This window comes from Cephaloticoccus primus, from assembly GCF_001580015.1.
GTDB classification, from domain to species: Bacteria; Verrucomicrobiota; Verrucomicrobiia; order Opitutales; family Opitutaceae; genus Cephaloticoccus; species Cephaloticoccus primus.
In genome coordinates, this window is sequence record NZ_LSZQ01000042.1 from 1 (window position 1) to 57,671 (window position 57,671).

At 63.1% G+C, this 57,671-nt stretch carries 42 protein-coding genes, 1 tRNA gene and 1 pseudogene (1 of these 44 running past the window's edge); 15 read left to right on the plus strand and 29 right to left on the minus strand.

The window, feature by feature from the left end; translation table 11 throughout:
* Positions 1-302: 302 nt before the first annotated feature.
* The 10 genes from AXK11_RS05230 to AXK11_RS05275 all read right to left on the minus strand — a co-directional run bounded on the left by AXK11_RS05230 (position 303) and on the right by AXK11_RS05275 (position 10,520).
* Positions 303-971 carry a DedA family protein gene (locus tag AXK11_RS05230; protein WP_343124258.1) on the minus strand — a complete coding sequence of 223 codons (669 nt, stop codon included), beginning with the start codon at positions 969-971 and terminating at the stop codon, positions 303-305.
* A gap of 372 nt (positions 972-1,343) precedes the next feature.
* Entirely contained in the window at positions 1,344-3,575 is a 2,232-nt protein-coding gene (pnp, locus tag AXK11_RS05235) for a polyribonucleotide nucleotidyltransferase (RefSeq protein WP_068630017.1), read from the minus strand.
* Between the two features lie 302 nt (positions 3,576-3,877).
* Positions 3,878-4,141, minus strand: a complete 264-nt coding sequence (rpsO, locus tag AXK11_RS05240) for a 30S ribosomal protein S15 (protein WP_068630019.1) — start codon at positions 4,139-4,141, stop codon at positions 3,878-3,880.
* A gap of 608 nt (positions 4,142-4,749) precedes the next feature.
* Positions 4,750-5,223, minus strand: a complete 474-nt coding sequence (tsaE, locus tag AXK11_RS05245; protein ID WP_068630021.1) for a tRNA (adenosine(37)-N6)-threonylcarbamoyltransferase complex ATPase subunit type 1 TsaE — start codon at positions 5,221-5,223, stop codon at positions 4,750-4,752.
* Positions 5,204-6,142, minus strand: a complete 939-nt coding sequence (locus AXK11_RS05250) for a thiamine-phosphate kinase (protein ID WP_068630023.1) — start codon at positions 6,140-6,142, stop codon at positions 5,204-5,206. The genes tsaE and AXK11_RS05250 overlap by 20 nt, the downstream gene beginning before the upstream one ends.
* Positions 6,143-6,156: 14 nt before the next feature.
* Positions 6,157-7,032: a CPBP family intramembrane glutamic endopeptidase gene (locus AXK11_RS05255; protein WP_068630025.1), complete on the minus strand. Its 876-nt coding sequence runs from the start codon at positions 7,030-7,032 to the stop codon at positions 6,157-6,159.
* A gap of 3 nt (positions 7,033-7,035) precedes the next feature.
* A complete protein-coding gene (locus tag AXK11_RS05260) occupies positions 7,036-8,427 on the minus strand; it encodes a dihydroorotase (RefSeq protein ID WP_231865766.1) in 1,392 nt (463 codons plus the stop codon).
* A gap of 236 nt (positions 8,428-8,663) precedes the next feature.
* Positions 8,664-9,701, minus strand: a complete 1,038-nt coding sequence (locus tag AXK11_RS05265) for an aspartate carbamoyltransferase catalytic subunit (RefSeq protein ID WP_068630027.1) — start codon at positions 9,699-9,701, stop codon at positions 8,664-8,666.
* A 154-nt stretch (positions 9,702-9,855) separates the two neighbouring features.
* Positions 9,856-10,254 (minus strand): type II toxin-antitoxin system VapC family toxin, encoded by a 399-nt coding sequence (locus AXK11_RS05270; protein ID WP_068630029.1) that lies wholly within the window; start codon positions 10,252-10,254, stop codon positions 9,856-9,858.
* Complete coding sequence (locus AXK11_RS05275; protein ID WP_068630031.1) at positions 10,251-10,520, minus strand: hypothetical protein; 270 nt, start codon at positions 10,518-10,520, stop codon at positions 10,251-10,253. Before AXK11_RS05275 ends, AXK11_RS05270 begins: the two co-directional genes overlap by 4 nt.
* Before the next feature lie 238 nt (positions 10,521-10,758).
* On the opposite strand from AXK11_RS05275, the gene AXK11_RS05280 reads away from it, so the two are divergent.
* Positions 10,759-11,847, plus strand: a complete 1,089-nt coding sequence (locus AXK11_RS05280; protein WP_082780917.1) for a LacI family DNA-binding transcriptional regulator — start codon at positions 10,759-10,761, stop codon at positions 11,845-11,847.
* 44 nt (positions 11,848-11,891) lie between these two features.
* Positions 11,892-15,794 carry a chromosome segregation protein SMC gene (gene smc / locus AXK11_RS05285; protein WP_068630035.1) on the plus strand — a complete coding sequence of 1,301 codons (3,903 nt, stop codon included), beginning with the start codon at positions 11,892-11,894 and terminating at the stop codon, positions 15,792-15,794.
* Positions 15,795-15,871: 77 nt separating this feature from the next.
* On the opposite strand, the gene cas3f is transcribed toward smc, so the two are convergent.
* From cas3f to hpf, 4 genes are all read right to left on the minus strand, one after another.
* Positions 15,872-19,261, minus strand: coding sequence for a type I-F CRISPR-associated helicase Cas3f (gene cas3f / locus AXK11_RS05290; protein WP_068630037.1), 3,390 nt, complete (start codon positions 19,259-19,261; stop codon positions 15,872-15,874).
* Entirely contained in the window at positions 19,258-20,235 is a 978-nt protein-coding gene (cas1f, locus tag AXK11_RS05295) for a type I-F CRISPR-associated endonuclease Cas1f (RefSeq protein WP_068630039.1), read from the minus strand. Before cas1f ends, cas3f begins: the two co-directional genes overlap by 4 nt.
* A 146-nt stretch (positions 20,236-20,381) precedes the next feature.
* Positions 20,382-20,951 (minus strand): orotate phosphoribosyltransferase, encoded by a 570-nt coding sequence (pyrE, locus tag AXK11_RS05300; protein ID WP_068630041.1) that lies wholly within the window; start codon positions 20,949-20,951, stop codon positions 20,382-20,384.
* A 177-nt stretch (positions 20,952-21,128) separates the two neighbouring features.
* Positions 21,129-21,515, minus strand: coding sequence for a ribosome hibernation-promoting factor, HPF/YfiA family (gene hpf, locus AXK11_RS05305; RefSeq protein ID WP_068630043.1), 387 nt, complete (start codon positions 21,513-21,515; stop codon positions 21,129-21,131).
* A gap of 339 nt (positions 21,516-21,854) precedes the next feature.
* Here hpf and AXK11_RS05310 point away from each other — a divergent pair, with 339 nt between their 5' ends.
* Positions 21,855-22,667: an RluA family pseudouridine synthase gene (locus AXK11_RS05310; RefSeq protein ID WP_068630046.1), complete on the plus strand. Its 813-nt coding sequence runs from the start codon at positions 21,855-21,857 to the stop codon at positions 22,665-22,667.
* Between the two features lie 244 nt (positions 22,668-22,911).
* Here AXK11_RS05310 and AXK11_RS05315 read toward each other — a convergent pair whose 3' ends face one another.
* Entirely contained in the window at positions 22,912-23,832 is a 921-nt protein-coding gene (locus AXK11_RS05315) for a M14 family metallopeptidase (protein WP_068630050.1), read from the minus strand.
* 22 nt (positions 23,833-23,854) lie between these two features.
* Here AXK11_RS05315 and AXK11_RS10215 point away from each other — a divergent pair, with 22 nt between their 5' ends.
* From AXK11_RS10215 to AXK11_RS09430, 3 genes are all read left to right on the plus strand, one after another.
* On the plus strand, positions 23,855-25,435 hold the full coding sequence (locus AXK11_RS10215) for a glutamate--tRNA ligase (RefSeq protein WP_231865768.1): 1,581 nt from the start codon (positions 23,855-23,857) through the stop codon (positions 25,433-25,435).
* 817 nt (positions 25,436-26,252) lie between these two features.
* The gene (locus AXK11_RS09425) at positions 26,253-28,724 is read left to right on the plus strand and encodes a TonB-dependent siderophore receptor (protein ID WP_082780918.1); all 2,472 of its coding nucleotides are present in this window, start codon (positions 26,253-26,255) and stop codon (positions 28,722-28,724) included.
* Positions 28,725-28,871: 147 nt separating this feature from the next.
* Positions 28,872-30,287 (plus strand): phosphodiester glycosidase family protein, encoded by a 1,416-nt coding sequence (locus AXK11_RS09430; RefSeq protein WP_197456815.1) that lies wholly within the window; start codon positions 28,872-28,874, stop codon positions 30,285-30,287.
* 251 nt (positions 30,288-30,538) lie between these two features.
* Here the strand turns inward: AXK11_RS09430 and glnS are convergent.
* The 6 genes and pseudogenes from glnS to pyrF form a co-directional block, all read right to left on the minus strand.
* Positions 30,539-32,266: pseudogene (glnS, locus tag AXK11_RS05335) on the minus strand (glutamine--tRNA ligase); the annotation flags it as partial.
* Between the two features lie 145 nt (positions 32,267-32,411).
* On the minus strand, positions 32,412-34,160 hold the full coding sequence (locus tag AXK11_RS05340) for a putative manganese-dependent inorganic diphosphatase (RefSeq protein WP_068630058.1): 1,749 nt from the start codon (positions 34,158-34,160) through the stop codon (positions 32,412-32,414).
* 105 nt (positions 34,161-34,265) lie between these two features.
* Positions 34,266-35,816 (minus strand): peptide ABC transporter substrate-binding protein, encoded by a 1,551-nt coding sequence (locus AXK11_RS05345; RefSeq protein ID WP_068630146.1) that lies wholly within the window; start codon positions 35,814-35,816, stop codon positions 34,266-34,268.
* 143 nt (positions 35,817-35,959) lie between these two features.
* Positions 35,960-36,475 (minus strand): 2-C-methyl-D-erythritol 2,4-cyclodiphosphate synthase, encoded by a 516-nt coding sequence (ispF, locus tag AXK11_RS05350; protein WP_068630059.1) that lies wholly within the window; start codon positions 36,473-36,475, stop codon positions 35,960-35,962.
* 78 nt (positions 36,476-36,553) lie between these two features.
* The gene (gene ispD, locus AXK11_RS05355) at positions 36,554-37,270 is read right to left on the minus strand and encodes a 2-C-methyl-D-erythritol 4-phosphate cytidylyltransferase (protein ID WP_068630061.1); all 717 of its coding nucleotides are present in this window, start codon (positions 37,268-37,270) and stop codon (positions 36,554-36,556) included.
* The gene (pyrF, locus tag AXK11_RS05360) at positions 37,267-38,034 is read right to left on the minus strand and encodes an orotidine-5'-phosphate decarboxylase (RefSeq protein ID WP_082780921.1); all 768 of its coding nucleotides are present in this window, start codon (positions 38,032-38,034) and stop codon (positions 37,267-37,269) included. Before pyrF ends, ispD begins: the two co-directional genes overlap by 4 nt.
* 76 nt (positions 38,035-38,110) lie before the next feature.
* Between pyrF and AXK11_RS05365 the strand changes: the two genes are divergently transcribed.
* The 4 genes from AXK11_RS05365 (at position 38,111) to AXK11_RS05380 (ending at position 41,860) form a co-directional block, all read left to right on the plus strand.
* Positions 38,111-39,211, plus strand: a complete 1,101-nt coding sequence (locus AXK11_RS05365) for a 4-(cytidine 5'-diphospho)-2-C-methyl-D-erythritol kinase (RefSeq protein ID WP_231865769.1) — start codon at positions 38,111-38,113, stop codon at positions 39,209-39,211.
* A gap of 61 nt (positions 39,212-39,272) precedes the next feature.
* Positions 39,273-41,072 carry a phosphoenolpyruvate--protein phosphotransferase gene (ptsP, locus tag AXK11_RS05370; RefSeq protein WP_231865770.1) on the plus strand — a complete coding sequence of 600 codons (1,800 nt, stop codon included), beginning with the start codon at positions 39,273-39,275 and terminating at the stop codon, positions 41,070-41,072.
* A gap of 138 nt (positions 41,073-41,210) precedes the next feature.
* Positions 41,211-41,294: transfer RNA gene (locus AXK11_RS05375), tRNA-Leu, on the plus strand.
* A 65-nt stretch (positions 41,295-41,359) separates the two neighbouring features.
* Positions 41,360-41,860, plus strand: coding sequence for a hypothetical protein (locus AXK11_RS05380; protein WP_156469217.1), 501 nt, complete (start codon positions 41,360-41,362; stop codon positions 41,858-41,860).
* 35 nt (positions 41,861-41,895) lie between these two features.
* Here AXK11_RS05380 and AXK11_RS05385 read toward each other — a convergent pair whose 3' ends face one another.
* Both AXK11_RS05385 and AXK11_RS05390 read right to left on the minus strand, forming a co-directional pair.
* Positions 41,896-42,279: a DUF3817 domain-containing protein gene (locus AXK11_RS05385; RefSeq protein WP_082780922.1), complete on the minus strand. Its 384-nt coding sequence runs from the start codon at positions 42,277-42,279 to the stop codon at positions 41,896-41,898.
* On the minus strand, positions 42,276-44,510 hold the full coding sequence (locus tag AXK11_RS05390; RefSeq protein ID WP_068630069.1) for an NADP-dependent isocitrate dehydrogenase: 2,235 nt from the start codon (positions 44,508-44,510) through the stop codon (positions 42,276-42,278). The genes AXK11_RS05385 and AXK11_RS05390 overlap by 4 nt, the downstream gene beginning before the upstream one ends.
* Positions 44,511-44,789: 279 nt before the next feature.
* Between AXK11_RS05390 and xylB the strand changes: the two genes are divergently transcribed.
* The 4 genes from xylB (at position 44,790) to AXK11_RS05410 (ending at position 50,793) form a co-directional block, all read left to right on the plus strand.
* On the plus strand, positions 44,790-46,340 hold the full coding sequence (gene xylB, locus AXK11_RS05395) for a xylulokinase (RefSeq protein ID WP_068630071.1): 1,551 nt from the start codon (positions 44,790-44,792) through the stop codon (positions 46,338-46,340).
* 325 nt (positions 46,341-46,665) lie between these two features.
* Positions 46,666-48,096 carry a phosphodiester glycosidase family protein gene (locus AXK11_RS05400; protein WP_197456816.1) on the plus strand — a complete coding sequence of 477 codons (1,431 nt, stop codon included), beginning with the start codon at positions 46,666-46,668 and terminating at the stop codon, positions 48,094-48,096.
* A gap of 116 nt (positions 48,097-48,212) precedes the next feature.
* A complete protein-coding gene (locus tag AXK11_RS05405; protein ID WP_082780924.1) occupies positions 48,213-49,748 on the plus strand; it encodes a phosphodiester glycosidase family protein in 1,536 nt (511 codons plus the stop codon).
* A gap of 217 nt (positions 49,749-49,965) precedes the next feature.
* Positions 49,966-50,793 (plus strand): metallophosphoesterase family protein, encoded by an 828-nt coding sequence (locus AXK11_RS05410; protein WP_068630077.1) that lies wholly within the window; start codon positions 49,966-49,968, stop codon positions 50,791-50,793.
* A 91-nt stretch (positions 50,794-50,884) separates the two neighbouring features.
* Here AXK11_RS05410 and AXK11_RS05415 read toward each other — a convergent pair whose 3' ends face one another.
* The 6 genes from AXK11_RS05415 to AXK11_RS05440 all read right to left on the minus strand — a co-directional run bounded on the left by AXK11_RS05415 (position 50,885) and on the right by AXK11_RS05440 (position 57,106).
* Complete coding sequence (locus AXK11_RS05415; protein ID WP_068630080.1) at positions 50,885-51,547, minus strand: hypothetical protein; 663 nt, start codon at positions 51,545-51,547, stop codon at positions 50,885-50,887.
* A 108-nt stretch (positions 51,548-51,655) separates the two neighbouring features.
* Positions 51,656-52,351 (minus strand): DUF502 domain-containing protein, encoded by a 696-nt coding sequence (locus tag AXK11_RS05420; RefSeq protein WP_068630082.1) that lies wholly within the window; start codon positions 52,349-52,351, stop codon positions 51,656-51,658.
* Positions 52,352-52,474: 123 nt separating this feature from the next.
* The gene (gene ybeY, locus AXK11_RS05425; RefSeq protein ID WP_068630085.1) at positions 52,475-52,963 is read right to left on the minus strand and encodes an rRNA maturation RNase YbeY; all 489 of its coding nucleotides are present in this window, start codon (positions 52,961-52,963) and stop codon (positions 52,475-52,477) included.
* The gene (locus tag AXK11_RS05430; protein WP_068630086.1) at positions 52,960-55,389 is read right to left on the minus strand and encodes an HD family phosphohydrolase; all 2,430 of its coding nucleotides are present in this window, start codon (positions 55,387-55,389) and stop codon (positions 52,960-52,962) included. Before AXK11_RS05430 ends, ybeY begins: the two co-directional genes overlap by 4 nt.
* 107 nt (positions 55,390-55,496) lie before the next feature.
* Positions 55,497-56,480 carry a PhoH family protein gene (locus tag AXK11_RS05435; RefSeq protein ID WP_068630088.1) on the minus strand — a complete coding sequence of 328 codons (984 nt, stop codon included), beginning with the start codon at positions 56,478-56,480 and terminating at the stop codon, positions 55,497-55,499.
* Complete coding sequence (locus AXK11_RS05440; protein WP_231865771.1) at positions 56,477-57,106, minus strand: HIT family protein; 630 nt, start codon at positions 57,104-57,106, stop codon at positions 56,477-56,479. Before AXK11_RS05440 ends, AXK11_RS05435 begins: the two co-directional genes overlap by 4 nt.
* Before the next feature lie 118 nt (positions 57,107-57,224).
* On the opposite strand from AXK11_RS05440, the gene fabF reads away from it, so the two are divergent.
* A protein-coding gene (fabF, locus tag AXK11_RS05445) for a beta-ketoacyl-ACP synthase II (RefSeq protein WP_082780933.1) crosses the window boundary here: on the plus strand, positions 57,225-57,671 show its 5' end (the start). 948 nt of this gene lie beyond the right edge of the window; the window shows 447 of its 1,395 coding nt (coding positions 1-447); it begins with the start codon at positions 57,225-57,227; its stop codon lies beyond the right edge, outside the window.

Sequence of the window (57,671 nt, forward strand, 5' to 3'; positions counted from 1 at the left end):
AGGACCTTCCCCTGTCGCTTCGCGACAGGAGAGGAAGCCTGAATCGCGGATGGAGTGGAAACCCATTTGGGCGATTTTCGTTGGTTAACCGGTAAACGCGGTTCTAGCGCGGCCCAACAAGGCCGCGCCCATAAAATCGGTCAACGACCGCCCGACCGGAGGTCGGGTATCCTCTTACTGTGCGGTTTGCTTGGCGGGCGGAACGCCCGCCAAGCAAACCGCACAGTAAATGGGTGCAGGCACCGCCTGCCGCTGCCCGCGTAGGGCCGCCTCTCACGCGCAGTGGAGTTGCCTTCGTTGCTTCAGATTGCGGCTGCTTTTTCGCGGCGCGCGCGGCGCCATGCCTGGCAAGCCTCCACCACCATCGGGATGACCGACAGCACGATGATTGCGAGGATCACCAGTTTGAAGTTGCGCTGAATGAACGGCTGTGAGCCGAAGAGAAATCCTGCGTAGGTGAAGAAGTACACCCACGCGAAACCGCCGATCACGTTGTACGCCATGAAGTGCCGGTAGCTCATCTGCCCGACACCGGCGACGAAGGGGATGAAGGTGCGGACGATGGGCACGAAACGTGCGAGGATGATTGCGCGGCCGCCGTAGCGCTCGAAAAACGCATGGGCGCGCTCAAGGTGTTTTTTGCGCAGAAAAATCGAGTCCTCGCGCTTGAAAACCGCCGGGCCGATCTTTGCGCCGATCCAGTAGTTGGCGCTGTCACCGGCGACCGCGCAGGCCCACAGCAGCAGCGCGAGCAAGTGCACGTTGAGCTGGCTTTCAACTGGGGAGGCGAGCGCCCCGGCTGCGAAGAGCAGCGAATCGCCCGGCAGGAAAGGCGTCACCACCAAGCCCGTTTCCGCAAAAACGATCAGCGCCAAAACCGCGTAGGTGCCCGTTCCGTACTGCTCTACGATTTCCTTCAGGTGGACGTCGATATGGAGGATGAAGTCGATCAGGTGCTTAACGGCATCAATCATGACGGAGTGGACAGGCGGTATTGGAAAAAGTGGCGTGAGCGGGTGTGCGCTTGGACTCGAAAAAGCGAAAGGGGCCCAGTCCGCGCGAGCCCCCGCCCGCTGTCAACGGGCCTGCGTCAGTGCGTACGACTATTTACGCTGCACCAACTGCACCTGCGCCTTCGCCGCTGACTTTCATCGCGGCTCCAAACCAAGAAACCGCGAGCGCATTGAAAATGAGTGGAGCTTTGGATTAGGGCAGCGTGTACGAAAAAGCCGCGGCGGGAATTCCCGTCGCGGCTCGCGGTGAGGAGCGGGCGTGTGTCTTCCGGCACTGCGGTCGGGCTGGGCCAGCGAACGCGTGTGTGCCGGAAGAATACGTTAACCGGCTTACTCGGGCTTGGCCTCTTCGGCGTCAGCTTCGGCGCTCGCGGGTGCTGCGGGCTCCGCTGCGTCGGCGTCATTCGCGCCGGCCGCCTGGTTTTGCGCTTCGATTTCGGCGAGGGCGGCCTTGCGGCTGAGCCGCACTTTTTTGCTGCGCTCGTCGATGCCGATGCACTTGACGGTGATCGAGTCGCCGACCTTGACGACGTCCTCGGTGCGGCGCACGCGGAAGTCCGCCAGCTCCGAGATGTGCACGAGCCCTTCCTTGCCGGGCATGCACTCGACGAAGGCGCCGAAGTCCTTGGTGCCGGTCACGCGGCCCGTGTAGATCTTGCCCACTTCGATTTGCGAGCCGCCGCCGCACAGCGAGTCGATCTCCTGGACGGCGCGGTTCATCGCCTCGGCGTTGTTGGAGTAGATGAAGACCTTTCCGGAGTCGTCGTCGGAGATGTCTACCTGTGCGCCGGTGGTCTCGACGATGCGGCGGATCGTCTTGCCGCCCGGGCCGATGAGCAGGCCGATCTTTTCGGGGTCGATCTGGATCGTCTGGATGCGCGGGGCAAAGGCCGAGAGATCGGCGCGCGGTGCGGGCAGCGCGGCGAGCATCGTCTTGAGGATTTCGATACGGGCGTCGCGTGCCTGGTAGATCGCGGTTTTCGCGATTTCGAAGGGCAGGCCGTTGATCTTCAGGTCGAGCTGGAAGCCGGTGATGCCCTTGGTCGTGCCCGCGAGCTTGAAGTCCATATCGCCGAAGTGGTCTTCCTCGCCGAGGATGTCGGTGATGGTGACCCACTTGTCGATGGAGCCGTCGGGCTTGTTGGTGGTCATCAGGCCGCAGGAGATTCCCGCGACAGGCGCGACGATAGGCACGCCCGCATCCATGAGCGCGAGGCAGCCGCCGCAGATGGAGGCCATCGAGGTCGAGCCGTTGGAGGAGAGAATCTCCGACACGACACGGATCGAGTAGGGGAACACATCCTCCGGCGGGAGCACCGGCACGAGCGAGCGCTCGGCGAGCGCGCCGTGGCCGACCTCGCGCCGCCCGGGCGAGCCGTAGCGGCCCGTCTCACCGACCGAGAAGGGCGGGAAGTTGTAGTGCAGGATAAACGACTTCGAGCTGACGCCGCCGGTCAGTGCGTCGAGGTGCTGTGCTTCCTTGGTCGGCCCCAGCGTGGTGATGGCGATGTTCTGCGTGTCGCCGCGCTGAAAGCTGGCCGAGCCGTGCACGCGCGGGAGCACGCCGACCGCCGCGCTGAGCGGGCGCAGCGATTTCGCGTCGCGCTTGTCGGCGCGGATGCCGCGCTCAAGGACGGTCTTTCGGTAGGCCTTGTACTGGAGCTCCTCGAAGACGATTGCGACATCGGCCTCGGTAAACTTGTCGGCACCGAGCTCGGCGGTCAGGGCCGCGATGGCCTCTTCCTTTAGTGCTTTGATGTTCGCCGCGCGGACGGCCTTTTCGTGACCGAAAATCGCCTCGCTCACGCGCGCCTCGCTGGCGACGCGTTCGATGATGGCGCGGGCTTCGTCGGTGGCCTTCACGAGCGGGAAGGTCGCCTTCGGTTTACCGGCGATGAGGACGAGCTCCTTGATGGCCGCGAGGATCGGCTGGATCGCCTTGTGGCCAAACTCCAGCGCCTCGATGAAGCGCTCTTCGCCGATCTGATCGGCCGAGCCCTCGATCATGAGCATGTCGCTCTCGGTGCCCACGTAGATGAGGTCGAGCGTGCTCTGGAACATCTGGTCAATGGTGGGGTTGGCCACGAACTGGCCGTCGATCTCGGCGACGCGCACGCAGGCGATCGGGCCCGCCCACGGGATGTCGGAAATCGCGAGTGCGGCGGAGGCGCCGTTTACCATCGAGATGTCCGCGTCGTTGATCTGGTCGGCCGACATGAGCTGGCCGATGATCTGGACCTCGTTGAGAAAGCCTGCCGGAAAAAGCGGCCGACAAGGGCGGTCGCAGAGGCGCGAGGTGAGGATTTCCTTTTCGCTGGGGCGGCCTTCGCGCTTGAAGTAACCGCCCGGGAAACGGCCCGCGGCGGCGTACTTTTCGCGGTAGTCCACGGTGAGCGGGAACCAGTCCTGCCCGGGCTTGATGGTTTGGGCGACGCAGGCGGTGACGAGGACGTTGGTCTCGCCCACGCAGACGTTGACTGCGCCGTTGGCGAGTCCGGCGTAAGTGCCGGTGGAGAAGGTGATCCCGAGGCCGGGCACCGTGACGTTATGCTTCTGATTCATTCTATTCGGATACGGATATGGTGTAGTGCTGCGGATGAATACTCGGGCGGGGCAGCAGCACTACGAACTGCGGCCCGGCCGAGGGAGCTCAGCGGCCTTCAATCGTGCGCGATTAAAAAAAATCGCGTGTTGAAACGCCGGAGCCGGATGCATCGGGGGCTCGCGCGCCTTTTGGGGAAAAGGGAGGCAACTGGCCCGATGCGGAAAAAACGAAAGCCCCCGGGTTGTATGCGGGGGAGGGGATAATGAGAAAGGGCGCCCCGCACTCGAATCGGCGGGCCGCCCTTTGCTTAAAAAAATGCTTAGCGGCGCAGGTGCAGCTTTTGCAGCAGCTCGGTGTACTTCGCCAACTCGTGGCGCTTCACATAGTCGAGCAGCTTGCGGCGACGCGCGGCCATCTGGAGCAGCCCGCGGCGCGAGTGAAAGTCCTTGCGGTGCGTGCGCAGGTGCTCGGTCAGGTGGTTGATCCGGGCAGTCAGCAGGGCGATCTGGACTTCGGAGGAGCCGGTGTCCTTTTCGTGGGTTTTGAACTCAGCGATGATTTCGGGTTTGGAGACGGTAGACATGATTTTGTGGTTTGTTTTCTCACGACCATTTGGGAGCCGCACTCTCTGGAAGAAAGCCGCTCCGTGACGCCCGCTCCCCGCGCCGCACCTCACGACCGAAATCGCGGAGGAGCCGCAAGCGGTTTGCCAGCGTCACCGTTTTTGCCCCGACAGGAGGTCGGAGCAGTCGTGGTGGGAGCCCGCAACCAAACGAGCCCTCACTAACGCAAGCCGCCGACAACACCGCCCGCCGCCCCCCAGCGCAAGCGCGTTATTCGGATTTTCACCCGCGCGCCTCTACCTACAAAAGACTCCACTACGCGTGGGGCGGTGGCGGGTCGCCACTTCCATTTAATTTGGGAATCGGCTCCGTCGCTGCGCGACGAAGCACGATTCCCAAATTTACATGAAACTCCCCCTGTCGCGTTGCGACTGGGCTTGAAGCATCAAATGCGAATGGGGCGGAAACCCATTGGGGCGAGGTGAAACGATTTGTCGGTAAATCACCGATTAATGGTCGGGACCTTTCTACTGTGCGGTTTGCTTGGCGGGCGGAACGCCCGCCAAGCAAACCGCACAGTAAATGGGTGCAGGCACCGCCTGCCGCCGCCCGCGTAGGGCAGCCCTTGCTATCGCTCTGCGTGGCTGTGCAGGCGGATGCTGTGGCTGTGGTCGGCGGGGTTGATGGATAGCGTGAGGTGCTGGGTGCTGGCGGGGAGCCAGTCGGCGATTTTTTCCGGCCACTCGATGGCGAGGATCCAGGGAGAGATGAGGAAGTCTTCGAGCAGCAGGGCTTCGACCTCGGCGGCGGTTTCGATCCGGTAGGCGTCGAGGTGCAGGAGCGTGCGCGGCGGCTGCCCCTCCGCGACGCTGCGGTAGAGGCTGTAGAGCGAAAAGGTCGGGCTGGTGACGGGCTCGCGAATGCCGAGGCCGCGCGCGAGGCCGCGGACGAAGGTCGTCTTGCCCACGCCGAGGTCGCCGTGCAGGGCGAGCGTGGTGTCGGGCGGCAGCGTCCGGGCGAAGGCCGCAGCGGCGGCTTCGCAGGCTTCGGCGCTGTGGGTGACGAGGCCCGCGCGGAGTTTCTCACAGATGCTCGTAGCCATGATAATCCTCCAGGTTGAGCGCGCCCGCCTCGCGCGTTCCGGCTTGGGTAAAGTGGCCGAGCCGCGTCAGCCGCGTCTTGGGAAACGCCTCGCGCCAGCGTCGCTCGAAGTCCGCCGTGCGCGCACTCGCCGAGAGGCTGAAGATCAGCTCGTAGTCCTCGCCACCGCAGACCGCCGAGCGGAGATCGGCGCCGCGCCGCAGTGGAAGCCGCCCGGGGAAAATCTGTGCGCTGAGTGGCTGCTGGCCCGTCTCCAGCGCTTTAAGGTCTTTGGCGAGGCCGTCGCTGATATCGATCATCGAATGCACGGCGCGTTGGCGCGCCAGCCAGGCGCCCTCGGCCAGCCGCGGCGTGAAGCGGTAGTGGTGCCCGGTGCCAAGCGTGTTGCCGAGCTCTCCTGTGACGTAAATCGCGTCGCCTTCGCGCGCGCCACGGCGGGTGAGGATGCGGCCGCCGCGCGCGGGATTTCCCAAAAGGGTGAGGCTCGCCGAGAGGTGCATTTGCGGGGCCTCGGCGATGTCGCCTCCGACGATTGGTACGGCGTAGTGGTGCGCACAGGCGGCGAGCTCGCGGTAAAAGCCTTCGAGCCAGCGCAGGCTCGTGCGCCGGTCGAGCGTGAGCGCGAGCACGGCGGCAATCGGGACGCCGCCCATCGCGGCCAAGTCGCTGAGGTTGCGCTTGAGGAGCTTTTGCGCGGTCGCGCGCGGCGACATCGTGTCGTTAAAATGCCCGCCGTAGATCACAGGATCGACGGTGATGAGTCGCGCACTTTTCCCGCGCGGGAGCACCGCGCAGTCGTCGCCCATGCCGAAGGGCTCCGCCGGCGCGGCGTCGCCCAGCCAGAGCCGGATTTTCTCCAGGAGCCGCGTCTCGCCGAGGGCGGCGACGGATTCGCCGTGCTTTTCCGTAAAGGGATTCATGGGTGGCTCACACCTCACATGCCGACGCCGCCGAGGATCATGAGGATCGTATTGAGGTTAAAGAGCGCGTGGGCGAGGATGGGCACGGCGAGCGTGCCGCTGCGCTCGTAGGCGAGTGCGAAGATCAGGCCGAGGACGGCGAGCGGCGCAAAGCTCGCGAGGTTGGCATGCAGCGCGGCAAAGAGCAGCGCGGGCAGCGCGAGCGCGACCCAGCGCGGCGCACGGGTGCGCAGGTAGCGGAAAAGCCCCGCGCGAAAGATCAGCTCCTCGGTGAGCGGAGCGAGAACGACCGCCAGAAACGTCATGCTGCCGAGCAGCAGCGGCGAGTCCGCCTCGGCAAAGAGGTCGACGAGGTCTTGCGCCTGATAGTCGATGTGGAGCAGGTGCAGGAGCCCTTGCCAAAGCAGCGCAGTCGCACCCACGACGGGGAGCGCGATCAACTCGCAGCCGATGCCTTTTCGCAAAACGCCAGCCGGGCTTACCCCCGCCGCTACCGCCGCGGCGGCAGGCTTTTCCCTTTTGTGGAGCAGGCGGCGAAAAAAACACACGCCGCCGAGCATCCCGCCTTGAAACGCGCCGCCGAGGAAGAGCATCGCCATGTCGGAGGCATGTGCCGCTTCGCCGCCGGTGCTGATTCCCGTGGGCGAGATCCCGCCCAGCCGCAGGCAGAGCAGGGCGAGCGCCTGGCCGAGTACTCCGCCGACGATCACACAAAACAGGAACAGGAAAAACCCCGAGGCCGAGATGTCCCAGTGCAGCACGGTGTCTGCACGTTTGCGCGCGGCGGCGGCCTCGCTCCTCGCTTTGGCTGAGAGGCCGTAGCGCCAGAGCAGCGCGAGTCCCGCGAGGCCGAGCGCGCTCGCGATTGTGGTAACGATTTCCGGGCGCATCACTTACTCGCTTCTTCCGGCATCGGCCGTGATGCGGCCCTGGTCGTAGACGACTTTACCGGCGCAGATCGTGGTGTGCACGCGGCCCGTGAGCTCCTGCCCATCCCACGGCGAGTTCTGCGATTTGCTGAACCCGCGCGCCGTCTCGTAGCGCCATTTTTCGTCGGGGGCGAAGAGGCAGATGTCGGCCGGCGCGCCCGCCGCGAGCGTGCCCGCGCCGTCGTGCAGCTTGAGGACTCCGGCAGGGCGGCGCGTCATTAGATCAATGACTTCGAGCAGCGGCATGCCCGCCTCGCGATGGAGCACGGAGAGCGTGATCGGCAGCGAGGTTTCGAGCCCGAGGATGCCGAAGGGCGCGTGGTCAAACTCGCGGTCTTTCTCGTAGTTGGCGTGTGGCGCGTGGTCGGTGGCGATGGCGTCGATGGTGCCGTCCTTCAGGCCGGCGATGAGCGCCTGGCGGTCGGCCTCGGTGCGCAGCGGCGGGTTCATTTTGAAGTTCGTGTTGTAGCCGCCGAGCGCTTCGTCGGTGAGCGCGATGTGGTGCGGCGTGGCCTCGCCGGTGACGCGGATCCCGCGCGCCTTGGCGGCGCGCAGCAGCTCGACCGAGTACGCGCTGGTGAGGTGCTGCATGTGCACGTGCGCGCCGGTGTAGAGCGAGAGGATGATGTTGCGCGCGACGATGATGTCCTCCGCCGCGTTGGGCCAGCCGCGCAGGCCGAGGCGTGTAGAGACCTCGCCCTCGTTCATCACCGCACCTGCGGTGAGCGCGTGGTCCTGGCAATGGTCGAGCAGCGGCAGGTCGAACATCTTGGCGTACTCGCAGGCGCGGCGCATGATCTCGTTACTCTGCACGCAATCGCCATCGTCGGTGATCGCGACGACGCCCGCGCGCGCGAGCGAGCCGATGGGGGCGAGCGTCTCGCCCTTCATGCCGACCGTGATGCAGCCCGTCGGGTAAACGCGGATGACCGAGTCGCGCTTTATCGCATCGTGGATGAGCTGGATCGTGGCGGGATTGTCGCCGGGCGGCGTGGTGTTCGCCATGCAAACGACGCTGGTGAAGCCGCCCGCTGCCGCGGCGCGGGAGCCTGTGCCGATGGTTTCCTTGTGGAGCTGTCCGGGCTCGCGCAGGTGCACCTGGATGTCGATCAAGCCCGGGCAGGCGACGAGGCCGCCCGCGTCGATTTTTCGCGCGGCAGCCTTGTCGGCAGCAGACAGCGAGTCGACGAAGCAGCCGTCCTTGACGAAAATCTCGCCCGCCGCGTCGCGCTGCGCGGCGGGGTCAATGATCCGCGCGTTCGCTATCCAAAGCAGCGAAGGAGCGGGCGAGGTGGAGGACGCGGGAGAGGCAGGGTGGGGCGGGAGGGCGGAGCGGGAGGGCGTAGTAGTGTTCACGAGGACTTGAGTTTGGAGCTCCGGCTTTTTCGGGCGCGGTCGGCGCGGAGTGGGCACCGCTTGTGGGGCGGGCGCGCTGCACGTTGCCCTTGGGGCCGGAGCGGTGGTTATCGGTTTTTAGTTAAAAGGGAGGTGAGGGCGTGAGTGCCGAGGCGGTGTGTAAGGCTGCGAAGCGCGGCTGGTTTGGCAGTGGGCGAGTGGGATCGGCACCTGATTGACGATCTTCGCGGTACTTATCAGGCAGCAGGTTCATTGAGCACCTGCCCGCCGAGGCACAGGTGGAGCACCGCCATCCGGATGGCGATGCCGTTGGTCACCTGATTGAGGATTACGCTGTGCGGGCCATCGGCCAGATCGCTGTCGATCTCGACGCCGCGATTGATCGGCCCCGGGTGCATGATGATCGCGTCGGGGTGCAGCCAGCTCGCGCGGGTTTTGTTGAGCCCGAACAGGCCCGTGTACTCGCCGAGCGAGGGAAACATCGAGAGCGACTGCCGCTCGTGCTGGATCCGCAGGAGCATGACGACTTCCGCATCCGCGAGCGCGTGGCGCAGATCGTGCGAGACGCGCACCCCGAGCGCGGAAAAATGGTGCGGGACGAGCGTCGCAGGGCCCACGATTGTGACATCGGCACCGAGCTTGCGCAGCGCGTGGATGTTGGAGCGCGCGACGCGGCTGAAGAGGATATCGCCGAGGATCACCACGCGGCGGCCCTTGAGCGTCGGGCACAGGCTGCCCGCTTCGGGCGCGAAGTGCTCGCGCATCGTAAAGGTGTCGAGCAGCCCCTGTGTGGGGTGCTCGTGCGCACCGTCGCCCGCGTTGATGATCGGGATGTGCAGGATTTGGGAGAGGTAGAGCGGCGAGCCCGCGGCGGCGTGGCGGATCACAATCGCATCGGCCTGCATCGCCTGGATGTTCTCGGCAGTGTCGCGCAGCGTCTCGCCCTTGGTCGTCGAGGAGGCGCTGCCCTCCAGCGAAATCACGTCGGCCCCGAGCCGCTTGGCCGCCATGTCAAAGGCCATCCGCGTGCGCGTGCTCGGCTCCAGAAAAAGGTTTACGATCCGCTTGCCGCGCAGCGGGGCAGGGGCGGGATCGGCGGGCTCCGCCAGCGGCTGCGAGGATGAGGACGTAGCTTCGCCACCTGTGCTCCCGGCGGCCCGCTCCGCGCCCTGCGTAAGACTGCGCTTGAAGGCGGCAGCAGTCGCGTGGATTTGGTCAATCTCGTCGAGGCTGAGCTCTTCGAGGGTGAGGAGGTGGCGGCGCATCCAGGACATCTCGTCCGCCGATAAGGAAGACCCGCCGCCCCGCCTTCGAGCCTTTTTGTGACACAGCTAAGCCGCGTAGCTTGACCATACTGGGCGAGGTTGGTTTGGCCTCTCAGTCGGAGGAGAGCACCCGTTGCGCGATGTCGCCGCAAAAGCGGGCGTCTCAGGCAAAGGAGGCATCGAAATGGACGCGGATGAGCTCCTTGATCCGGTCAAAGTCGGTGTCGCGGCTAAGTAGGGGCATGCCCAGCTCGATCGCGCAGGCCGCTATCCATAGGTCGTTTGGTGCGACGGTGCTGCCCGTGACCTTAAGCTGACGGCGCAGGCGTGCATAGATGCGAGCGGTTTCTTCGGTGATCGGGTGCACCTCGCACTCGGACAGCGTCTCTTCAAGCCACTGCTCATATCGCTCGCGGTAGCGCGAGCCTGCGATGCCGAAGCGGTACTCGCCGAGCACAATGGCGGGGATGACACGGCGGGGGCTGCGGCCGATTATATCGAGTGCACCACTGGCCGTGCCGTCTGCCCAAGCGGACAAGGCGCAGGTATCTATGACGATCATTGGGTAAGTGCCTCCCGTTCGCGCTGTTCGCGCGGCAGGCCAAACTCTTCGTCAATGAGGCGCTGGATACGGATGGTCTCGTCGTGTAGGTCGGCGAGGGCTCCGGCGGTCTTCATCCATGGGACGTCTTTCCATGCTGGACGGGCAGTGGCACTCTTCTGTACCGCTTGGGCGACGAAATCGCTTAGGCCGATGTTGCGGGCATGGGCCTCTCGCTCGGCCAGCTCGTAGATTTCTTGGGGGAGCTCAATAGTGGCGGCGGGCATGGGGGCGAATGTGCGCGTGGGCTCTAGACGCGTCAAGCCGCGCCCGAGTTCGCGGCTTACGGGGATGCGACAATTAGCGCGGCGAAGAAGGAACCACGCGGCGCCAGAATGTCCGCGCGGCGGTTTTGTGGCGAATAACCAGGGAGGATGGTTGCACGGTGTTTGGCGGCGTTAGCGCTCCGTATTCTCTCCGGTTGCGCTGGGGGCGGGCAGGGCAGGAGAGTGTGGGGCCATCCCCATGCTTTCTGCCGCCCCACAGAGAAAAACGACGTTGCGCGATGTCGCCGCAAAGGCGGGCGTCTCGATCGCCACGGCGTCGCGTTGCCTCAACTCACCTAGGAGGGGAAACGCCGCCACCCGCGCCCGGGTGCATGCGGCGGCGGCCGAGCTGGGCTACAGTCACAACCCCCTATTTGCGGAGGTGATGCGTTTCGTGCGGCAGCGCGCGCCCGACCGGCACCTCGGAGCGCTCGCGTACCTCGTCCCCTGCCGGAGCAACGAGCAGTGGGAGCAGGCGCGGCGGCTGGGGCGCTATGGACGCTACGGGGCGGCAGTGCGCGAGCATGCGGCGCGCTACGGCTTCGACCTTACGGAGTTCCCCATCGGGCTTCCGGCGTTTAGCGCGTCGCGACTCGCCCAGATCTTGATCGCGCGCGGGATCAGCGGGCTTTTCCTTGAAACATTTCCGAACGAGCACTTCGAGCGGGAGTTCCCGTGGCAGCATTTTTCGACGCTGCTGGTGGGGCACTCGCTGCACAGCCCGGGGCTCGACTGCGTGGTGAGCGACCATGTTAACGCGGTGTTGCTCGCGGGCGAGCAAGTCCTCTCGCGCGGCTACCGCCGGATCGGGCTCGCGCTGGAGACGAGTCAGGACCGCGACACGAGCGGTGCCTGGGTAAATGGCTACCAGCTACTCCAGGCCCGCCATCCGCAGTGGGGTGCCATCCCGCCATTTATCCGCAGGGAGATCACGGCGGGCCCGCTCATTGCCTGGCTAAAGGAGTACGGGATCGACTGCGTCTTTACGCTCTCGGCACTGCACGATGGCCCGCTGCGCGATGTCGTCACCCCGATGGAGGACTGGCTGGCGGCGGCGGGGATCGAGTGCCCGGGCGAGGTGGGCCTCGTGACGCTGGATCGCTCCTACGTGCCCGAGCTGCCTTGGGCGGGGATCGACCAGAGCACGGAAGAGCAGGGGCGGGCGGCGGTCGACCTGCTCCTCGCCAAACTGCAAGTAGGCGAGCGCGGCCTCCCGAAAATCTCGCGCACGCTGCTCGTGCATTCCCACTGGTGCGAGGGCAGGACGGTGCGCGCGCCCAAGCTGTAAAACATTGCGGGGGGCGGGGCGGATTTCACACTCGCGCGCTTTTCATGTACCTCAAGGCGCTAAAACTCCACGGCTTTAAGTCCTTTGCCGACCCCACCACGCTGAAGCTCGAGCCCGGCGTCACGGCCGTCGTAGGCCCCAACGGTTGCGGAAAATCGAACATCGCCGATGCGATCCGCTGGGTACTCGGCGAGCAGTCCGCCAAGGCCCTGCGCGGCGGCAAAATGCAGGACGTGATATTTGAGGGCTCCGATGCCCGCAAGGCCGCCCAGCTCTGCGAGGTGTCGCTGCTGCTCACCGACTGCGAAAAACAGCTCGGCAGCGAGTTTCACGAGATCGAGATCATGCGCCGCGTGCACCGCGATGGCGCCAGCGAGTACTTCTTTAATGGCCGCGCCTGCCGCCTGAAGGACATTCACAAGCTCTTCATGGACACCGGCGTAGGCCGGATGAGCTATTCGATCATGGCGCAGGGCCAGATCGACCAGATCCTCTCCTCAAAGCCTGAGGAGCGCCGCGCGGTCTTTGAGGAAGCCGCGGGTATCACCAAGTACAAGGCGCAGCGGCGCGAGGCACTCGGCAAGCTCGCGCTCACCGACCAAAACCTCTCGCGCGTGGCCGACGTGGTGGGCGAGGTCTCGCGTCAGATCGGCAGCCTGCGCCGCCAAGCCGCCAAGGCGCTGCGCTACAAGCGGCTCAACCACCGGATGCGGCACCTCGCGCTCGCGTGGAACAGCCAGCGGCACAGCCAGCTCGCCGCCCAGCTCGGCGAGCTCGAGGCTCAGGTCGCCAGCCTCAAAACTCAGGCGGAGAGCCGCCGCCGCGCGCTCGAATCTCAGCAGGGCGCGCTCGACGAAAAGAAGGCGCAGCGCGGCCAGCTCAACCAGCGCGTGCAGGACGCCCAGCAAGCCGCCTACGATCTGCGCTCGCAAAAAGAGGCGGCCGAAAACCGCGCCAACCTCGCGCAGACCAAGCGCGCGGGCCTCGAAGACCGGCTCACCGCCTCGCGCAACACGCTGGGCGAGCTCGAAATGCAGTTGCGCGAAGTCTCCGAGCAGGCCGACACCGGCGCTCAGGACAAGCAGCAGCAGCTCACGCTGCTGGGCTCTTCGGACGACGTTTACCAGCAGTGCAACCGCGAGCTCAGCGTCGCCGAAGGCCAGCTCAGCCAGCTCGAGAAGGAGCTCTCCGCGGCCAAGTTTCAGCTCCTGCACTCGGAGAGCGCCGTCACCCGGCTGCGCGCCGATTGCTCGCGCTACGAGGTCGATCAAAAGACCAGCGCCCACCGGCACGAGTCGCTCGCTGCGGAGCTCGCCCAGGCGCGCGAACACGAGGCGACTACCGCTCAGCAGCTCGCCGAACTCGATCAGCGCGTGGAGGCGGCCAACGCCGAGAAAGCCCACACGCACGAGCAAGTTTCGGCGGCGCAGCAGCGAATCGCCGCACTTACCGGCGAGTTTCGCGAGGCCCAGCGCAAGCAGCAGGAGATCGACCGCTCGCTCGCCCAGCGCAGCGCGCGGCTGCGGCTCTTGCAGCAGCTTCAGGAAAAATGGGAAGGCTTCGGCGAGGGCGCCAAAGCCATCCTCCAGGGGCGGCTCGGCGATGCGTTGGGCGAAGGCGCGGATGCGCCGCGCCCGATCACTCAGGGGCTGGATGTGCGGCCCGATAAGGCGCGCGCGATTGAGGCGCTCCTCGGCGCCGCGGCCGAGGCCATCCGCGTGAGCGACACCGCGACGGCGCAGCGCATCCTAGAGCAACTGGAGGCGAAAAAACTGGGCGCCGCCGTCCTCCACCTCGCCGAGCTCGGCGCGCCGCGCGGCGCTGCGCAGGCAGTTGCCGGAACGGCGGCGGCGGAGGCGGCGAGCGCGCCCGTGCTTCCTGCGATGCTCGTGCCCGCGAGTGAGGGGCTGGCGGCGGCGACCGATCCCGAGCACCCTGCGCTCAGCATTCTTTCGGCCTGCTACATCACCAGTGACCTTCCGGCCTTTCTGGAGTACTGGCGGGCGAATCCTGATTTCAGTTTCCTGGCCGTGGCCTCGACCAAGGGCGAACTCGTGGATCGGCGCGGCTTGATCTACGGCAGCTCCGCGAAGAAGGCGGACAACAGCATCGTCCAGCGCGAAATCGATCTGCGCGAAACCGCCCGCGCCCTCGCCGAAGAACAAAAGGCGCACGACGCGCAAAAAGGCGTTATCGAAAAAATTGCCGCTACGCTCGCGGAGGCCGAGGCCGCGCTCGAGCAAGCCCGCGCCCAGGTCCTCACGGCGACGCAGCAGCTCGCCCAGGCGCAGGCCGAGCAGCGCAACGCCAGGCACACCGCAGAGGAGGCCGCGCGCCGCATTGAGCGGATGACGCGCGAGCTCGCCTCGCTGGAGCAAGCCAGCGCGGAGGCGAAAACCCGCTGGGAAAAAGCCCAGCAGCAACTCGCCGAAGCCGAGGCTGCGACCGTCGCCCAGCGCGAAAAAATCCAGACCACCGAAGCTGAATCGGTCGAAGTGCGCAGCGCCCGCGACGCCAAACGCGAGGCCCTCGCCCAGGCTCGGCTCGATCTCGCCGAGCATCGGCAAAAGGTCGAAGTCCTCGACCGCGGTCTTACCGAGATGCAGCGCCGCCGCCAGCAATTGCAGGCGCTACTCACGCAGCGAAACGCAGAGATCACCTTTTGCGACGGCCAGATCGCCGACCTCGAAAAGGAGGCTCAGGCCGCCAGAGAGCAGGCCGCTGCGCTGGCGGGCACACTCGAAGCCGCGCAGCAACAGGTTGAGAAGCTGCGCGTCGAGCTCGTCGAGCTGGAGCGTGCAATCGGCGAGCTCGAAGGCGCCCAGCACAGCGAGCGCCAACAGTCGGACTCGGCGAACAGCGAGCTGGGGCGTCACGAAATCAAGCTCGCCGAGCTGCGCCAGCGCCTCGCCTTTCTGGTCGAGGAAGTGCAGCGCGAGTTTGAGACCGATATTTCCGAAATCGACTGGAAGCGCAGCTTGTGGCGCGCCGACGATGAGCCCGAGGGCCTGCAACCACTCGACCTGGAGGAAGAGGATGAGGATGAGGCCGCGGCCGCGCCGGCCGCGCCGGGCACCGCCACGACTGAGGCGGGTTCCCACGCGGACACGGATCCCAATGCGGCGGATGCAGCAGATGCCGCCGCGCCCAAGCGGCGGTCAAGGAAGCGCCAGACCGTGCGTGGCGAGCCGACCGAGGCCGATCTCGCCGCACTCGAATCGACTGACTGGGCGGCGGTGAAAACCGAAGTCGATGCGCTGCGCCAGCGGCTCGGCAGCATGGGCGCCGTGAACCTCGTCGCCATCGAGGAGTACGCGGAGCTTAAGGAGCGACACGATTTTCTGAAAACCCAGGTCGATGATCTGAGCAGCGCGAAGGCCGAGCTGTTGGGCGCGATTGACGAGATCAACCAAACTTCGCGGCAGCAGTTTGAGCTCACATTTGAGCAGATTCGCAAAAACTTCGCGGGCACCTTCCAGACGCTCTTTGGCGGGGGCCGCGCCGAGCTGGAGCTGATCGAAACCGAAGACATCCTCGAAAGCGGCATCGAGATCGTCGCCCAGCCGCCGGGCACCAAGCTAAAGAGCATTACGCTGCTCTCCGGCGGGCAGAAAACGCTGACCGCCGTCGCGCTGCTCTTCGCGCTCTACATGGTGAAGCCCTCGCCCTTCTGCTTGCTCGACGAGCTCGACGCGCCGCTCGACGAATCGAACATCGGCCGCTTCACCGACCTGCTGAAGCAGTTCGTCGATAACTCGCAGTTCATCATCATCACCCACAACAAGCGCACGGTTTCCGCCGCGCAGGCGATCTATGGTGTGACGATGGAAGAACGCGGTGTCTCGAAAATCGTCTCCATGCGCTTCAGCCACCACGCCCACCAAAGCGACTCCGAAGAACCGCAGCCCGAAACCATCGCCGAATCCGTCACCGGCACCCGAGCCTGAGCCGCCCGCTCCCCTCTATTCGGCGATCAGGGGACGGGGGCCGTCAGTGCAGCGGCTGGACGGAAAGGCGTGTTTTCCTAATCCAGTGGGGCGAAGCCGAGTGCGGGGTGGAATCGCCATGGTTGTGGGGTGCCGTCCGAATGTTTTTTCTCTTTCCGTAGGCTGACGGTGGCAAATTTTAGGGCGAAGTCGCGCAAGGGGAGGCTCATGGCTGCGGCCTGCTCTTGCATGGCGGGCAAGAGCTCACTCACGCCCCAGATGCCGATGTTTGGGCCTTTGAGCTCACTGTCTGGAATCCGGGCAAGGAGGCTTTCCTCGACCTTGACGTAAGGCATTTCACAGCGCTTTTCACCTTTGGGCAATTGGTGTAGATCGGCACCTTCTTCGTCCTCATCGGGGAGAAAGACATAGTGGGCCTCTTGATGTGTTTGCTCGCGGAAGGGGTAGCGCTGTTGTAACAGGCCGGTCAGCGAGCCCATCGGGCAGTGCCAGTAGCTGCTGGAGTTGAGCGGTGGCGGTTTGGCTGATATTCCGCGCCGCTTGGGAGGCGGGGTGGGTTGTGGCAGCATCTGCTGCTGTAAACGCTCGTGCTCCAGATCGATCAGGCGCTCGCCGGGATTCAGCGTTTCGGCGGGCTGGATGCGTGGGCAGGCGTCGATGATGGCTTGTCCCTGTGTGTCGATCAGGTCGCCGAGCAGTGTGTACATATTATGCTCCTTGAGCCGGAATTCAGCACTTTCAAACCCCGGGCGACAGTAAGCGGGCTTGTTGGGGTGCTCAAAGTGGCGCAGGCTGTACTCCAATATCATCAGGTTGGGATGCTCAATATTGCGCATGCGATGGCGCAGTATTCGGCCCACGAGCTGGATCAGCGAGCGCATGGAAGACGGGTCGAGAATCGCCCAGTCATAATCATGGTCGCGGCCGACTTCCGTTACCGGACTGCCCAGAACAATAAAAATGTGATTATCGCTCGGGCTACTATCTATCTTTTGGCGAATGTCGGGGAGATGAAACACCGCATTCTCATCTCGCCGATCCAGAGCCTTGTCCAATTGCTGCTCAATCTTTGAGCGTAAAAATAGCGGGAACTGTGAATGATAAACGCACAAGTGAATCTGTGTTCCGGATGGGCCGCCGTGCTTGAAAAGAGCCAGTGCAATATCAAATAATGGGTCGATATTAGCCATCCGGATGAGGCCAAAACTGACCCGCTTTCCGCTTATCGGGTCAAGGCTGTGGTGCTTGTCATGTAAAGACAGGGCCGTATCGCGCAGCAGGGTTGCCAGTTCGGCTCGTCGCTTCTGTTTATTCTGTGTAGTAAATTTCAGGGGTAATAGTTTGGCGCGCCGCTTCGGTGCTTGCTGTCTGAGGCGCTCGACCCGCTTTTGCACAAACGCCGCATGTGCGACATGGAAGCTCTCTGCATCGCCACAGCTTGCCTGTTTTTGGCTAAACTCATCCGTCCACAGGCAGCAGATATCGGTTGCTTCATCTGGGTGTGGACTGCAATTGCGTGCAAACCACTGTCGCCCTTCTTTATAGGCGAGAAACAGGCCTTCCAGCAAAGAGGGCGGTAGTGTAGCGGAGGATAGCAATATCCGCGATCCGAGCAGCCCCGCCCAGTGTACAAGTCGGGTGAGCGCCGGCAGGTCATTAATATCAAAGTCGTCTGGCTCATCCAGTACCAGGTCACCACTGAACAGGCGGAGCATGGGCACAATCTGACTGCCTCCACGAAGGCTTTCCGTAGCGGGCATCAAGTGATCGACCGTGCACACCAGCAAGGGGGCCGCCAATAATTTCCGCACGGCAGGATTGTGACTGAGGCGTTGCAGCAACGGGTGTTTATCGTTGCCCTCAAACTGTACATGGTTGCCCTCGGGCAGTAAGTCTTCCCGGGAGGCTGAGCCGGTTTTTTCTGCCTGCTCTTCATAAAAATCGAAAAGCTCGCGGCTGGAGCTGCCGCCGACCAGGATTGCCAGCGCCTCATCATCCAGTCCGAGATTGCGTTGAAAGCTTTGTCCGGTTTGCAGGGTTAAAGTACGCAGTCCAATGGCAAAGGCGCAGCGCATGCCGCGCGCCGGATCGGCCAACGCATTCATGATGCGCGCATTGCCGAGAGTCTTGCCGCAACCGGTCGAGGCCATATTGACGATGAAGGCGCCGCGCTCGGCGGCCTGTTGGCGCACACTTGCTGCGAGATCAGTGGCACGGTCTTGCCAGCGAAAGGCCGGATCGGTGCTGCGCTTTTTTAGCCCTTTGTGATTTTGTAAATAGCTCAGGTGGCGAGTGAGCCCCGGGAGAGACTGTACAATTATCCCCGCGTGAGTGGTGACTCCCAGCAAGTGTTCGTCCAGTGTTTGATTCGGCTTTCCTTTGTCTGTATTCGCATACAGAGTGCGGAAAGGGGCGCGGTTGGCCATCGCCTCACTGTCTTTGCCCTGGCTGGAGTAATAATGATCGGCCAGCATTAAACACAGGCGCGAAACGTGAGCAATGAACGGATCGCGCAGCCAGTCGCGGTCGGGCTGGGCTTGTATGGCGGGGAGCAGGTGGCGCGCATGACGCGCCGCGCGCTTACGCCATTTTAGCTCCGTAACGGGCAGATCATGCTTGAAAGTCCAGTACGGCAGCGCGCTGTTTGAGCGGGCTCCCTCTTTCAAGGGCTCTGGTTCATTCCAAAGCGAGTCGATACGTGAACAGGCATCCTCAAAATTATCGCCGTCGATTTTCTTGTTGGGCATGCCGTGATAAATAGATTTTTTACCTTCGGCAAAGGGATAGGTTGGCAGTCGGTGATGAGTGAGGATGAGCCAGGCTATGGCACGCGCCAGTGGTGGCAGGGTTTTTAGCGGTTTGTTCTCGTTGGCTTTGGCATCCTTCCCGTCGCGCAACAGTTTACCCGTGCTACACCAGTCATCAAGTGAGTACTTGTCTTCGCTGTTTATGAGCCGGTTTAGCCAGCCTTCATCATTGTCTTGACCGACAAAGACCTGGAACAGGCGGACTGAAATCCACTCGTGCCGATAGAGAGTGCGACTTGTTGGCCAGACCTCTAACCGTCGCTGGAACTCCTGATTGGCCTTGCCCATATCGTGCAGCAGTGCGGCCAGTGAGGTGAGCGCATTGATGATATGTAGATTATGCCAGGTGTTTTCGTCCTCTTTGCGTAAAATATTATTTTCTGTCGTGTTGGTTGGTACTGCGCCTTCGGAATTGAAACGGCGGGTGTCGCCGACGATCCAGAGCAGCTCGCTGTGGTCGAGCCCGCGGACCCAGTGGCAGGCGACAGCGGTGTTTTTGCGGGCGGTTTTGCGCAACAATTTGCGCAGCATATCCAGCCCCGCCTGAGTAATCGGAGTTTGCCAGGTGCGGTCGCCACGGCGTTCGGCGAACTGGTCGAGGATACGCCGGGTCTCGGTCAGTGCCCGCTTATCGCATTGGGAAATCAGCAGAATATTCATGCCTTTACTTTTGCGCCGGTTTGGGCGGCTACTACTTTCAGTGTATCAATCATGAAATCCAGCGCCTCGCTGCGGGTGAGTATATCAATGCAGTGATGGCGAAAGGTCTGCTCGTCATCCCCGCGCATGGCGGAGATAAAGGCTTGCGGGAGGATATGTGCATCCTTGACCAGGTCGGCCGTATCAAAGACCAGTGCGCCTCGCCGGGTTTTCCCGTGCAAGACTGCCAGAGCATGAGGCAGGCCCAGTACCCAGGTAGCCGTCGCTCCCAGACCATACGCCAGATAATTCCCGTGATCGAGAAAACGGTTGGCCGGATCGGCACCGCTGCCATGTTTCGCACGTGTGAACTCGCCGTAGTCAACCGTATCGACTGCCAATTTGAATAAGGCTTTGGTCAGGCGGGCTTCTTCGGTCAGTAATAGTGTATTGTTTTCAGCCAGATCGATTTGTTTGAGAGTGCGTTGTAACAAGTCGTCCAGGCGGTTCATATTGACGTTAAAGTCCGCATCTTGCAGGTGCCGCTTTTCCCATTGTTCGCGCAGACGGGTAATTCTGGCTCGTTGCAGGGCTTTGGCGGCGGCCAGCCGGAGATCATCGTCAAACCAGAATTTCACCCACATTTGTAAATACTCGGTGGGGCGGTATTCGCTTTGGGGAGAAAACCAGGCGGCCTCGACATCTACTTCATTTGCCGAAAATAAGGGCGTGCCGCCGCCCCCACAAAAGCCGACCATCACTCCCGCTTTTGCGAGCTCGCGCATGGCGGCTTGTGTGATCGAGGTGCCCGTACCCAATAAGATCGTAGTCGTATTGGCGATGGGGATATTCCAATACAGCGAACGCTTTCCTGCATCAGTGACGTATTCCACACGACCGCCATTCACCAAAACCCGGCAGTGCTCCAGATAGTATAAATTGGCACGCTTGGAGTGCAGGATGGTTTTCAGCTCGGATGGGGACAGGGGATCCATTGGCTTGGGGCGGGGGAAGTTTCTGTTTCTATGACAAAGGGAGGCTGCGTTTCCGCGCGCGCAAAACACGGGGAACGAGGAACGGAGCAGAGTGAGGTTATGCCGCCCGGGTGGGGGAGCCCCGCCCGTCGGCATCTGCACTTTGGCTAACTGCCGGGCTTTTGAGCGGGTAGGGCGGCGATTTCGGGTGGGACTTGGTCGGGCGCGTAGGTGGGAAAACTCAGGGTGAGCAGCGAAACGGTGGGAATCCCGAAGTCGACTTGGCCGCCGCTGCGGTCGACCAGCATGGCAACGCCTGCGGGCAGGGCCCCCGCAGCTTTGACGATTTCGATGCACTCGCGCACCCGACCGCCGCGAGTGACCACGTCTTCGGCGATAAGGACGCGTTCTCCCGGGGCGAGCGTGAAGCCGCGCCGCAAGACAAGCTGGTCGTTTTGCTTCTCGGCGAAGAGGTAGCGCGACCGCGTCTGGCGGGCGATTTCCTGGCCGATGACGAGCCCGCCCATCGCCGGAGCAAGAACTGTGCTGAACTCCAGCGTGCCGAGCTTGGGCAGCAGCATTGCGGTGAGCTGCTCGACCTCGGGCATCTGCTCGCAGACGCGGGCACACTGGAAAAAGTGGCCACTATGCAGCCCCGAGCGGAGGACGAAGTGCCCCTCGAGCAGGGCCCCCGTTTTGCGAAAAATAGCGAGCGCGGCGCTTTGCGTGTCATCCATACCCAGACGCCTAGCTTTGGGGAGGGGCAGAAGCCAAGCCTCTTGCGAAGTGGGCTTAAGCCGCAGCTTCAGGCACGAAAAAACCCGCCGTGTGTGTGGGCGGCGGGTTTCGCGGTGGGCCGGCTGACCGGATCGGGTCGGTGGCAGCGGCGGCCTCAGCTGTGACGGGAGAATAACTCAGGTGCCGACGAGTTGGACCTTGGGGAGCTCGACGTCGGCCAGCTCTATGCCGTGCGGGTGGTTGCGCTTCTCTTTAAGGAGGCGCGCGCGGCGGCGCAGCATGCGGTCGAGTTTGTCGGTGAGCAGCGAGATCGCCTTGTGGCACTCTTCTGCGGCGACTGTGGCGGTGAGCTCCGGGCCGTTGATGGTGATGTGGCCTTTGGCCTTGAAGCGACTGTCGACCGAGGCCTTCGAGTCGCACTCCAGCTCTACGCGAATGCGCATGATGCGCTCCTCGTGCCGAAACAATCGCTCCGCTTTCTCACTCACGTAGGTCTTTAGCGACGGCGTGAGTTCGAGGTGGATACCGGAGATGATCACTTCGTGGGCATTTGTTCTGTTCATGTTATCTTCCCTTCTTTTTTTGAGGTTACTGACGGGAGAAATTCTGCCGCTGTTCCCTGCTATGACCTCGCTAAGCGAAGTATTGCCGCTGTGGGCTGCCGTGATCGGCATGGGGGTGTTTTCCAACACTGGGGAACCCGTTATCACGTTGGCGCGGAGGGTGGGGGCCGCGGCGCAGTTTTGCAACTCAGTTGGGCATTTCTTTCTGCGAAAATTAGATCCGCTTAAGTCAGCCGGCAGGTGCAGTCATTTTTTGGCGGAAGACACACATTTATTGAACGGCGCTGGCGCCGCACTTCGGGGAGCCAGCAACGCTGCGCCCGCGAGGGGAGGGGCGAGATGAGCGAGCAGCCGCAGCGTTTTGCGCGTCGGGCCTGCGCCTGGCCGCCGCGCCCGCCGAAGCCGGAGCACGTGCGCTTGATTAGCGAGGCCGAGTTGCACTCGTGGATCGTGCATGAGGACGACGCGGTCGTGGTGCTGAACAAGCCGGGCGACGTAGTGTGCCATCCGTCAAAGGCGGGGCCGTGGTCGAGCCTCGTCGGTGCGGTGCGCGAGGGGCTCGGGCTGGCGCAGGTGCACCTCGTTTTCCGGCTCGACCGCGAAACCAGCGGCGTGGTGGTGATCGCCAAAACGGCCGCCGTGGCGAGTCGTCTGCAAAAGGCGATGCAGGAGCGGCGCGTGGGAAAAGCGTATCTGGCGATTCTCGCGGGCGAGCTGCGCGCGGCACAGTCGGTCGATCAGCCATTGGGCGACGATTTGGAGAGCCCCGTTTTTATAAAAACGGCAGTGCGGGCGGAGGGTGAGGGAGGGGCCACGGCGCGCACGCACTTCCAGCCAATCGCTGCGGCCAATGGGTTCACGTTCGCGCGCGTGGTCACGGAGACAGGGCGCAAGCACCAGATTCGCGCACATGCGCAGTGGCTGGGGCACTCGCTGGTAGGCGACAAGATTTACGGGCCCGACGCGCGGCTGTACCTGGACTTTATCGACAGCGGTTGGAGTGAGCGCCTGGCCGAGAAGCTGCTGCTGCCGCGCCAGGCGCTGCACTGTGCGGAGATCGATCTGCGGGAGGCCGGGCTAGACGCCGTTTTTACGGCCCCGCTGGCGGCCGACATGCGGGCCTTCGCCGCGGCGCGTGGGTTGTTGGGTTAGCAGCCCCTCGACTGCGCGTGGGAACGGGAGGAGGTGGGGCATCAAACGCGAATGGAACGGGAACCCGTTGGGGCGATTTTTTTGGTTTACGGGTAAGTCGGTCGAAGACCGCTCGACCGGAGGTCGAGTGCTCCCAACTGTGCGGTTTGTTAGTGGAAGTGGCGCCACTGACGAGCCGCCAACGAGCGGCTCGCAAAATAAAAGGGTCTGCGACCCCGCTCCACGCGTAGGGCTTGCCTCCATCTCAACCTGCCGCAGCCGAGTGCTCCTTGAGCACTGCGTCCACAGCAGCAGCGACGATTGCGCGTTGGGCGGCCACGCGCTGGGCCAGCGGCAGCGAAGAGGGCGTTTCGAGGGTATAGCTGCGATCGCTGTGCTGTTGCTCGTGCAGGTAGAGCGGCTCGGGCCAATCGCTGCGGCCTTCGGCGGTGATTTGCGGGCGGAGGATCCCCGGCTCGTCAATCGGGCGCCCGTCGATCACTTGCGCGGGCTCGATAGGCATTAGCGGGCGGACGGCATCGAGCATCACTTGTGCGAGGCTGGGGCGCGCCCCGTGGTTGAGCTCATAGAGATAAAATCCGGTCGATTCCCAATCCTCGTGCAGGCAGAGCGTGAGGTCGAAGGGCGGCTGCTTTTGAAGCCACGCGGTGTGGGCGCGCACTTCTTCGCTGCGGCGCGTGAAGTAGTCGCGGTTGAGGTCGATGCCCTGCGCATTTTCGCGTGTGCCGAGCTGGAGCCCGAGCGGGTTTAGCGCAGGGCAGATAAACCAGTGGGCACGCGCGTCGAAGAAACCCTCGTTGAGCAGTTCGAGTACGGCGAGCGGCCCGGCGGCTTCGTCGCCATGCGTCCCGGCAGAAATGTAGACGCGCGGGCGGGGTGTTGTGGCAGCAAGCGCGCACGGTTGCGGTTTTACGCGCTTCGTCCAGGCGAAGAGCGGCAGCCCGCCGACCTCGCCCATCGTTTCGAGCGCGCCGCCTGCTCGCTCGGTGGCGAGCCGCAGTGTTTTTAAAAACGTGCTGATGTCGGCGAGCGGCGGCGGGCGTGACTCGGCTTGGTCGTGGGGTACCGCACTGGCACTCGGGCCGGAAACGCTTTCGTTGACGGAGGGAGAGGCACGCAGGGATGACACGGGGCGATCCTCATAAGACTTGGAAGCGCAGTGCAAACCCTGTTAGGCCGTGCCGCCTATGTCACAGGTTCGCGTGCGTTTCGCCCCCAGTCCCACCGGCTTTTTCCACATCGGCAGTGCGCGTACCGCACTCTTTAACTGGCTCTACGCGCGGCACACGGGCGGGCGTTTTATCCTGCGAATCGAGGACACCGATAAGGCACGCAACAGCGAGGCCTTCCTCAATGTGATTTACGAAAGCCTGCGCTGGCTGGGGATGGATTGGGACGAGGGGCCGCAGGTCGGCGGCGACTACGGCCCGTACCGGCAGAGCGAGCGCGGCGCGATTTACGCCGAGTACGTGGAGCGGCTGCGGGCCGCGGGCCGCGTCTACGAGCGCGACGGCGCGCTGTGGTTCAAGCTGCTGGGCGAGCGTTACGAGGAGTTCGACGCGCACCGGAAAAAAACGGTAACCAAGGTGCGGGGCGCCCCGGCCATCATCGACGATGCGATTCGCGGTCGGGTCGAGCGCACCGAAGATGAGGACTTCGTCGTCGTGCGCTCGGACGGCAGCCCCGTCTTCCACTTGGTGAACGTCGTGGACGACATAACGATGGGCATCACGCACGTGATCCGCGGCGAGGATCATCTCTCGAATACCAGTAAACACGTTGAGCTGTTCAACGCCTTTGGCGCGCCGCTGCCTCAGTTTGCGCACATCCCGCTGATCCTGAAGCAGCAGGGCCCAGGCAAGATGTCGAAGCGCGATCAAGGCGCCCTAATCGAGGAATATCAGCAGCGCGGCTACCTGCCGCAGGCCCTCGTGAATTTCCTCTCTCTGCTCGGTTGGAATCCCAGCGATGATCGCGAAAAAATGCCGCTCGCGGAGATCATCCGGCTCTTCGATTTGGCGCAGGTGAACCAGAGCAACGCGCGCTTCGACGACAAGAAACTCGCGCACATGAACATGCTCTACCTGCTGGAACTGCCCGCGGACGACTTCGTGTCGCGCGCCCGCGATTACTTTGTGCAAAAAAGCGCGGAGCCCGGGTCGAGCTCGGAAAGGGAGCCGAGCTTTGAAGGCGCTGCGTACGCTGAGAGGCAGTCGGGCGAAGCGGGCTGCGCCGCGAGCGTTGGAGTTTTAACTGTAAACCAAAACGGAGCCGCCAGCGCGAGCAGCCACGAAGCTGCGCCCACAGGTGAGGACGCGGCCAAGGCGGCGGCCGAAATCTCCAGGTTGGCGCGCACGGCGCTTGCCGCCCCCGAGCCGTATTTCCGCGAAGTGATGCTGCTCAGCCATCCCAAGATCAAGGGCGTTGAAGAGCTGCCGACCTACACGCGCTACTTCTTTAGCGAAGCCTACCCGATCGACGAAAAAGTCCGCGCCAAAGTGCTGGCAAAGGGGGCGCCCGCAGCGCGCTTGCGCGAGCTCATCGCAGCGCTGCCGAACGCGGACTTCGCGAGCGACGAATCGATTGAAACCGCGCTCAAGGCGATGGCCGACTCGCACGCGCAAAGTTTCGGTGCCTACCAATCAGTGGCCCGGCTCGCACTTACGGGCACCAACGCGGGCCCGAGCATCACCGCCATCATGCGGCTCCTCGGGCGCGAGCGCGTCGCCGAGCGCCTGCGCAAATTTGAACGCAGCCTCGCCGTTTAACGGCCATGCCCGCTCCCAGCCCTAAACAAGGCGGTTGATGCTGCTCGCCCCTTTGGAGACGACTCCAGAGTGCTTCATTTGAATCTCTTTGGGTCGCATTCCCCGCCGCTTGCGGCGGCTTCTCCCCGACACGGTTCCGGAGGAACCGTTAAGCGAAGCGGCGACTACCCCGCCCCTTGGGGCAGGGTAGTTTATTGGGAAAGCGCGACCGACCTCCATCGACACCTGCTGGCTAGCACTAGGGTGAAGAGCAGCGGGGAGGTTTCGGCACATGCCGCCAGCTGCGCCTCGCAAGCCAGAATCGTACAAGCCCTTGCCCCAACCCCAGAAAGCCAACGCGGGTAAAATAAAAGCTTGCGCTCCGAAATTTTTATCACATTCGGTCGCATGGTCACCCCCTGACCGCTTTCACCCCTGTACCCCTGATGCCCTTGGTTTGGACAACTCCGTTGAGTCGTTTTTGCTGGCGTAGCCTTTGCACTTGCTTGCGCCGTGGGCTGGCAGCAGACACGCAGTGTCTGCTCAGAACTTGGGCCGCTGTCGAGCTGTCGAGCTGTCGAGCTGTCGAGCTCATGTTGACGCGCTAACTCGCCCGTCAAGTAAAGATTTCACTCTTTTTCCAGAGGGGCAAGCGGCCCTACTTGCTGGACCTAGCTTTCATGAGAAGCCCCGTCTAGAGGAAGCTTATATATCACCTTTTCATGCCCGCTGCACTCGCCGTGTACTTACGCGAGCAGCGGGCTTTTTCGTGCCTTTCCCCAAGCCGCTCAGTTTTCAGAGCGGCTTAGTATAACCCAACCCCAAACCTAAAAAGCATATGAAACTGCAATCTTGGCTTGTGCCTACATTACTCGCTTTGGGCATACCGCTAGCATCCCACGCCCAAAGTTCAAATCCTCCTCGCTCTTTTTCCGATCAAGCGGACGATGAAGAGACCGTTTACCTCTCCCCCTTCGAGGTTTCCTCTGACCGTGTGAGTGGCTATACTGTAACTGATTCGGCTGCCTCCAGGGTTCGCAGAGCTCTGCTTGATACACCGACTTCTATTCAGGTCGTAACGAGTGAATTTATGGACGATATTGGAGCGGCCTCTGTCCTTGATGCGACACAATACCTCTCCGGGGTAAGTTACCCTGTTCTCGGAGGTGTTAACGGCGTCCAGGAGCGGCAGACCGTTCGTGGTTTTGAAATCTTTGGAAGCACGACTGATAACTTCACCCCGAGTACGACTTGGTCAGCGCTTGAGTCAGCAGTTATTGATCGAGTCGAGGTGGTAAAGGGGCCTCACTCGATTTTGGCTCCCAGCGGCCCTCCAGGCGGTTCAGCAAATATTCTTACCAAGTCCCCCAAGTTTGACGATCCGCGCCACACGTTTAAAGCCGAGGTGGCAGATCAATATTTTGGGAATAAAGGCACTCTTGATTCTACTGGCCGCATCTTTGGCTCAGACAAACTTGCTTATCGTGTCATAGCGACGTATCGCGATGCTAAATCTTATGTTCCCGGGCACCTTTGGAACAAAACAGTAAACCCGATGCTGACTTGGAAAATTACAGAGAGGTCACAATTGAAACTTAAGGGTTTTTTCAATAACTGGGGACAAAGTGGAGCCCAAGCTGCCAATGCCAATAACCTTTACCTACGCGATGACTTTCCAGTTGGTGGAACTGTTTCCAGCTCGCTTGACAACTTTAGACCCGGCTATGTCCCCTTTGAGGCTAACGGCTTCCCAGATTGGACGATACGCGATGAGAAAATGCGGCGTGGTACGGCGGAGTTTACCACTGCCATAGGAGATCGCATGAACCTGCGACTGGCTGCGCTCAAGACTTATTCACACATACAAAATTCTACTGGAGGCCTGTGGATGTGGAGGCCAGGCCTGGGGAATCGAGTAAATCCATATACAGGTGATTGGACAGAACACGAGAGATGGAGTCTTCAAGACTCCTCGCTTCCTTACGATGAGACCACTAATCCCTACATCTCTACTCCAATAGACTTTAAGGAATCTGTCCGAGCGGTGTATCTGACTGAGAACTATTGGCAATACTGGACCGAAGGGACTTTTCTCCAAGCGGATCTTAGCGGCAAGTTTGACTTTGGCGGATCAAGCACGGAGCCCTTGTTGACACTCAATATTGTTACAGGTGTTTCGCGGGGACGGCAAAAGAATCGGACACGTTCGTGGGGAATTCCTGGTGAAGAAATAACAGATGTTTACGACTTGGACTATCACCTTAACGTGCGGTCCTTCCTGCCCCACCCGTCAAAGCCCGCATCACTAAACTGGGTCAGGGAAGGATTGCCCGAGAACCGCAACGGAGGGCCTGGAGGCACGGGAGATAGCTCGGAGACGATTCGTGATATTAATACACAGCATTATGTGAATACTTCAGTAGACACTTTTAAAGGTAAGCTGATCTGGACGGCTGGGACGTCTCGTCGGGAGTACAGTAACCGCAACGTTACTCACTCCGATGGTCACAGCCGCAAAGGAATTGTCAACTCCTCAGGAGGGCACTCGAAGATGACTCCCTCCTTTGGTCTTTTGTACAAAGTTAGGCCTGACGTCTCGGTGTATTTGGCGCACACACTAAATACGGAGCAAGGCTCTTGGTACACAGGGCGAGAGCGGGGGGATCAACCCATTTGGCAAGACGGTAAGCAGCAAGAGGCCGGACTAAAGCTAACATTCTTCGATCGAAGGCTTTCCGTGACGACCTCCTATTTTGAAATCAGGAAAACTAACATTCCACAAGGCAACCCTTTAAACCGTGGTATTACGCTCCAGCCCGGAGAGCGCCCCCTCTATCCTAACCTTCTAAGGAATATTACTAATGAAGGGGTAGAGGTCGATGTCGCTGGTCAGATTACAAATAACCTTAGCGTTCTGGGGAGCTTTACTTCCCAAAAGATGCGCGACGATTTTGGTCGTCGAAGGGCTAACGTCCCCGACACGATGCTCAATGGTATGGTTCGGTATAAGTTCCCTGAAGGGAAAATGAAAGGCTTAGCTATGCACCTAGGCTTTAATCACGCAGGGGATGTCTCAGGAGAAAATAGAGGGGCGAGGACTCCTCTTGATGTACTAGAGATGCCTGGATTTTACTTGCCTGAGCGGACGTTTTTTAATGCAGGGGCCAGCTTTAAGTTAGGCGAGGTTAGCTTCCAGCTTAACGTCGATAATCTACTAGACTCCAAGAAGCCTCATACCTCCGGTGGCCGTCACGCTATCGGGATTGTACCGCCGCGTAACATCCGCTTGACCACGACCTATAGCTTCTAAAGCTTACCAATTATAATGGGCTAATCTGGTTACAGGGCGGGGCGTTTTATGCGCCCCGCCTTTTTATTTATTCATGGCCTTGACCAAAGTCATTTGCCCGCCCTTGCTCGCCGGGCCCCTCCCTTTTCCCCTAGTTCTATCTCCTGTATGCCCATAAAAAACTCAAGATTCATTAATTCGTTGGTATCCATAGCGTTGTTACTGTTTTTTTCGCTGCTTGGTACTCCCCATTGGGGGCAGGCGGATCTCCCTCGAGAAGGATTTCCGCTTGGACGACCCGACCTGCCCGAGGTGCGTACTGTAAAGGAATTGCGCCCGGGGCTTACCCATGTACACGTCGAGCGTGGGATGCAGGGCAGGGTGGAGCGCCCCAAGTTCACATTCCTGAGTGTACAGCGGGATCAGGCGGGGCGTGACCAAATGCGCGCCTGCCTGGAGCGCGCGGGCTATACAGTTCGTGAAAAGGTGGAGACAGTGCCTGACTCTGGGCTTCGTTATGTGCTGACTGCCGGAGAGTTTGACAGCATAGAAGAGTTGAAACTTGCGGCGCGTGAAATTCCCTGCAGTGTACAGATTGCGGAGCTACCTGGTGACAATCGCCCTGAGGGGCCAGTTGGCCCCTATGTGCTAGATATAGTGATATTGGATCCGAAAGTTTATAAGGGAAAGGTGATTTCGTCTTGGTCGGAGACCGTCTGGCGGGCGAGTCCTTTAGAGTTAGCACTTAAGCACAATGCGGTGGTTGCCATTAATGGGAGCTGGTTTGAGTATTCGATTGATGAGATTGCCGGTGTTCCTTCCGGAGTCTCCATTGTACAGGGGCTGTGGCATCATGAACCTAATACAAGAGCTAGATCAATCCATATCGAAAATCATGAAGATGGGGGGATATCTTTAAAAATTAGTGATCAAGTCCCTCCCATACCTGAGCTCAAATGGGGAGAGGGGAAAAGCACGAAGCTGGATGGTATTGACCGAATGCCTAAAGATAATGAGCTCGTCGCGATGAGAGAGTCTGTTTTTATGGAATCGGCCTATACGCATGGGAAACTTCCTGGGCATATAGCATTAACTTTGATTAGTGAGGCTTCCACTGGTGTTGGATACTTCATAATGGCCACTGGAGACAAAAGGGCAATTTTGGACAATTATAAGGCCTCTGGGAACCCCCTAAAACTGGACCTGAGTGTTCCCGGTCGAACCGGATTAAATGCCCTGTATACCGCGCAACCTTTCATTGTTGACGGGCACCCTGTACCGCAGGGGCATCATGATGTTACTGCGCGTACGGCAATGGGGGCTGATGCCGATGGCAAGATTTATCTACTCGTTGTCCATGTCGATACTCCTCTATGGGACAGTGTGGGAGCTGGCTTCAGTGAATTAACGGATGTAGGTCTATTTCTTGGGTTGATAAACTTCGCCAACCTGGACGGAGGCCCACGATCGACTTCAATGGTCATTGAAGGCAAAGTTGTTGGGGCTCCAAATTTGAAGCCATATGATGAGACGCGCCGTGTAGCGGATGTCGTGCTCGTGATTGATGAAGAAAACTATAGATAGAGGTCTCGGCGCGTTCCAGCTTTGCCCCTAGGGGCAAAGCTCCTTTCGAAGAGGGCTGCACCTGCTGCTGCTGGCTTTTCTTAGCGGTTGTCGCGCAGGGTGATGGTGCGGTTGAAGATGAGGGGAACGGGGCGGGTTGTGACTTGGGCCTTGAGTTTCTCTGCTGCGTTTTGGGCACTGGGGGAGGAGGCGCTGGCAAGCGTGGCTTCGCCTTCGCGTGTGCTCGCTAAAGCGTTGGCGTCGGCTTGAGCGTCGAGGACGAAGTAGCCGAGGCGTTCGAATTGGACGGGTTCGCCGGGACGGGCGGCGGCGAGGCTGGGTTCGAGTCGGGCGCCGTTAACGATTTCCAGCGAGTGCGGGTTGAGGACTTTGAGGAAGTCGTCTTCGGCGGCGGGTTCCGGCACGGTGAAGAGCCGGTCGTAGAGGCGCACTTGCGCTTCGATTGATTCGCTGGCGCTGACCCAGTGGATCGTGCCTTTGACTTTTTTATTGGAGTTGGGCTGGCCTGCGCGGGTGTCGAGTTGGGCCGTGGCGCGGAGCTCGACGAGGTTTCCAGCGGCGTCTTTTACGATTTCGTCGAGCTGGATGATGCAGGCGTATTTGAGGCGGACTTCACCACCGGGTTTGAGGCGGTGAAACTTGGGCGGCGGGACTTCGGCGAAGTCGTCGCGCTCGATAAACACTTCGCGGGTGAGGTTCACGATACGGGTCGTGGGCTCGCTGGACTGCGGGTCGTTGGTCGCTGCACAGGGGATCGCCTCGCCTTCGGCAAGGTTTGTCAGGACGAGCTTGAGCGGGCGCAGGACGGCGAGTCGGCGCAGGGCGCTTTTATTTAGTTCGTCGCGCAGGGTGTGTTCGAAGAGCGCAATGTCTGTGAGGCCGCCGTCGTGTGTCGTGATTCCTGTGCCGATAACGAAGCGGCGCAGCGCTTGTGCGGGGACGCCGCGGCGGCGCAGCCCCGCGAGCGTAGGCATGCGCGGGTCGTCCCAGCCCTCAACCGCGCGTTCCTGGACGAGGCGCAGGAGGTTGCGCTTGCTCATGATCGTGTAGCTGGGGATCAGCTTGGCGAATTCGTATTGATGCGGGCGGGGGCGGGGGAGCTCCAGGCTGTCGAGCACCCAATCGTAGAGGGGGCGGTGGACGACAAACTCCAGCGAGCAAAAGCTGTGGGTGATGCCTTCGAGGTAGTCGCTCAGGCAGTGCGCGTAATCGTAGAGCGGGTAGATGCACCACTGGTCGCCAGTGCGGTGGTGGGCGATGTGGCGGATGCGGTACAGGAGTGGGTCGCGCAGCCAGAGGTTGGGCGAGGCCATGTCGATCTTTGCGCGAAGGGTGCGCGCTCCATCGGGAAACTCGCCTGCGCGCATGCGCGCGAAGAGGTCGAGGTTTTCGGCCACTGATCGCTCGCGCCAGGGGCTGTTCTGGCCGGGCTGGGTGGGTGTGCCGCGGTAGCGTTCGGTGTCCTCGGGGCTGAGGTCGCAGACGTAAGCTTTGCCGCGGCGGATGAGCTCGACGGCGTAGTCGTAGAGCGCCTCGAAATAGTCGGAGGCGGCGTAGGGTTCGGCGTCCGGGCTGTCGGCGGGGCAGTGCGGGACGAGCCGGTCGGAGCGGCCGTCATCGCCGGTGCGCGTTTCGGGCTGGGCGCCGCGCGGCTTGAAGGTGAGCTGCGCATCGGCCCAGCCGCTGATGAGCCAGCGGATATCGCGGGTAATGGCCTCGACGTAGTGGCTGTCTTCTTTGGCGGGGTTGGTGTCGTCGAAACGCAGGTGGCAGCGGCCGCCTTGCTCGCGGGCGACGCCGAAGCTCAGGCAGATGGCGCGCGCGTGGCCGAGGTGCAGGTAGCCGTTGGGCTCGGGCGGGAAGCGCGTGACGATCTGAGGGTAGCGGCCTTCGGCGACGTGGGTGGCGACGATGTCGCGGATGAAGTCGGTCGGAGTGGCAGAGGCGGCGGCGGCTGTGACGGCGGCGTTATCGGGCATGGTGTATGCAGGCGTTTTTTTGGAAATCCGGGAAGAAGAAGGGAAGTGTGTATGTGGCAGGAAGCGGTGTGATTGGAAATGCGAGAGGCCCGACGAATGGCGCACGTTGCATACGCCTGCCCCGCCTCTTCGCGGCGCAGACGGCCTACTCGCTTCGCGGCGCACGCGGAGCGGGGAGCGCTTCATCGCTCGCCATTTCGCGCAACAGGCTGCCGAGGTAAGGGATGAGTTGCTTCTTGCGGCTGACGATGCCGGGCAGGTCGAAGCTCTCTTCGTTTTTCACATGGGGGTAGGTGATACGGCTGATGACGCTGGAGTCGCCCTTTACGAGGAGGATCGAGTTTTGCGTATTGATGTCGGTAACGAGCAGGCAGGAGAAGCTGAGGCCCTCCGCATCCAGCAGCTCCTGTAGTGCATCGGAGATGGGCTCAGCGTGCTTCCAGAAATTGGAAAAGCCGAGCTCCTCGACCTGCGAGACGGAGAAGCGCACGCCTTCTTCGCTGTAAATCTTGAAGTCGGCGCGCACGACCTGAGCTGCCGGGCTGGCCAGGATCACGGAGCCGGAGCTGAAAATCTGGTCGGCGAGCTGCTGGGGATCGACGCCCGCGATTTGCGAGAGCCACCCCAAGACCTCCGCATCTTTGGGCGTAGCGGTGGGGCCTTTGAGCATGAGCGTGTCGCTCACCAGGCCGGACATCATGATGCCCGCCAGGTCGGGCGAGGGACTGAGGCCAGCGCGGCGGTAGAGGTCGGCCACGATCGTGCAAGTCGAGCCCACCGGTTCGTTGATAAACAGAATCGGCTGCTGGGTGCTCATCGGCCCGAGCCGGTGGTGGTCGATGATCTCGACGATACGCGCCTGCTCGGCCCCGGGGACGGCTTGCGTGATCTCGTTGTGGTCAACGAGGACCAGCCGTGTGCCGACGGGGCGCAGCAGATCGCTCTTGGTGAGGATGCCCTGGAGCGTGCCCTGCTCGTCGGCGACGAGGACGGCGTGGGGCGAGCTGGGGCTGAATTTTTTGCGCGCAAGGGAGAGCGGCAGCTCGGCACTGATGGTGTCGAAATTGCGCTCAATGATGCCGTCCAGAGTTGAGGCCGCGCGCACGATCCACGCGGTGGTAGCGGTATCGTGCGGGCTGGAGATGATACTGACCTGGCGAGCGGCAGCGAGCTCCACGACATCCGGATCGACGCTGCGCCCGCCGCTGATGATGAGCGCGCGGCTACCGATCTCGATTGCGCGCAACTGCACATCGCGCCGGTCGCCGACGATTGTTATGGATTGGGCGGCAGAGAGTTTCTCGCGTTCGGAGATCTTCCAAAAACTGCCGATGTCCATCGCTGCGATGTGCAGGTGAAGCGGCTCCAGCCGGTCTTCATCGGTCGCCGTGAGGATGGTCGCCGAGAGCGAGCGCACGATCCGGCTCAAGCTGGTGTATACCTCACGCATCCGCCGCGGGTCTTTGATGTGGGGAACGAAGAAGCCGCCCATCTGCGCAAGGGTAAGCGTGCCGAGGATTTTGCGATCCGGGTCAGTGATCGGGAGCACGCTGACGCCGTGCCGCTCAAAGGCTTCGAGCGCTTCGACACAAGTCGCTCCCTCCTGGATGTGGATCACGTCGCGCACCATGAGGTCGTGCACGCGCGGACGCACGTCGCTCAGGTATAGCGGCAGCGGCTGATTAAAGCGGCGCAGGATGGTGTCGATGCGCGCATTGGAGTTTCCGCAGCGGGCGGGGACGAAGTTGGGCTCCCCGCGTTGCTGTTTGAAAGCGGCGTAGGCAATCGCGGCGCAGATCGCATCTGCATCGGGGTTTTTGTGCCCGATCACATAAGTGATTTCTCGCGGGTCGGGGGGCGGTGTCGGGGCGGAGGAAGCGGTAGCAGCAGTCATGGCGGGTGTTAAGGCGGGAACAGTTAATGCAATCCATGCCATGCTGCCCCACCGCGTAAAAGCCCAATCCCACAGTAGCTGTGCGCGGGTGTATCGACATGTCGGCTACGGTTCCAGCCAGAGGTGTTTATAGGGGTGGCGGTCGAGCAGAGTTGGGTGCCAGCCGTGGAGGCTGGGGTGGACGAGGCGCACGGTCGCCGCGTAGTAGATCGGGATGATGGGGAGCTCTTGCAGGAGGATCTCTTCGGCGCGGGCGAGCAGGGCGTAGCGCGCTGCGGGATCGGCTGTGCGTGCGGCCCGGTAGAGCAGCGAGTCGTATTCCTGCGAGCTCCAGCCAGTGTGGTTATTCCCCGAGGTGCTGCTAAAGATTTCCAGAAAGCTGGCCGGGTCGAGGTAGTCGCCCGCCCAGTCGGAGCGCAGCATCTGGTAGTCGAGCGTGCGGCGCTGCGAGAGCAGGGTTTTCTGCTCCATGTTCACGATCGTAATCCGGATCCCCAGTTCGCGCTGCCACATGGCCTGGATGGCCTCGGCGATGGTGCGGTGGTTGTCGGAGTTGTTGATCAACAGTTCGAGCGTGGGGAGGCCGCGGCCCTGCGGGTAGCCCGCTTCGGCCAGCAGCGCGCGCGCCGCCTGCGGGTCGTAGCGCAGGGCCTGCGGCGGTGTGTAGCCCGCCAGACCCGGCGGCGTGAAGCTCGCCGCTACGCGTTGCCGCCCGCCGCTGAGCCGGACAATCGCCTCGCGGTCGATGGCGAGCGAGAGGGCGCGGCGAATCCTGGCTTCGTTGAGGACGGGGCGGGTGACGTTGAGCCGGTAAAAGTAGGTGTCGAAAAACGGATCCACGCGCAGCAGCTCGGGCTGCTGGCGCGCGTAGCGCTCGATCTTGCTGAGCGGGAGAGCCTCGGTGAGGTGAACTTGTCCGGCACGAAAGGCGCGTTCCTCGGCTTCGACACTACTGGAGGGGTGAAAGTGGATGGCACTCAGCCGCACCGTCTCCGAGTCCCAGTAATAGGGGTTGCGCTCGACGATGATTCGCCGGTCGGGCTGCCACTGCTTGAGCGTGAAGGGGCCGTTGCCGACGAAGTTTTCGGGGCGCGTCCAAGGGTTTCCGCGCGCATCTGCGGCGCCTGTTTTTTCGACCGCAGGCAAGTAAACGGGAAACCAGACGGGCTGCGTGAGCTCGGCGAGAAACTGCGGCGCGGGATGCTCCAGTGTGATGACGAGCGTGTGCGGATCGGGTGCCACAAAGCCCACTTGGGAAAAATCGTCGAGCAGCCCGCGGTGGTAGGCTTGCGCTTTTTGCACGAGGTAGAGTGCAGAGGCATAGTCGGCGCCGAGCGCGGGCGAGAGGGCGCGGCGGTAGCTGGCGAGAAAGTCTTGGGCGGTGAGGGCGGCTCCGTTTGACCAGCGCGCCTCGGGCCGCAGGTGAAAGGTGTAGCGCAGCCCGTCGTCAGAGATTTCCCAACGCGCGGCGACGCCGGGCACGGGGCTGAGGTCGCGCGGATCTTCTGCGACCAGTCCTTCAAAGAGCGCAGTGACCACCGCGATTTCGGGCAGCCCGGTCACGAGGTGCGGATCGAGCTCGGCCACATCCGCACTGAGGCTGCGGTGCAGGACCTGGGTGCGATTGCCGCGCTCGACCGGCGTCTCGCGTGGCATGCAGCCCACAAGGGCGAGGCCTGCGGCGAGAGCCGTAAGCGCAGTCGCAAAAACAAGACGCCGCCCGCCGCCCGCGCCTTGCTTTCTCGCGTGCGCCCCACGGGCAATAAATGGCCAGCGAATCGTGGCACCTGCGCGCGCCTTCATCGTTGGCGAGATTGGTAAATTAACGCGACCGCGTGGGCAGCGATTGCCAAGCCGCGCCCGATCTCGTCCACGCCCTCGTTGGTCGTGGCCTTGATCCCTACGCACTCGGAGGCGACCTGCATTGACTGGGCGAGCCGCGCTTTCATCTCGGCGAGCCGTGGCGCGATTTTCGGTTTTTCGGCGACGAGCGAGGCATCGATATTGCCGATTTCGTAGCCGCGGTTGCGCAGCTCGGCACAGGTTTGGAGGAGGAGTTTTTGGGAATCGATGTCCTTGAACGCCGGATCGGTATTGGGGAAAAAGTGGCCGATGTCGGGCAGCCCCGCCGCGCCGAGCAGCGCATCGCAAATCGCGTGGGTGAGCACATCGGCATCGGAGTGTCCGTCGAGTGCGCAATCAGTTTCGGTAAAATGTACGCCGCCCAAAACGAGCGGGCGGCCCGACTCAGCAGCGGGCACGAGGCGGTGGATGTCGTAACCGTAACCGATGCGAAAAGGCGGCGCAGAAGACATGGCGAAAGAAGAGGGAGCGCGAAACAGGCGGAGCGGGAAAGGAAGAGTGGCGGGAGGCGAGCGAGCACCTCGTTTTTTTTAACGCGCGGTCGCCTGGGCGGCGGACTCGGTGACTGTGGCGTGGTGGCGCGCGAGCAAGAACTCCAGCCAGGCGAAGTCAGCGGGCGTGGTGAGCTTGGGTGCGGGGTGCGGGTTTTCCAAAATCGCGATTGGCTGTTTCAACAGCTCGACTGCGGCGGCATCGTCGGTGATGCGCAGCTCGCGCGCGGCGACGCGCTGATAAGCGCGGACGATTAAGTCTCGCGCGAAGACTTGCGGCGTCTGCGCGGCCCACAGCGCCTCGCGCGGCAGCGTGCGAAAGGTGTCGCCTGCCCGCCGTTCCTTGATCGTGTCGGCCACGCGCTGGGCGAGGATGACAGCCTGCTCGCGGCGGACGATTTTGTGCAACGCGCGGAGCTGCTCGGGCAGGATCAGGGGGCGCGCGCAATCGTGGATAAACACATACTCGATGTCATCAGGCAGGGCGGCCAGCGCGTTCATGACCGAGTCCTGGCGCTCGCGTCCGCCCTTGACCAACACCGAGGGCGTCGGCGCATGAGCGGCCAGCGCGGTGAGCTGGCGCTGATCGCGGTAGGTGATGGCGTAGTGATCGATGACGCCGCTCGCGGCGAAGGCTTTTGCGGAATAGGCAAAGACGGGGAGTCCCGCGAGCGGAGCGAGGATCTTGTCCGCCACATCGGCGCCCATCCGCCGTCCGCTGCCCGCCGCGAGGAGAATTGCTGCGGTGCGGCTCATGGGGTGATGGGGGCCGGCTCGCGCACGGGCTCGGCGGTTGGGCGCGCACTGGCGGCGGGGGCGTTTGCCGCACTCGTGGCGATTTCCTGCTGGATTGCACGGGCGGCAGCGACCGGGTCGGGCGCCTTGAAAATAGGGCGGCCGACGACGAGGAAATTGGCACCTGCGCGGGCCGCTTGGGTGGGTGTCAGGATTCGCGATTGATCGTCGACCTGGGCACCGCTGGGGCGAATCCCGGGAGTCACGAGCGTGACGTTTGCGGGGAGCTTGGCGCGCAGCGGAGCGATTTCCAGCGGCGAGCACACGAGGCCGCTCAAGCCCGCTTCGGTGGCGAGTGTGCCCAGCCGCAGCACTTGCTCGGCAGGGCTGGCGGCGACTCCGGTTTCGCGCAGTCCGTCCGCGCCGGTCGAGGTGAGCACCGTTACGCCGAGGAGCAGCAGCTCGGGCGCATGCTCGGCTCGCGCGCGGGCGGCCCACTGCATCATCTCGCGGCCACCACTGGTGTGTAGCGTGAGCATCCGGATCGGTAGCGCGGCGACGGAGGCGACGGCCTTGGCGACAGTGTTGGGGATGTCGTGGAGCTTGAGATCGAGAAAGACCTGGAAACCCAGATCGGCGATTTCGCGCACGCAGTCCGGCCCGCAGGCGGTAAACAGCTCCAGCCCCACTTTGGCCCAGCGCACAGTCCCCTGGAGTTGGCGCAGCGCGGGGGCGACATCGGCGATGCGTTGGGCATCGAGTGCGAGGATGAGTTCGCAGGGCATAGGCCGTAGGAGCGCGGGGTCACGGGGCTGGATTTGCAAGAAAACTTCACCAAGGCTGGTGGCCCTCTTTCCCGCGATGACACGACTCACGCTCCACGCTCCCGCAAAGGTTAACCTGTTTCTCGCCATCACGGGGCAGCGCAGTGACGGGTTTCACGATCTCGTGTCGTTGGCCGTGCCGCTCGATTGGGGAGACGAGCTGGAGTTGCGGGTATTGGCGGAAGGGGCAGGAAGGGCGGGAGGAGCGGGCGCGCAGAGTGGCGAGACGCGGCTGCGCTGCGAGGCGTCCACGCCGGCCTGCGAAGTTCCGGCGAGTGCGGACAATCTGGTGCAACGCGCGGCGGCTGCCTTTCGCGCGGCCACCGGGTTTTCTCGACCGGTGGACTTTATCCTGAAAAAGCGCGTGCCCGTGGGCGCAGGGCTGGGAGGCGGCAGCAGTGATGCGGTGGCCGCGCTGCGCGGGCTCAATGCGCTGGCGGCAGCGGAAAATCCGCGCTGTGCGTTGAGCGAGGCGGCACTGGGCGAACTGGCGGCGCAGCTCGGCGCGGACTGCACGTTTTTCGTGCACGGGCGGCCTGCCATCATGCGCGGCAGCGGCGAGCGCGTGAAGCCCTTGAATCGAAGCGCAAGTGCCACGGCGACGGCGGACAGCGGCGCAGTTTCTGCCTCCGCTGCATCCGCGTTTTTGCGCGGACAGCGACTGTTCCTGTGCAAACCGGCCTTTGGCGTAAACACGGCCTGGGCCTATGGGGAGATGCGCGAAAGGGCGCGGGCCGCCGGTCTTGCGAGCGGCAGCGTTTACCTGGCGGAAGAGGAGGCCGAGGCGCTTTGTGAGCGTTGGCGTCGTGCGATAGGGGAGGGCGCCTCCGATGTGCGAATGCTGGGGGCACTCACGTTTAACAACATGGAGCCAGTCGTCTTCGCGAAATATCCGGCGCTGCCCGTGTTGGCGACCGAGTTTCGCGAGCGCTTCGGGCTGACCCTGCGGATGAGCGGCAGCGGCAGCGCATGTTTTGCGTTTTTGCCCGCATATGCGGACAAGCCCGTAGCCGGTGCAGCGGCTCCCTCCGGAGCTCTGGCTGCCGAGCGAGCTCTCGTAGAAAAGCTGACGGACTGCGTGCACGCGCTCTGGGGGCCGACTGCGTTTACGCGCGTCGTGGAAATCGCAGGGGCGTAAATCACGTTGACCGCGCCGCGGGCGCTCCGCGTTATCGTGGTTGCGCCGCCGGGCCGCCCCTATGCCCGGTGTCTCAACCTTTATGGCGGACAAGCTAGAAAAGAAAGAAACCACGCTACACGGGATTCCCGCATCCGGGGGTATCGCCTATGGGCAAGTGTTTCTCTTTACGCGCAACCTCGTCGAAGTCCCCTGCTACCCGATTGATGCGGCCAAACGCAGCGGGGAGGTCGCCCGCTTCGAGCAATCGCTGCTCCAGGCCCGCCAGCAAATCGCCAAGGTGCAGAGCGAAGTCTCCCGCAACATCGGCGAGGAGGAGGCCCGCATCTTCGATGCGCACCTGATGGTGCTCGAAGACCAGGCACTCATCGGCGAGACGATCCGCGAGCTGGAGGCCACGGGGCTGAATGTGGAGACCTGCTTTAACCGCGTGTCGCGGCGCTACATCAAGGCGTTTAGCGAGATCGACGACGAGTACCTGCGCGAGCGAGCGAGCGACATCCGCGATGTCGCCCAGCGCGTTTTGCAAAGCCTGCTCGGCCAGGCCGACACCAGCCTGAGCACGCTCGCCGGCGAGCGCGTCCTCGTCGCCAGCGACATATCGCCCTCCGACGCAGCGGCCCTCGACCGCAGCACGGCTCTCGCTGTGGTGACCGATTCGGGCAGCAAGACCAGCCATGCCGTCATCGTGGCCCGCTCCATGAAGGTGCCTGCCATCGTGGGCATGCACGACCTGACCCGCCGCGCGCGCAATGGAGACTGGGCACTCGTCGACGGCTATGAGGGCCGCGTAATCCTTAACCCGACCGAGGCCACGCTCACCCGCTACGGCCAGATCCAGGAGCAAAAGAAGCATCTCGAAGCCGAATTCCTCAAGGCCAACACCCAGCCCGCAATCACGCTCGATGGCGCGGAAGTCACGCTGCTGGCCAACATCGAGCGGCCCGATGAAGTGCAGCTCGTAGCGGGCTACAATGCCGCGGGCGTCGGTCTGTACCGCACCGAATACCTCTACCTCGATAACGCGCGGATTCCCACCGAGTCCGAGCAGACACTCGCCTACACCCAGGTTGCCGCCGCCCTCGCGCCACAGCCTGTGACGATTCGCACGCTCGATATCGGCGGCGATAAACCGCTGTGCGGCAGCGGCGGGCACGACTTCTTCTCGCCGCACAAGGAGGACAACCCCTTCCTCGGGTTTCGTGCGATACGGCTCTGCCTCGAATACCCCGAAATTTTCAAGAGCCAGCTGCGCGCGATTTTAAAAGCCAGCGCACACGGCAACGTCCGCCTCATGTACCCCATGATCAGCGGCAGCGAGGAGCTCGCGCGCGCCAACGCGCTGCTGGAGGAATGCAAGGCCGAGCTGCGCGAAGCCGGCACGCCCTTCGACGAAGCGCTGCCAGTCGGTGCCATGATCGAGATCCCCAGTGCGGCGCTGACTGCCGACATCCTGGCCGATAAATGCCACTTTTTCAGCATAGGGACAAACGACCTCATTCAGTACCTGCTCGCGATTGACCGCGTAAACGACCGGATCGCCCACCTCTACGAGCCGACCCATCCGGCAGTGTTGCGCACGCTGCGCCGGATCGTTGAAGCGGGGCATGCGCGGGAAATCCCTGTGGGCATCTGTGGCGAAGTCGGCGGAGATCCCATCCTCGCACCGCTGCTGCTCGGGCTCGGGATCGACGCGCTGAGCATGACGCCGCCACTGATCCCCGCGGTCCGCTACCTCGTGCGAAAAATGGCACTGAAGAAAGCGCGGAGCCTGGCCGAGCGCGCCCTCACACTCAGCTCCCCAACCGCCATCTACGAACTGTGCACAGAGTTCTACCGCGAACAGATGGGCGCGGTTTAGGAGCCTCGAAGCCAACCAAAGAGACCAACAAGGAAAGTCGCGCTTGGTTTAGCTTATGTACGGGCAATACGGGTTCAGAAATTTTCGTGGACTTTGCGCCCAGGTTTCGCGGTCCTGTGCGCCCTCTCTTCCCGTTTTGCCCGGGTGGTGGAATGGCAGACACGACGGTCTTAGAAGCCGTTGCCGAAAGGCGTGAAGGTTCGAGTCCTTTTCCGGGCACCACTCTCAGAGGGAGCCCTTGACGCGGGCGATTTGCCCCGCTTCGTGGAGCGGCGGACTGGACGCTCATGGCTACCGCCCCTGCAATTCCCCCGAGTCGTGCTCAAGCTCTTGCCCTTGAGGAAGAGGCTGCGCGCACTCGCTCAGCAGAGAGAGAAGCTGTGCGCGAAGCGGAAGCGGTGGCGCCTTCTCGGGCTGCGACGATAGAGGAGCGAGTGGTGGTGCTGGAGACGCGCTGGCAGGACATCGTCCCGAACCTGGCAACAAAAACCGACTTGGGCGATTTGAGGTGGAGCTTGGCAAAGTGGATTATGGGGGCGATCGCTACAGTGCTGATTGGCCTGGTGGGCTCGTTCCTGATGTTGCAGGGGAATTTGAACGCCACTGCATCGCGGCTTGATACGCGAATCGATAACCTCGCTGCCCAACTGAAAGCCGAGATTCGGGATCTGAAGGATGACATACGCGCAACGAATGCGCGCATGGATCGGCTGGAGGAAAAACTGGACGCGCGCTTTGAGGCACTGATGGCAGAGCTACGCGACCAGCGCAGGGATCGGGAGCGCTGAGCAGGGCCGACAGGCGGCACCTGCCTCCTGTCCCCCTATTCCTGCTCCCATTGCTTGAGCCGCTTATCGAAGAAGAACGGCGCAACCGGGACGAAGGTAATCGCGAAGGTAGCGAGGGCGCGTTTCGCGCTGAGCCGCTCATCGAGCACCGCTTGCAGCAGTGCCCAGCAGAGTAGCAAAAACAGCACGCCGTGCAGCATCCCCACGATGCGCACCGCCTGCGGCAGCCCGGCCAAATATTTCAGCGGCATGGCGACCGCCAGCAACAGCAGGAAGGATGTGGCCTCGACCAGCGTCACCAGCCGCACAAGCCGCAGGGGGCGGGCAGGCGTTTCACTCGGGCCGCGGGTAGCACGGGCGGACTGGCCCGCGCTACCGGTGCGATTTCCTGTGGCGCGGTCGTCGCGAGTGCTGCTCATAGCTGAGCGAGGATCGCGTTAAAGGTCTGGCTCGGCCGCATGGCCTTGGCGGCCAGCGTATCGTCCGGCTGGTAGTAGCCGCCGATATCGGCTGGTGCGCCTTGCACGGCGAGCAGCTCGGTGCTGATCTGGGCTTCGGCGGCGGCGAGTTTTTCTGCGAACGGGCGGAAGATCGCGGCAAGCTCGGGATCAGCGCTTTGTGCGGCCAGTGCCTGCGCCCAATAAAGCGCGAGGTAGAAATGGGAGCCGCGGTTATCAATCGTGCCGAGCTTGCGGCCGGGCGATTTGTTATTCTCCAGGAACTGCCCGTTGGCCGCATCCAGTGTCTCGGCCAACAGTTTGGCGCGAGCGTGGCTGAAGCTCTGGGCGAGATGCTCCAGCGAAGCCGCAAGCGCGAAGAACTCGCCGAGACTGTCCCAGCGCAGGTAGCTCTCCGCGACGAATTGCTCGACGTGCTTGGGAGCCGAGCCGCCTGCGCCTGTCTCGAACAGGCCGCCGCCATTCATGAGCGGCACGATTGAGAGCATCTTTGCCGAGGTGCCGACTTCGAGGATCGGGAACAGGTCGGTGAGGTAGTCGCGCAGTACGTTGCCAGTGACCGAGATCGTGTCTTGCCCCTTCACGATGCGCTCCAGGCTGAAGCGGCAGGCTTCAGCCGGGGGCAAGATGCGCAGGTCGAGCCCACTGGTATCGTGCTCTTTCAAGTACGTTTCGACCTTGGCGATGATTTGCGCATCGTGAGCGCGTGCCTTGTCGAGCCAGAAAACGGCGGGCGTGGCCGAAGCGCGCGCACGGGTGACGGCCAGCTTTACCCAATCGCGCACGGGGGCGTCCTTGGTCTGGCAGGCGCGCCACACATCGCCCGCTTCGACACGGTGCGCGAGGAGCACGGCGCCGCTGCCCGCATCGACGATCTGGATCGTGCCGTCGGCGGGCGCTTCAAAAGTCTTGTTGTGCGAGCCGTACTCCTCGGCGGCCTGGGCCATGAGGCCGACGTTTGGCACCGAGCCCATCGTCCTGGGGTCGAGCGCGCCGTGCGTTTTGCAGAACTCGATGACCGCCTGATAAACGCCCGAGTAACAGCGGTCGGGGATCACGGCGAGCGTGTCCTGGGGCTGTCCCTGCGCGTTCCACATCTTGCCGCCCGCGCGGATCATGGCGGGCATGGAGGCATCGACGATCACGTCCGAGGGGACGTGCAGGTTGGTGATGCCGTGGTCGGAGTTGACCATCGCCACTGCCGGACCGCTCGCGAGCGCGGCCTGCACATCGGCCTCAATCGCGCGGCGCTCCGCATCGGGCAGGGTCTTGATTTTCTCCAGAAGATCGCCCAGCCCGTTGTTCAAATCGACGCCGAGCGCGTCGAGCGTGGCGGCGTGTCTGGCGAGCAGGTCTTTGAAGAAAACACGCACGGCGTGGCCGAAAAGAATCGGGTCGGAGACCTTCATCATCGTGGCCTTCAGGTGCAGCGAGAAGAGGACGCCCTCGGCCTTCGCCCGCGCGATTTGCTCGGCGTAAAACGCAGTGAGCGCGCGCTTGGAGAGGCGCGTAGCGTCGATGATTTCGCCCGCCTGCAAGGGAAGTTTTTCGAGCAAGACTTTGGTCGGGCCCGCGCTGTCTGCGGGGACGAATTCGATCCGCGCCGTCGTCGCAGCGGGTAGGGTGGTGGACTGCTCGTTGGCGTAAAAATCGTCGCCCGCCATCGTCGCCACGGCGGTCTTTGAGTCTGCCGACCAGGCCCCCATCGAGTGGGGGTGGGCGCGGGCGTATTGCTTTACGGCTTTGGGCGCGCGGCGGTCGGAGTTGCCCTCGCGCAGCACAGGGTTCACGGCCGAGCCCTTTACGCGGTCGTAGCGGGCCTTGATGTCTTGCTCCTCCGAGTTGGCAGGCACTTCCGGATAGTCGGGGATCGGGTAGCCGTGCGATTGAAGCTCGGCGATGGCCTCCTTTAGCTGCGGCAGCGAGGCCGAGATATTGGGCAACTTGATGATGTTGGCTTCGGGGCGCAGCGTGAGCGCGCCGAGCTCGGCGAGGTGGTCGGGCGTGCGCTGCGCGTCGCTGAGCTTCTCGGGGAACTGGGCGAGGACGCGCGCAGCCAGCGAAATGTCACGTGTCTCTACGGCGATGCCCGCATGCTTGGTAAACGCCTGCACGATCGGCAGCAGCGAGTAGGTGGCGAGGGCCGGAGCTTCGTCAGTTTTAGTGTAAATGATGGTCGGTTTTTCGGACATGGCGGAATGGTTTCCTGAGATTTCGCGGGAACGGCTTAAAATAAGAGGTGCGCAGCGTGGGTCGCACATGTGGGGCGGTCAAAGTTCAATTGGGGGTCAGACCCCCTGAGACGCTTTGCGCTCTCGCGATACGGCGCCGCTCGCCGCAAAGCCCCCCCTGCTGGAGCAGGCGCCGAATTTAGTAATCGACTCCTGATTACCGGGCACTTTCACCCGCTTTGCATCCGCCCCAATTTTTCCGCCCCTCATCCCAAATTCTAGAAAACACCCACCGTCCCCATGAGTTTGTTTATCGGTATCGATTCCGGCACACAGAGCACCAAGGCCGTCGTTCTCGACCTGGAGCAGCGCAAGACTCTGGCGCGCGCCCAAGCCCCGCACGCCTTGATTGAGGGGCTGCCCGCGGGCCACATGGAGCAGCACCCGCGGGATTGGACGCAGGCGCTCGACACCGTGATCGCGGCGGTCGTCAGCAAGATCGGGTCGCGCCGCGCCAAACAAGTTCGCGGGATCGGAATCTCGGGCCAGCAGCATGGACTCGTCGTCCTTGATGCCGCGGGTGAGCCGATCCGCCCCGCGAAGCTGTGGTGCGACACCTCGACCGCCAAGGAGTGCGCGCTGCTCACCGCCAAGCTCGGCGGGGCCAAGGCCGTCTTGCGCAAAACAGGCGTACCATTTCTCCCCGGGTACACCGCGCCAAAACTCCTTTGGCTAAAGCGCAACGAGCCCGCGAACTTCCGCCGCCTGTTCGCCAAAGGCGCACTCGGGAAAGTGCTGCTCCCGCACGACTACCTCAACTTCTACCTCACGGGCCGCGCCTTCATGGAGTACGGCGACGCTTCGGGCACGGCCCTGATGGACGTGCGCCGCCGCCAGTGGTCGCGCGCAGCGATTGACGCGATTGATCCGCGTCTGGCCGAGGTACTGCCGCCACTTTCCCGCTCCGACGAAATCGTGGGCACACTGCTCCCACAAATCGCCCGGCGCTACGGGCTGCCCGCCGATACCATCGTCTCCGCAGGCGGCGGCGACAACATGATGGGTGCCATCGGCACCGGTAACGTGCGCGCAGGCGTCGTCACTGCGAGCTTCGGCACCAGCGGCACGATCTACGCTTACGCGCAGAAACCAGTCGTCGACCCCGAGGGCGAGATCGCGGCCTTCTGCGACTCGACTGACGGCTGGCTGCCGCTGTTGTGCACGATGAATGTGACCACCGCCACCGAGGCCGTGCGCGGACTCTTCGGCCAAGACCATGCCGCTTTCAATGATGCGGTGGCGAGCCTACCCGCTGGCGCAGACGGACTCGTTTTTCTGCCCTACCTCGCGGGCGAGCGCACGCCCAACGTCCCCAACGGCACTGGCGCGCTCCTCGGGCTTACTACGCACACGCTCAGTGCGGCGCACCTCGCGCGCGCTGCGATGGAAGGCGTGACGCTCGGGATGAACTACGGCCTGCGCCGCCTCGCCAAGCTCGGTGTTGACGCAAAAGAAATCCGCGTGACCGGCGGCGGTGCGCGCTCCTCGGCGTGGCGTCAAATCATGGCCGATGTGTTTGGCGCGCGCGTCGTCCCGATGGTCGAAGACGAAGGCGCGGCCCTCGGCGGCGCGATCCAGGCGGCTTGGGCGCTCCAACGCCAAACCGACCCCAAGGCGAAGATCAGTGCGCTGACCGACGCCCTCGTCGCCGTTGACGAAGCCCGCGCCTGCAAACCCGACAAACACCGCCACGCCCTCTACAGCCAGCTCCAAGCCGTGCAGGACAAACTCAGCCTCAACCTCCGCGACCTCTTCACGCTGCAAGAGGCGAATCGGGCCCGCTCCAAATAAAAGCTCTGCGCGCGCTCCAGCTTCTTTCGCTCTCTGGGTGGGGGCATGCTCGCCTGTTTTGGCGTGTGGCGCGTAGGGTCGCCTTGCCAAGGTTTTGAGCCTGCCAGGCAGATGCTCAGGGCCTTGCGCATTTCCCGCTTTTCTTTGCGGGTGAGCTGCGTTTCCGTCCCGCCGTTTCTTCTGCGCTGAGCGAGAGCCTTTGTTACATTGCGGCTCTTGTTTGGCGAATGCCCTTACCGCCTCCCCAGTCTCTTCACCCATGCCCCTTGGTAAAACACGGCGCTTTCGTGCCTCCCTGAACTTGGCCCTGCCCTTGAGCTTGCTTATGCCTACCGCCCTTTTCTCAGCCGCGTCCGTTGTGCCGGAAGCGGAATTTCCGCTTGGCCGTCTGGAGTTACCGGAAACGCGCACGACGCGAGAGATTCGCCCGGGCGTGACGCATGTGCATGTGGAGCGGGGCCATCATGTGGAGGGGCAGGAGGGGGGCCATTGGGCGATTTTTTCGGGTTCGCTCAATAATGCGGCTGCGATTTCCGGACTGCGCGAGTGTTTCCAGAAAGCGGGGCTCAAGGTACACGAGGATCGTTTTCAAGCTCCGCGTGGTGGGGAGGCGTATTCGGTGCTTTCGGCGGGCGGGTTTCGCAGCAAAGCGGAGGCAGCAGCAGCGCTCGCGCAGCTCGATTGCAGCGGCAGCTTGCAGGTGCAGCACCGAGCCGCGCTCGGCGGTTGGGTGTACGGGCCGTGGACGCTGGACGTGATCGTTATCGACCCAGCCCTTTACAAAGGGACGCTGATCTCGGCGCGGCGGCCCGGAGTTTCTGTTGTTTCGGAAATCGCTCGCGCGCACCAAGCGCCTGTCGCCATCAACGGGAGCTTCTTTCACGGCTATCCGCCCCCGGGCACCGAGCCAACCCAGCTCGCGAGCTCCAGCGGCATTTCGATCATCCGCGGCGAGTGGTATAACGAGCCCGACGACGGGGCGGTTCTCTTTGTCGAAAATACTGGCGCGGGCGTGAAGGCGTGGATCAGCCAGCCGCACGGCGAGCTGCCTCTTCCGCAGCTTAAGTGGCTGGGCAGCGGCGAGACCGTGACACTCACCGGCATTAACCGGATGCCGCGAAAAGGGGACGAGCTCATCGCGCTGCGACCAGAGATTTACGAGCACTCGAAGCGTTTTGGCTCCGTCGCCGCCGATGTGCTCGTGCTGCGCTTGAGCAAAAGCGGTGAGCTCTCGCGCGCGAACGAGGAAAGGGGCGCGGCTTCCCGGTCGTCTGATGCCGGCGATCTGATACTGCTCGGCGCGGGCAAGTGGCGGGCGAAACTGGAAGCGGCGCTCGCGGCGCGCGAGCGTATGGCGCTCGACTTGCGCGTGCCCGGGCGGCCCGAGCTCAGCGCCTTTCGCGGCGGCCCGATTTTGATCAAGAATGGCGAGCCCGTCTTGGCGGATCGGCGGGATGTTCGCTACGCGCGTACGGCAGCCGGTATTGATGCCGCGGGTAAGATTTACCTGATCACAATCGACTCCGACCGTTACGACCCACCCGCCCCGCCGGCTGACGGCAGCTTGGGCAGCGTAGGTGCGAAGCTCTCGGAGCTGCGCAACGTCATGCAGTTTCTCGGCGCGACCGACGCGATCAACCTGGATGGCGGCGGCGTTATGGTGATTGAGGGCGAGCTCGCGAGCCGCCCCGTTGATCCGATCAGCGGCCAGATACGCGAACGCCGCTACCTCGACGTGCTTTTGCTGTTGGATTGATAACGCTGCGTGCTGGCTTCTCGTGCGGGCGCCCTCGTACGCAGCCGTCAACTTTGGTCTCCCCCCCCAGCTCGGATACCCCGATCCCTATCGGGCCTCAATTTCTTCCCCCTGCTATGCTTCTTAAAAAATCCCTTCGTTACTTTGTGAAACTGAGCCCGCTGCTGGCTGCGCTCTTCGGCGTGGTGGCCACCGCACCGCTATCGACGGCGATGGATCGGGTTTTGCCGGAAGCGGAGCTCCCGCTCGGCCGCGTGGAGCTGCCTGAAACGCGCACGGCAAAGTTCATTCGCCCCGGCGTTACCTACGTGCATGTGCAGCGCGGGTATCACTTGCCGGGGAATCATTGGGTAATCGCGTCGGGCGTGCTGAACGCCGAGATCAGCGAAGAAACTGCCACCGCGCTGCGGGCCTGTTTCGAAAGCGCAGGGCTCGACGTGCGTGAAGATCGCTTCCAGGCACCGCTCGGCGGGCAGCAGTACTCGATCCTGTCGGCGGGCGAGTTCGCCACCAAGGCCGAGGCGATCGAGGTGCTCGTGCAGCTCGACTGCGATGAGGAGCTGCGCGCGGGACTACAGGCGCGGCACCGCGCGTCCTTCGTCAGTTGGGCCAATGGGCCGTGGAATATGAACGTCGTCGTGATCGATCCCGCGCAGTTCCACGGAAAGTTGGTCTCGGCCCGCGAGCGCGGCGTCACGGTCACCTCGGAGATTGCTCGCGCGCATAACGCCCCAGTCGCCATCAACGCAGGCTTCTTTCACGGCTACATGCGCCCGGGCGTGGTGCCCAACCAACTGCCGTCATCCAGCGGCACCTCAATCGTCCGGGGCGAGTGGTACAACGAGCCCGACGACGGCCCCGTATTCTTTGTCGAGAACACGGAGGAGGGCGTGAAGGCGTGGGTCGAGCAGCCGCACCTGTCGCCGCCGTTGCCCACGCTCAAGTGGGTGAGCAGCGGAAAAACCGCACAGCTCACCGGCATTAACCGGATGCCGCGAGGAGGGGACGACCTCGTCGCGCTGCGGCCCGAAATCTACGAGTACGCGGAGCGCGTCGACTCAGGCGCGGCGGCGGCGGCCCTCGCCGTGCGATTGAGCAAAGTCGGGCTGCTCTCCTTGATCACCCCAAGCACCGCGCGCCCGCTCGCGGATGACGATCTCGTGCTGCTCGCTACGGGCAAGTGGCGGGCGAAGCTGGCCGCGACAGTCGCTGCGCGCGAACGCGTGGCGCTCGACCTGCGCGTGCCCGGGCGGCCCGAGCTCAGCGCGTTTCGCGGCGTGCCGATTTTGATCAAGGATGGCGAGCCCGTCTGGGCGGATCGACGGGAGAGCCGCACCTCGCGCACTGCGGCGGGGATCGCCGCCGATGGGAAAATTTACCTGATCACCATCGACGGCGATCAATACGCCCCTCCTACCTCACCCGCTGCCTCCGCCGAAGGCGGCGTAGTCAGCGTGGGCGCCAAGATTTCCGAAGTGCGCGACGTCATGCGCTGGCTCGGCGTTGAGAACGCGATCAACCTGGATGGCGGCGGCTCGACCGTGATGGTCATCGACGGAGAAGTCGTAAGCAGCCCCTACGAACGCTTCGCCACGGATGGGAATCACCTCATCGAACGCCGAATCCTCGACGCACTTTTGTTGATAGATTGATCGGGCGCGCCGCACCGCACGGGTGGCACAGGCCATTGCTGGCCGTTGCCCCTGCCAGTTTCCCCGCAGTTTGGAATCGCGCTCGTAAACGCCCTAGGCTCGCCCCGCTTCGTTGATAGGACAGGTAGGGCGGGGAGGGAGCGCGAGCGAAGGGGAGGGGGCTTCGTTTCGATAAAAGAAGTAGCAAAGCCCCACCTGCCTTGCTGCTTTCTCCCGGATGCGACTCGCGGTTCTTGGCGATATTCACGGCAACCTCCCTGCTCTCGAAGCGGTGCTCAAAGAGATTGAGCGGCTCTCGCCCGATCAGCTCCTCGTCTCGGGCGACGTGGTGGACGGCGGGCCCGACTCGGCCCTGTGCTGGGAGCGAGTGAAGTCACTCGGCTGCCCGATCATTCGCGGAAATCACGAACGCTACGTTTTCGACTACGGCACGCCGCAGGCCGATCCGGTCTTCGCTACAGAGCAATTCGCGCCGCTGCACTACACGGTTGAAAACCTGAGCGCGGCCCAGCGTGCCGAGCTCGCTGCGCTGCCGCTTATGTGGGCCTCTGCAGACTGGCCGGGACTGCTCGTCGTCCACGCCTCGCAACGCAGCGACGCCGACTCCATCTGGCCACACACGCCGAGCGAGATGATTGACCCCATGTTTTCAAAACCCGCTCCGAAACTGATCGTGCGCTCGCACAATCACTTTTGCTCCACTCGGCAGTGGCGGGGGCGGCGGATTGTGACGACGGGCTCAGTGGGGCTGCCACTCGACGGTCAACCGCGCGCCCAGTTTTGCGTTTTGACCAAAGGCAGCGCTCGCACACACGCGGTGCGCGTGGAGCACAGGTCGGTCGCCTACGATGTGGGGGCGACCCTGCGCCGCTGTCAGGAAACCGGCTACGCCGCACGCGCCGGTGTGCTCGGGCGGATGTTTATGCGCGAAATCGCTACGGGCGCTCCGCAAGTCGTCCCCTTCCTGCGCCATTTCCACAGCCGCCTGAAGGAGACGCCCGCACTCACCCTCACTCAAGCCGAGGAAGAGTACCGCAGGCTGTGAGCCACCCGCCTTCCTGGGCGCGCGCTCTGGTGGGTGAGTCGGTTCTTGAGTGACAGTGCTTCAGCAACTTGCAGCCAAATGCTGCCGCGCCCTAATCGACCAATATTTCAGTGTGGGTGCGGAGGTAATCGCAGAGGTGGGCGTGGAGGGTAGCGACGGTGTCGGTTGGCGGGCTTTGTGTGGCGATGGGCTGGTGAATCAGTTCGCCAGCGAGAGCGCGGAGCTCGGCAGGGAGCGCGGGGAGCCAGTGCTGGCGCAGCGGGTACCCCTCGTCGCGCGCAAAGCAATAGAGCGCCTTCAGGTGAACGATGTCGGGCCGTCCGCTTGTGGCAAAGGAGCTGAGCGCTTGGCGCAGGAGCCGCATCGTGCCAGCGCGAACCTCTTCGGGGACGGGGTTGCGGGCGAGCATGGCGGTGAACTCGCAGGCGTGGCGCAGCGTGTCGTAGCTGCGGGCGATGCCGCTTTCGCGATGCAGCAGGCGGCTTTCCTTGATAAACCAGGACTGCCCTTGGTTGGGGCTCTCGGCCAAGAACTCGGCTTCGTCGAAGAGATCGAGCGGCGCGAGGCTGGAGCCCTTTATTGAGGTTTTCGCTGCGCGGCGGGGGCTGTTTTGCGCCGCGCCACTGCCCGCGTTTTTCGGGAGTCTTTGCCACAGATCAAGCTGCCCGTGCTCAGCCGAGAAAACAGTGAGCCCCTGAAACTTTTCCCTCGGCAATCGCTTCACGAGGACGATCCCTTGAGTCTTTAAAAGCAACCCGGGCACGGCAGGAGGGGTATTGGGTTGGAGCGGTGAGCCGGTAACAGCAGGACGACTTGGCACAGGAAATTTCCCGGGTGCGAGCGTACCGCTCGCACAAGATTTTTAAGCCTCTGATTCGCGCGTAGCCGCCACCGGCGCGTCCTTCGGCGGGGGCCAGGGGGGGATGACACTGCCGCCGGAGATGATGAGCTTCATGCCGTCGGCCACGCTCATTTCGAGCTCCACAATTTCTTCGGGCCGCAGCAGCAGGAGGAAGCCGCTGGTGGGGTTGGGCGTGGTGGGGACGAAGACGCTCCAGGGCTCGCCCATACCGGTTTTTACCTGCGGCTCGGCTTGTGATTTACTGGTGAGAAAACCGATCATCCACGAGCCGCGCCGCGGGAACTCTACGAGCACGACTTTGCTGAAGAGGTTGCGGTTTTGTACGCCGAAGGTGCCCACGATTTGTTTGACCGTGTTGTAGATCGGCCCTGCACCGGGGATCACGAGCATGAGTCGCTCGCTGGTGCGGATGAGGAAGCGGGCAAAGACGTGTCGTGAGATGTAGCCGAGCAGGGCGACGAGCAGCAGGACGACGACCGTCGACAGGATGTCCCAAAACAGGGTCAGCCCGGGGCGTAACTGGAGCTGCAAGGGGAGCAGGTGGATGAGGAGCGGGCGGGCCCGGCCTCCGACGAGCTCAATGATTTTGAGCAGGGCCCATAGCGTCACCATCAGTGGCGCGACCAGCACCAGTCCGGTGAAAAATGCATTGCGAAAGGTGACTAGCTTGGGGTGCTCGGTAGAGGAGTTGGGCATGGCTGGGAGAGCGTAGAGATCTCGCTTACCCTGCTCTCCCGCGCAAAGCTATTTGGCGCGGTGACGGGCGGGAGATCGCAGGGGCGGAGGACGTGGCCCGCGGCCCACCGGCGCGTCGTACGCCTAAGCGGTGAGCGAAAAACGGGGCCGCAGGCCCGCGTCTGCGAGCGCGCGCATGGCGCGTTTCTCGGCGGCGCGCATTTGGCGTTTTAGTGCGGGCTGGAGGTCGTCGTAGCCCGCCAGGTGCAGCCAGCCGTGGACGAGGTACAGCGTGAGTTCCTCCGAAAAATCCCTACCTTGCGACTGCGCGTAGTCGGCGGCGCGGTCTGCCGAGACGCAGATCTCGCCCGCAGTGCCGAGCTCGGGCGTGCCCTCAAAGGTGATGACATCCGTCGGCGTGGGGTCGTCCAGAAAATCGGCGTGGAGCTGGGCGAGTGCCGGATCGGTCATGAAAACGATCGACAGTTCGCCGCCCGGGACGCCTTCGCGAAAGGTGCCCTTGGTCGAGGCCGCCACGGCGTCCAGCGTGCTGATAACGCGGCGCACTGCCGCGCGGTCGAGCCGCAGCGCGGGGTGTTGGTTGGCAATGCTGATCGGGCGGGGGCGGCTCACGGCTTGGCGGGCTTGTCGGTGCTGGGGTACTCGATGCGCGAGTGCAGCATGTTGATCATGCTGTGCGAGAAGCTCTCCTTGACGACGCTCAGCTCGGCAAAGGTGAGCGAGGATTCGTCGAGCTGGCCGGTCTCGACGCGCTCGCTGATGACGGAGTCGATCAGCTCGTTGATGTGCTGCGGGGTGAGCTGGCGCAGGCTGCGCGAGGCGGCCTCGATCCCGTCGGCCAGCGAGATGATCGCGCTTTCCTTAAAACTGGGGAGCGGCCCGTCGTAGCGGTAGGTGCTCTCGGCGACCGCTGCGGGCGCGATGCCCGGGAGGTGTGCGGTGTTGTTTGCCGCGGCGTTGCTGTTTTGTGTGCGCTCGCGCTCGCGGTGGTAGAAGTAACGGATCAGCGAAGTGCCGTGGTGCTCGCGGATGACGTCGATGATCGGTCGCGGCAGGTGGTGCTTGCGGGCGATATCGACGCCTTCCTTGACGTGGCTTTTGATGATGAGCGCGGAGAGCGAGGGGTTGTTTTCATCGTGCGGGTTTTCGCCGCCGCGCTGGTTTTCGATAAAGTACTCGGGCATCACCGTCTTGCCGATGTCGTGGTACAGCGCGCAAACGCGGGCGAGCAGTCCGTTGGCACCGATGGCAGTCGAGGCGGTTTCCGAGAGCTGGGCGACGACGAGCGAGTGGTGGTAGGTGCCGGGCGCTTCGAGCTGCATTTTGCGCAGCAGCGGGTGATTGTAGTCGGTGAGCTCCAGCAGCGTGATGTTTGTGGTGCGCTTGAATAGCGTTTCAAAAATCGGCAGCAGGCCGACGACGAGGATGCCGGTCGTCACGCCCGAGGCGAGGCCGACGCCAAACTGCTTGAGCAAGGTCGCCGCCGGAAACTGCTCGGCATAGCCCACGAGCAGCGCGAACAGCGCAATCGCCAGTCCGCCGAAGCCTGCCGCGCGGACCACCTGGCTGCGCCGCCGCACGTCCTGGCAGGAGAAAATCGCGACGGTGGAGGCGAGGAAGGTCACCACCAGAAGGTCGAGCCGGTTGCCATAAATCAGCCCCGTGAAGATCGAGATAAACAGGGCCATGAAAATGGCTGAGCCCGCATCGATGAGGATGGCGAGGATCAGCGGCGCAAAGGCCGATGGCGCGATGTAGGGCAGGGTAGAGGCCCAGTCGCTGTTGGCCGCGAAGAAGTCCATCTCGGCCAGCGAGAAGACGAGCCGCACGAGCGCGATGTTGAGGATGACGACGAGCGCGAGCAGCCCCAGGCGGCCATTGCTCTGGAAAGTTTCGCGGTCTTCGAGCCGCACGTAGAAGACGCTGGCGAGCACCATCGCGAGGACGAGGAGCACGCGGCCAAAGAGCTGCATGCGCTCGTCGAGCTCGCCTGCGCCGCTCTCGCGCAGGGCTTGGCGGTGCGCCATGAGCATCTCGTACTGCTCGGGGCTGACGCGCATGTCGGGCTCAATGATCGTCTCGCCGCGAGAGACTTCCACAGTCACTGGCTTCAGGTTGGCAAGTGTCTCGCGCTGGCGCTCGCTCGTGGCTTCGCGGTCGAAAACGAGATTGGGCCGGACGCCGTGGCGCAGCAGCCGGAACAGCGCGACTTGCGCGGCGCGCGGCACGTCTTCGCCCGAAAGGTTGAGCCGCAGGTAGGTAAGCGCCTGTTCCTGGGACTGGATCCGGCGGGTCGTGACGCTGTCCCCCGGGCCCGCGATCTGGATCAGCGGGACGCTGCCTTCCTGTTGCTGCGTGGAGCCCGAGCTGAGGCTGCCGTCGTGGACGCCGTCGGCGTAAATCTGGGCGAGCGTGTCGAGCCCCGCCTGGAGGAGGGCGCCGCGCCGCTCGGCCGAGGGCACCTGGGCGAGCAGGGTTTTAAAATCATCGAGCTGGGCGCGGTAAGGCCCGGCTGCATTAAACGCCTGAAACGCGAGCGCGAGCGAATCGCCGACCGTGGGTTTCCCGGCGGCTTCGGCGGGCGCGTTTTTCGGATCAAGGGGAGTGCCCGCATCCGCATGGGCTTCGGCAGCAGTAGAGGCTTCTCCGCCCGCCTGTGCCTGGAGCTCGACCGTGCGCGCGTGCAGCGTGCGCAGCGCTTCTTCAAAGGTGTGCAGCGCAGCCGAATCGAGCCGGTAGACCGGTGGCACGCGCTCCAGCACTTGCTCTTGGGCAGCCGCAGTACGCAGCGCGCTTTCGTACGAAAAGGGCACCGTGGCGGCGATACGGACGGTAGCGATTTGCCCTTGGAGGACGGGCAGGTGCGCGGTGTTTAGCCCTGCGGAGCTGATCGCGACAATGGCCGCGATCGTCGTGAAAAAGATGAGCGCGGTAACGATCCGGCTGCCCTCCAGAAAGACCATGAAGGCGGTGGGCTCGGCCCGCCGTCGATGTCGGCGCAGGCCGAGGAGTGTTTTGATGCGGTTGGTAAAAGACATGGTATCGCGGTGGTAGCCTATTGTTCGCTATGGACGCGCGGAGTGCTGCGTGTGTTCGAAGGGCGTTTGCGAGTGTGCGGCGGGGTAGGGTGTGACCTGCTTTTCAGCTAACCCTCCTCCGGCTGAATCGGGTTTGGGAACTGGTCGTACGCGGTGATGATTTTTTGCACGAGCGGGTGGCGGACGACGTCGGAGCCGGAGAACCGGTGAAAGGCGATTCCCGGGATGTGATTCAAGATGTGCTGCACCTCGATCAGGCCGGACTGTTTGCTGCGCGGCAGATCGACCTGGGTGACGTCTCCGGTGATCACCATTCGCGAGTCTTCGCCGAGCCGCGTCAGGAACATCATCATCTGCTCAGGGCTCGTGTTTTGCGCTTCGTCGAGGATGACGAAGGCATTGGAGAGCGTGCGACCGCGCATGTAGGCCAGCGGGGCGATTTCCAGAATCCCCTTTTCGCTGAGCCGCCCGATCTCATCGGTGGCGAGCATGTCGCCGAGTCCATCGTAGAGCGGGCGCAGGTAGGGGAGGATCTTTTCGCGCAAATCGCCCGGGAGGAAGCCGAGGGCCTCGCCTGCTTCGACTGCGGGCCGCGTGAGGACGATGCGCTGCACTTCGTTTTGCAGCAGCGCGCGCACGGCAGCGGCGATGGCGAGATAGGTCTTGCCCGTGCCCGCCGGGCCGATCCCGAAGACGACCGGATGCTGAAGGATCGACTGGAGGTAGAGCTTCTGCGCGAGCGTTTTTGGGACGATGCTCTTGCGGTGAGTCGGGATGACCAGCGGCTGGGTGACGAGGGACTGGAGCGACTCGCCCTCGCCGCGTGCAAACGTCTCGACGATGCGCTCAAAGTCGGGCGTGCGGATCGTCATCCCCTGTCCGCGCGCCGCATCGAGAAAGGCAAAGGCCGCTGCTGCGCGGGCGAGCGGCTCGGCGCCTGGTGCCTCGATCTTGATCCAGTCTTCGCGCGCGGTCAGCCGCACTCCGAGGAGGGCTTCGGCCTGCGGGAGGTTTTCCTCGCGGCCCGCGTAGAGCTGGGCGCGGTGCCGCGGATTGGCGAAGTGGAGCGTTTGAGAGAGGGGCGCACTCATGTGCTTGGGCCTGTCTGTTTCTCGACGGCGCTCGCCGTCTGAGCGGGCGGCGAAGGTTGCTGCCGCGCAGCGGGTGCGCTGCTGCTGCTGCCGCTCCCGGGACTCCCGGTTTGGCCGAGCGTGCTGGCGACTTCGCGCAAGCGCGCCCACAGCGCTTCGAGCGACTGCGGCAGGATGCGCGTCCCCCCGAGCACGGGCATGAAGTTGCTGTCGCCTTGCCAGCGCGGGACGATGTGCGCGTGGAGGTGTGCGATCGAGCCGCCCGCTGCGCTGCCCAGGTTGTAGCCGATGTTAAACCCGTCGGGCCGCAGTGCGGCGGTGAGCAGCCGCTTGGCGTAGACGAGCGTTTCGCCCAGGTCGCCGCGCTCCTCGACGCTCAGCTCCTCGATGTCGGTAACTTCGCGGTAGGGGATCGCCAGTAGATGCCCCGGGTTATACGGGTAACGATTCATCAGCAGGTAGCTGAGGCGGCCGCGGTAGACGATGAGTGCGCGGGCATCGTCGCCCAGCGCAGGCAGCTCGCTGAAGGGGCGGTCGGTCTCCGGATACCGAGGCGCGGCGATGTATTCCATCCGCCAATAAGGGTGCAATTGCTCCATCTGTTGAGTGGGGGGCGACTGCGGCATAAAGCGCGCCCTCTGGCAAAGCCAAAGATGCTTCGCGCTTGGCAGTCGCTCCACAGCGACTCAGCTATAGCCACCTTAGACGCTCCCCATTCCTCACTCTGCTTTTTTGATGTTTTTGATGAATACCCATACGAATTCCCCGATCTCTGGCGGCGAAAGCGCATCCGCGAAAAACGCCCCTCCCGCCCCTCCCGCCTCTGCGCCTCCTGCGCGCCGCCGCGTAGTGGTCACTGGCCTGGGCGCGGTGACGCCCATCGGCAACAGCGCCGCCGAGACTTGGGCGGCACTGATCGCGGGCCGCAGCGGGATCGGGCCGATCACGCGCTTCGACGCGAGCGGCTGCGCCGCGCAAATCGCGGGCGAGGTGCGCGGGCTGGAGCCCACCGCGCCGCTGGCGGCCGCGCTCTCGCCACGCGGCCCGGACGCGCCGCCGCTCACCCAAGTCTTTACGCCGAAGGACATGAAGAAGTTTGGCCGCTTCACCCATCTTGGCGCGGTGGCTGCGGTGGAGGCGTACGCGGACAGCGGGCTGGATGCGCAGCGCGCCGCGCTCGTGCCCGAGCGG

What these genes read in the sequence shown, in the direction of transcription:
- pnp (WP_068630017.1), bottom strand. Translation starts at nt 3,575, where the DNA reads ATGAATCAGAAGCATAACGTCACGGTGCCCGGCCTCGGGATCACCTTC.
- rpsO (WP_068630019.1), bottom strand. Translation starts at nt 4,141, where the DNA reads ATGTCTACCGTCTCCAAACCCGAAATCATCGCTGAGTTCAAAACCCAC.
- tsaE (WP_068630021.1), bottom strand. Translation starts at nt 5,223, where the DNA reads ATGGCTACGAGCATCTGTGAGAAACTCCGCGCGGGCCTCGTCACCCAC.
- AXK11_RS05250 (WP_068630023.1), bottom strand. Translation starts at nt 6,142, where the DNA reads ATGAATCCCTTTACGGAAAAGCACGGCGAATCCGTCGCCGCCCTCGGC.
- AXK11_RS05255 (WP_068630025.1), bottom strand. Translation starts at nt 7,032, where the DNA reads ATGCGCCCGGAAATCGTTACCACAATCGCGAGCGCGCTCGGCCTCGCG.
- AXK11_RS05265 (WP_068630027.1), bottom strand. Translation starts at nt 9,701, where the DNA reads ATGTCCTGGATGCGCCGCCACCTCCTCACCCTCGAAGAGCTCAGCCTC.
- AXK11_RS05270 (WP_068630029.1), bottom strand. Translation starts at nt 10,254, where the DNA reads ATGATCGTCATAGATACCTGCGCCTTGTCCGCTTGGGCAGACGGCACG.
- AXK11_RS05275 (WP_068630031.1), bottom strand. Translation starts at nt 10,520, where the DNA reads ATGCCCGCCGCCACTATTGAGCTCCCCCAAGAAATCTACGAGCTGGCC.
- AXK11_RS05280 (WP_082780917.1), top strand. Translation starts at nt 10,759, where the DNA reads ATGCTTTCTGCCGCCCCACAGAGAAAAACGACGTTGCGCGATGTCGCC.
- smc (WP_068630035.1), top strand. Translation starts at nt 11,892, where the DNA reads ATGTACCTCAAGGCGCTAAAACTCCACGGCTTTAAGTCCTTTGCCGAC.
- cas3f (WP_068630037.1), bottom strand. Translation starts at nt 19,261, where the DNA reads ATGAATATTCTGCTGATTTCCCAATGCGATAAGCGGGCACTGACCGAG.
- cas1f (WP_068630039.1), bottom strand. Translation starts at nt 20,235, where the DNA reads ATGGATCCCCTGTCCCCATCCGAGCTGAAAACCATCCTGCACTCCAAG.
- pyrE (WP_068630041.1), bottom strand. Translation starts at nt 20,951, where the DNA reads ATGGATGACACGCAAAGCGCCGCGCTCGCTATTTTTCGCAAAACGGGG.
- hpf (WP_068630043.1), bottom strand. Translation starts at nt 21,515, where the DNA reads ATGAACAGAACAAATGCCCACGAAGTGATCATCTCCGGTATCCACCTC.
- AXK11_RS05310 (WP_068630046.1), top strand. Translation starts at nt 21,855, where the DNA reads ATGAGCGAGCAGCCGCAGCGTTTTGCGCGTCGGGCCTGCGCCTGGCCG.
- AXK11_RS10215 (WP_231865768.1), top strand. Translation starts at nt 23,855, where the DNA reads ATGTCACAGGTTCGCGTGCGTTTCGCCCCCAGTCCCACCGGCTTTTTC.
- AXK11_RS09425 (WP_082780918.1), top strand. Translation starts at nt 26,253, where the DNA reads ATGAAACTGCAATCTTGGCTTGTGCCTACATTACTCGCTTTGGGCATA.
- AXK11_RS09430 (WP_197456815.1), top strand. Translation starts at nt 28,872, where the DNA reads ATGCCCATAAAAAACTCAAGATTCATTAATTCGTTGGTATCCATAGCG.
- AXK11_RS05340 (WP_068630058.1), bottom strand. Translation starts at nt 34,160, where the DNA reads ATGACTGCTGCTACCGCTTCCTCCGCCCCGACACCGCCCCCCGACCCG.
- AXK11_RS05345 (WP_068630146.1), bottom strand. Translation starts at nt 35,816, where the DNA reads ATGCCACGCGAGACGCCGGTCGAGCGCGGCAATCGCACCCAGGTCCTG.
- ispF (WP_068630059.1), bottom strand. Translation starts at nt 36,475, where the DNA reads ATGTCTTCTGCGCCGCCTTTTCGCATCGGTTACGGTTACGACATCCAC.
- ispD (WP_068630061.1), bottom strand. Translation starts at nt 37,270, where the DNA reads ATGAGCCGCACCGCAGCAATTCTCCTCGCGGCGGGCAGCGGACGGCGG.
- pyrF (WP_082780921.1), bottom strand. Translation starts at nt 38,034, where the DNA reads ATGCCCTGCGAACTCATCCTCGCACTCGATGCCCAACGCATCGCCGAT.
- AXK11_RS05365 (WP_231865769.1), top strand. Translation starts at nt 38,111, where the DNA reads ATGACACGACTCACGCTCCACGCTCCCGCAAAGGTTAACCTGTTTCTC.
- ptsP (WP_231865770.1), top strand. Translation starts at nt 39,273, where the DNA reads ATGCCCGGTGTCTCAACCTTTATGGCGGACAAGCTAGAAAAGAAAGAA.
- AXK11_RS05380 (WP_156469217.1), top strand. Translation starts at nt 41,360, where the DNA reads ATGGCTACCGCCCCTGCAATTCCCCCGAGTCGTGCTCAAGCTCTTGCC.
- AXK11_RS05385 (WP_082780922.1), bottom strand. Translation starts at nt 42,279, where the DNA reads ATGAGCAGCACTCGCGACGACCGCGCCACAGGAAATCGCACCGGTAGC.
- AXK11_RS05390 (WP_068630069.1), bottom strand. Translation starts at nt 44,510, where the DNA reads ATGTCCGAAAAACCGACCATCATTTACACTAAAACTGACGAAGCTCCG.
- xylB (WP_068630071.1), top strand. Translation starts at nt 44,790, where the DNA reads ATGAGTTTGTTTATCGGTATCGATTCCGGCACACAGAGCACCAAGGCC.
- AXK11_RS05400 (WP_197456816.1), top strand. Translation starts at nt 46,666, where the DNA reads ATGCCTACCGCCCTTTTCTCAGCCGCGTCCGTTGTGCCGGAAGCGGAA.
- AXK11_RS05405 (WP_082780924.1), top strand. Translation starts at nt 48,213, where the DNA reads ATGCTTCTTAAAAAATCCCTTCGTTACTTTGTGAAACTGAGCCCGCTG.
- AXK11_RS05410 (WP_068630077.1), top strand. Translation starts at nt 49,966, where the DNA reads ATGCGACTCGCGGTTCTTGGCGATATTCACGGCAACCTCCCTGCTCTC.
- AXK11_RS05420 (WP_068630082.1), bottom strand. Translation starts at nt 52,351, where the DNA reads ATGCCCAACTCCTCTACCGAGCACCCCAAGCTAGTCACCTTTCGCAAT.
- AXK11_RS05430 (WP_068630086.1), bottom strand. Translation starts at nt 55,389, where the DNA reads ATGTCTTTTACCAACCGCATCAAAACACTCCTCGGCCTGCGCCGACAT.
- AXK11_RS05435 (WP_068630088.1), bottom strand. Translation starts at nt 56,480, where the DNA reads ATGAGTGCGCCCCTCTCTCAAACGCTCCACTTCGCCAATCCGCGGCAC.
- AXK11_RS05440 (WP_231865771.1), bottom strand. Translation starts at nt 57,106, where the DNA reads ATGCCGCAGTCGCCCCCCACTCAACAGATGGAGCAATTGCACCCTTAT.